Annotated in this window: 42 protein-coding genes and 1 pseudogene; 16 read left to right on the top strand and 27 right to left on the bottom strand. The window is 68.1% G+C overall.

The window, feature by feature from the left end; translation table 11 throughout:
* From G3N62_RS17320 to G3N62_RS17310, 3 genes are all read right to left on the bottom strand, one after another.
* Positions 1–309, bottom strand: a 309-nt coding sequence (locus G3N62_RS17320; RefSeq protein ID WP_241013129.1) for an anti-sigma factor, incomplete at its 3' end; no start/stop codon positions are given.
* Complete coding sequence (locus G3N62_RS17315; protein ID WP_206141263.1) at positions 299–940, bottom strand: RNA polymerase sigma factor; 642 nt, start codon at positions 938–940, stop codon at positions 299–301. The genes G3N62_RS17320 and G3N62_RS17315, both read right to left, overlap by 11 nt.
* 162 nt (positions 941–1102) lie before the next feature.
* A complete protein-coding gene (locus tag G3N62_RS17310; RefSeq protein ID WP_031399242.1) occupies positions 1103–2014 on the bottom strand; it encodes a LysR family transcriptional regulator in 912 nt (303 codons plus the stop codon).
* Positions 2015–2186: 172 nt separating this feature from the next.
* Here G3N62_RS17310 and gcl point away from each other — a divergent pair, with 172 nt between their 5' ends.
* The 4 genes from gcl to lysM all read left to right on the top strand — a co-directional run bounded on the left by gcl (position 2187) and on the right by lysM (position 6678).
* Positions 2187–3962, top strand: a complete 1776-nt coding sequence (gene gcl, locus G3N62_RS17305) for a glyoxylate carboligase (protein WP_124669692.1) — start codon at positions 2187–2189, stop codon at positions 3960–3962.
* A 42-nt stretch (positions 3963–4004) separates the two neighbouring features.
* A complete protein-coding gene (gene hyi / locus G3N62_RS17300; protein ID WP_034188688.1) occupies positions 4005–4814 on the top strand; it encodes a hydroxypyruvate isomerase in 810 nt (269 codons plus the stop codon).
* Between the two features lie 41 nt (positions 4815–4855).
* A complete protein-coding gene (locus G3N62_RS17295) occupies positions 4856–5749 on the top strand; it encodes a 2-hydroxy-3-oxopropionate reductase (RefSeq protein WP_034188689.1) in 894 nt (297 codons plus the stop codon).
* Positions 5750–6207: 458 nt separating this feature from the next.
* Positions 6208–6678 (top strand): peptidoglycan-binding protein LysM, encoded by a 471-nt coding sequence (lysM, locus tag G3N62_RS17290; protein WP_034188690.1) that lies wholly within the window; start codon positions 6208–6210, stop codon positions 6676–6678.
* 88 nt (positions 6679–6766) lie between these two features.
* Here the strand turns inward: lysM and G3N62_RS17285 are convergent, their stop codons facing one another.
* Positions 6767–7789 carry an asparaginase gene (locus G3N62_RS17285; protein WP_124669693.1) on the bottom strand — a complete coding sequence of 341 codons (1023 nt, stop codon included), beginning with the start codon at positions 7787–7789 and terminating at the stop codon, positions 6767–6769.
* Between the two features lie 271 nt (positions 7790–8060).
* On the opposite strand from G3N62_RS17285, the gene G3N62_RS17280 reads away from it, so the two are divergent.
* The 3 genes from G3N62_RS17280 (at position 8061) to G3N62_RS17270 (ending at position 9889) form a co-directional block, all read left to right on the top strand.
* Positions 8061–8351: a PsiF family protein gene (locus tag G3N62_RS17280; protein ID WP_011549641.1), complete on the top strand. Its 291-nt coding sequence runs from the start codon at positions 8061–8063 to the stop codon at positions 8349–8351.
* Between the two features lie 270 nt (positions 8352–8621).
* A complete protein-coding gene (locus G3N62_RS17275) occupies positions 8622–9071 on the top strand; it encodes a membrane protein (protein WP_034188692.1) in 450 nt (149 codons plus the stop codon).
* A gap of 230 nt (positions 9072–9301) precedes the next feature.
* Positions 9302–9889, top strand: coding sequence for a YSC84-related protein (locus tag G3N62_RS17270; protein ID WP_034188693.1), 588 nt, complete (start codon positions 9302–9304; stop codon positions 9887–9889).
* Positions 9890–9994: 105 nt separating this feature from the next.
* Here the strand turns inward: G3N62_RS17270 and G3N62_RS17265 are convergent, their stop codons facing one another.
* From G3N62_RS17265 to mltG, 9 genes are all read right to left on the bottom strand, one after another.
* Positions 9995–11059 carry a glycosyltransferase family 4 protein gene (locus tag G3N62_RS17265; RefSeq protein ID WP_034188694.1) on the bottom strand — a complete coding sequence of 355 codons (1065 nt, stop codon included), beginning with the start codon at positions 11057–11059 and terminating at the stop codon, positions 9995–9997.
* 237 nt (positions 11060–11296) lie between these two features.
* The gene (locus G3N62_RS17260) at positions 11297–12472 is read right to left on the bottom strand and encodes an AAA family ATPase (protein ID WP_124669694.1); all 1176 of its coding nucleotides are present in this window, start codon (positions 12470–12472) and stop codon (positions 11297–11299) included.
* A gap of 44 nt (positions 12473–12516) precedes the next feature.
* Positions 12517–13689 (bottom strand): mechanosensitive ion channel domain-containing protein, encoded by a 1173-nt coding sequence (locus G3N62_RS17255; protein WP_124669695.1) that lies wholly within the window; start codon positions 13687–13689, stop codon positions 12517–12519.
* 89 nt (positions 13690–13778) lie between these two features.
* The gene (locus tag G3N62_RS17250; RefSeq protein WP_006485939.1) at positions 13779–14135 is read right to left on the bottom strand and encodes a Rap1a/Tai family immunity protein; all 357 of its coding nucleotides are present in this window, start codon (positions 14133–14135) and stop codon (positions 13779–13781) included.
* 118 nt (positions 14136–14253) lie between these two features.
* Complete coding sequence (locus tag G3N62_RS17245) at positions 14254–14964, bottom strand: ankyrin repeat domain-containing protein (protein WP_034188697.1); 711 nt, start codon at positions 14962–14964, stop codon at positions 14254–14256.
* 45 nt (positions 14965–15009) lie between these two features.
* Positions 15010–15789, bottom strand: coding sequence for a TatD family hydrolase (locus G3N62_RS17240; protein ID WP_034188698.1), 780 nt, complete (start codon positions 15787–15789; stop codon positions 15010–15012).
* 123 nt (positions 15790–15912) lie between these two features.
* On the bottom strand, positions 15913–16941 hold the full coding sequence (locus G3N62_RS17235; RefSeq protein ID WP_124669696.1) for a DNA polymerase III subunit delta': 1029 nt from the start codon (positions 16939–16941) through the stop codon (positions 15913–15915).
* Positions 16942–16960: 19 nt separating this feature from the next.
* Complete coding sequence (gene tmk, locus G3N62_RS17230; protein WP_034188700.1) at positions 16961–17581, bottom strand: dTMP kinase; 621 nt, start codon at positions 17579–17581, stop codon at positions 16961–16963.
* Positions 17581–18600: an endolytic transglycosylase MltG gene (gene mltG / locus G3N62_RS17225; RefSeq protein WP_034188701.1), complete on the bottom strand. Its 1020-nt coding sequence runs from the start codon at positions 18598–18600 to the stop codon at positions 17581–17583. The genes tmk and mltG overlap by 1 nt, the downstream gene beginning before the upstream one ends.
* A gap of 77 nt (positions 18601–18677) precedes the next feature.
* On the opposite strand from mltG, the gene G3N62_RS17220 reads away from it, so the two are divergent.
* Both G3N62_RS17220 and G3N62_RS17215 read left to right on the top strand, forming a co-directional pair.
* Complete coding sequence (locus G3N62_RS17220; RefSeq protein WP_124669697.1) at positions 18678–19712, top strand: folate-binding protein YgfZ; 1035 nt, start codon at positions 18678–18680, stop codon at positions 19710–19712.
* A gap of 76 nt (positions 19713–19788) precedes the next feature.
* Positions 19789–20640 (top strand): NRDE family protein, encoded by an 852-nt coding sequence (locus G3N62_RS17215; RefSeq protein ID WP_069245649.1) that lies wholly within the window; start codon positions 19789–19791, stop codon positions 20638–20640.
* A 16-nt stretch (positions 20641–20656) separates the two neighbouring features.
* On the opposite strand, the gene G3N62_RS17210 is transcribed toward G3N62_RS17215, so the two are convergent.
* The 7 genes and pseudogenes from G3N62_RS17210 to G3N62_RS17185 all read right to left on the bottom strand — a co-directional run bounded on the left by G3N62_RS17210 (position 20657) and on the right by G3N62_RS17185 (position 25170).
* Positions 20657–21097 carry a GNAT family N-acetyltransferase gene (locus tag G3N62_RS17210; RefSeq protein ID WP_049034503.1) on the bottom strand — a complete coding sequence of 147 codons (441 nt, stop codon included), beginning with the start codon at positions 21095–21097 and terminating at the stop codon, positions 20657–20659.
* Between the two features lie 39 nt (positions 21098–21136).
* The gene (locus G3N62_RS17205) at positions 21137–22096 is read right to left on the bottom strand and encodes an alpha/beta hydrolase (RefSeq protein WP_049034504.1); all 960 of its coding nucleotides are present in this window, start codon (positions 22094–22096) and stop codon (positions 21137–21139) included.
* A 156-nt stretch (positions 22097–22252) separates the two neighbouring features.
* Positions 22253–22732, bottom strand: a complete 480-nt coding sequence (locus G3N62_RS17200; protein WP_034188705.1) for a PaaI family thioesterase — start codon at positions 22730–22732, stop codon at positions 22253–22255.
* Entirely contained in the window at positions 22729–23043 is a 315-nt protein-coding gene (locus tag G3N62_RS17195; RefSeq protein WP_027787175.1) for a Dabb family protein, read from the bottom strand. Before G3N62_RS17195 ends, G3N62_RS17200 begins: the two co-directional genes overlap by 4 nt.
* Before the next feature lie 258 nt (positions 23044–23301).
* Positions 23302–23540: pseudogene (locus G3N62_RS35995) on the bottom strand (IS3 family transposase); the annotation flags it as partial.
* Between the two features lie 36 nt (positions 23541–23576).
* The gene (locus tag G3N62_RS17190) at positions 23577–24734 is read right to left on the bottom strand and encodes a HAMP domain-containing sensor histidine kinase (RefSeq protein ID WP_124669698.1); all 1158 of its coding nucleotides are present in this window, start codon (positions 24732–24734) and stop codon (positions 23577–23579) included.
* 226 nt (positions 24735–24960) lie between these two features.
* The gene (locus tag G3N62_RS17185) at positions 24961–25170 is read right to left on the bottom strand and encodes a hypothetical protein (protein WP_124669699.1); all 210 of its coding nucleotides are present in this window, start codon (positions 25168–25170) and stop codon (positions 24961–24963) included.
* Between the two features lie 417 nt (positions 25171–25587).
* Here G3N62_RS17185 and G3N62_RS17180 point away from each other — a divergent pair, with 417 nt between their 5' ends.
* Complete coding sequence (locus G3N62_RS17180) at positions 25588–27729, top strand: hypothetical protein (RefSeq protein WP_124669700.1); 2142 nt, start codon at positions 25588–25590, stop codon at positions 27727–27729.
* A gap of 71 nt (positions 27730–27800) precedes the next feature.
* Here the strand turns inward: G3N62_RS17180 and G3N62_RS17175 are convergent, their stop codons facing one another.
* From G3N62_RS17175 to G3N62_RS17155, 5 genes are all read right to left on the bottom strand, one after another.
* On the bottom strand, positions 27801–29201 hold the full coding sequence (locus G3N62_RS17175; protein WP_034188751.1) for a GGDEF domain-containing protein: 1401 nt from the start codon (positions 29199–29201) through the stop codon (positions 27801–27803).
* 261 nt (positions 29202–29462) lie between these two features.
* Positions 29463–30641 (bottom strand): acetyl-CoA C-acyltransferase, encoded by a 1179-nt coding sequence (locus G3N62_RS17170; protein ID WP_034188752.1) that lies wholly within the window; start codon positions 30639–30641, stop codon positions 29463–29465.
* A 43-nt stretch (positions 30642–30684) separates the two neighbouring features.
* A complete protein-coding gene (gene pncA / locus G3N62_RS17165; RefSeq protein WP_034188753.1) occupies positions 30685–31317 on the bottom strand; it encodes a bifunctional nicotinamidase/pyrazinamidase in 633 nt (210 codons plus the stop codon).
* A gap of 44 nt (positions 31318–31361) precedes the next feature.
* Positions 31362–33446, bottom strand: a complete 2085-nt coding sequence (locus G3N62_RS17160; protein WP_124669701.1) for a 3-hydroxyacyl-CoA dehydrogenase NAD-binding domain-containing protein — start codon at positions 33444–33446, stop codon at positions 31362–31364.
* Between the two features lie 189 nt (positions 33447–33635).
* Positions 33636–35279 (bottom strand): 3-(methylthio)propionyl-CoA ligase, encoded by a 1644-nt coding sequence (locus G3N62_RS17155; RefSeq protein WP_124669702.1) that lies wholly within the window; start codon positions 35277–35279, stop codon positions 33636–33638.
* Positions 35280–35430: 151 nt separating this feature from the next.
* On the opposite strand from G3N62_RS17155, the gene G3N62_RS17150 reads away from it, so the two are divergent.
* The 5 genes from G3N62_RS17150 to G3N62_RS17130 all read left to right on the top strand — a co-directional run bounded on the left by G3N62_RS17150 (position 35431) and on the right by G3N62_RS17130 (position 39262).
* A complete protein-coding gene (locus tag G3N62_RS17150) occupies positions 35431–36999 on the top strand; it encodes a protein adenylyltransferase SelO (protein ID WP_124608911.1) in 1569 nt (522 codons plus the stop codon).
* Positions 37000–37044: 45 nt separating this feature from the next.
* Positions 37045–37476, top strand: coding sequence for a peptide-methionine (R)-S-oxide reductase MsrB (msrB, locus tag G3N62_RS17145; RefSeq protein WP_034188757.1), 432 nt, complete (start codon positions 37045–37047; stop codon positions 37474–37476).
* Positions 37477–37620: 144 nt separating this feature from the next.
* On the top strand, positions 37621–38151 hold the full coding sequence (locus G3N62_RS17140) for a septation protein A (protein ID WP_034188758.1): 531 nt from the start codon (positions 37621–37623) through the stop codon (positions 38149–38151).
* Between the two features lies 1 nt (position 38152).
* Positions 38153–38461 carry a BolA family protein gene (locus tag G3N62_RS17135; protein WP_034188759.1) on the top strand — a complete coding sequence of 103 codons (309 nt, stop codon included), beginning with the start codon at positions 38153–38155 and terminating at the stop codon, positions 38459–38461.
* A gap of 18 nt (positions 38462–38479) precedes the next feature.
* Positions 38480–39262, top strand: coding sequence for a peptidylprolyl isomerase (locus G3N62_RS17130; protein WP_034188760.1), 783 nt, complete (start codon positions 38480–38482; stop codon positions 39260–39262).
* Positions 39263–39394: 132 nt separating this feature from the next.
* Here the strand turns inward: G3N62_RS17130 and G3N62_RS17125 are convergent, their stop codons facing one another.
* Positions 39395–39940: an N-acetyltransferase gene (locus G3N62_RS17125; RefSeq protein ID WP_034188980.1), complete on the bottom strand. Its 546-nt coding sequence runs from the start codon at positions 39938–39940 to the stop codon at positions 39395–39397.
* A gap of 5 nt (positions 39941–39945) precedes the next feature.
* Positions 39946–44010, bottom strand: coding sequence for a phosphoribosylformylglycinamidine synthase (purL, locus tag G3N62_RS17120; protein ID WP_124669703.1), 4065 nt, complete (start codon positions 44008–44010; stop codon positions 39946–39948).
* Between the two features lie 329 nt (positions 44011–44339).
* On the opposite strand from purL, the gene G3N62_RS17115 reads away from it, so the two are divergent.
* Positions 44340–45641, top strand: a complete 1302-nt coding sequence (locus G3N62_RS17115; protein ID WP_124669704.1) for an FAD-dependent oxidoreductase — start codon at positions 44340–44342, stop codon at positions 45639–45641.
* Positions 45642–45741 lie beyond the last annotated feature (100 nt).

Raw genomic sequence — 45741 nt, 5'->3', positions numbered from 1 at the left:
TTTCGGCCCGAGCCGGCGGGCGCGGGGTTTCTGCGATCGAGGCTCGGGCCGAAACCCCGCGCCCGCCGGCTCGCGAACGGGCGCGTCGGCCGCGGCCGGCAGACCGGCCAGGATGCCCGCCCGCAGCGCATCCGGCGCACGGTGGTAATCGGCCTGCCGCACGGCCTGCACCAGCGTGACGATCCGCGCGCGTTCGCGGCGGCACGCATCGCACCCTTCGACATGCTGCTGGACCCGCAACGCATCGGGCGCCGACAGCTCGCGGTCGACGTCCGCGTCCAGCAACGCGCGCGCTTCGTTACAGTCCATCGATAGCCTCCGATGCGGTTCCGCCGGCCGTCGTACGGGCCGGCCTGCCTTCGGGCGCCGGTGCCGGCACGCCGCCCAGCAGCGCGGCGAGCTTGCGCCGGCCGCGCGCGAGCCGCGACATCACCGTGCCGACCGGCACGTCCGCGATCGCCGCGATCTCGCGGTAACTCAGGTCCTCCATCTCGCGCAGCACGAGCACCTCGCGGTACTCGGGCGGCAGCTTCGCGAGCGCCGCATTCACGAGCCGCACGTTCTCGCCGCGCAGCAGCTGCGCGAGCGGATCCTCCGCCGCCGGCTGCCAGTCGTCGGGCACGTCGGTGTCGTCCAGCGTATCGGGCAGCGCGACCTCGTGCGCATGCGTGCGGCGCCGCCACTCGGTGTACCAGGTGTGGCGCACGATCGTCAGCAGCCATGGCCGCGCGTTGTCGCCGCGACACGAATCGACGAAGCGCAGCGCGCGCATGCACGCGTCCTGCACGACGTCGTCCGCGTCGCCGGCATTGCCGCTCAGCCAGCGCGCGAGGTTGTACGCGGCGTCGAGATGCGGCAGCACGAGCGTGCGAAACCGCTCGCCGCGCGCGACCGCGTCGTCCGCCGCCCGTTCATCGACCGCCTGTCCGGCTTGCCCCACATGGCCTCCCTGGTCCCGGCGGCCGATGCCGCGCCCGTTCCGCGCACGGCGCCCGGACAGACCGGCAGCGTGCGCGCTCGATGACCATACCGTTGCTGCGTCGAGTTTATTCCCGCGCCGGGGGCACGAAGCGAAAAAAAGCGCCGGGGCGCCCGCCGCTCGTTACGGCGTGGTGCTCCAGTAGCCGGGGCGCGCATACGCGGCCCTCAGGTAGTCGATGAAATAGCGCACGCGCGCCGGCACGTAGCGCTGCTGCGGGTAGACCGCGAGGATGTCGTAGTCGGGCAGCGCGTATTCGTCGAGCACGGTCTCCAGCTCGCCCGTCTCCAGCTGCGCGGCGATTTCCCAGGTCGAGCGCCAGCCGAGCCCGAGCCCCTCGGCCACCCAGCGGTGCAGCAGCTCGCCGTCGTTGCAGTCGAGGTTGCCGGTCACGCGCATCGTCGCGATCTTGCCGTGGCGCTGGAAATACCAGCCGCGGTTCTGTCCGCCCTGCAGGTTGAAAGCCAGGCAGTTGTGCTTCAGCAGGTCGTCGAGCGATTTCGGCCGGCCGTGCCGGCGGAAATACCCGGGCGTGCCGCAGACGACGCGCCGGTTCGACGCGAGCTTCACCGCGACGAAGTTCGGATCGACGGCGCCGCCGATCCGGATCGACAGGTCGTAGCCTTCGCGCACGAGATCGACGACGCGGTCGGTCAGGTTGAACGACAGCTGCATCTCGGGCTTGTCGGCCAGAAAGCCGGGCGCATGCGGCGCGACGTGCTTGCGCCCGAATGCGGCCGGCGCCGAGACGATCAGGTGCCCGCTGACCGCGCGCCGCCCGGCGGCCAGCTCGTTCTCGGCCTGGTCCCATTCGGACAGCAGCCCGCGGCAGCGCTCGAGGAACGCGGCGCCCTCCTCGCTGACCACCAGCCGCCGCGTCGAGCGGTACATCAGCTTCACGCCGAGGCGTTTCTCCAGCGCGTCGATGCGCCGCCCGAGCACCACCGGCGACACCCCCTCCTCGAGCGCCGCCGCCGCGAGGCTGCCGGCATCGGCGACCCGCACGAACGTCTCGATCTGCTTGAAGCGATCCATCTCCTGTCTCCGTCTCTGTTCCGGCCCCGCGAGAAGCCCCGTCAGGCCGTCATTCCATACTTTTAGTTTCGAAATAAGCGACTTGGGCGGATCTTATCAAACCTTTCCTGCATCCCTAAAGTGTCCCCAACAGACCCATTCGCAAGATCCGCCACATATCCAGGAGACATTCATGGCCAAGATGAGAGCCGTCGACGCGGCAGTGCTCGTGCTCGAGAAGGAAGGCATCCAGACCGCGTTCGGCGTGCCGGGCGCGGCGATCAACCCGTTCTACTCCGCGATGCGCAAGTCCGGCGGCATCAGTCACGTGCTGGCGCGCCACGTCGAAGGCGCATCGCACATGGCCGAAGGCTTCACGCGTGCGGCGCCCGGCAACATCGGCGTGTGCATCGGCACGTCGGGCCCCGCCGGCACCGACATGATCACCGGCCTCTACTCCGCGTCCGCCGACTCGATTCCGATCCTCGCGATCACCGGCCAGGCGCCGCGTGCCCGCCTGTACAAGGAAGACTTCCAGGCCGTCGACATCGAGTCGATCGCGAAGCCCGTCACGAAGTGGGCCGTCACCGTGCGCGAACCGGCGCTCGTGCCGCGTGTGTTCCAGCAAGCCTTCCACCTGATGCGCTCGGGCCGTCCGGGCCCGGTGCTGGTCGACCTGCCGATCGACGTGCAGCTCGCCGAAATCGAATTCGACATCGACACGTACGAACCGCTGCCGGTCTACAAGCCCGCGGCCACCCGCGCGCAGATCGAGAAGGCGCTCGCGATGCTCAACGACGCGGACAAGCCGCTGATCGTGTCGGGCGGCGGCGTGCTCAACGCGGCGGCCGAAGACCTGCTCGTCCAGTTCGCCGAAACGATCGGCGTGCCGGTGATCCCGACGCTGATGTCGTGGGGCGCGATTCCGGACGACCACCCGCTGATGGCCGGCATGGTCGGCCTGCAGACGTCGCACCGCTACGGCAACGCCACGCTGCTCGCGTCCGACTTCGTGCTCGGCATCGGCAACCGCTGGGCGAACCGCCACACGGGCAGCGTCGAGGTCTACACGAAGGGCCGCAAGTTCGTGCACGTCGACATCGAGCCGACGCAGATCGGCCGCGTGTTCGGCCCGGATCTCGGTATCGTGTCCGACGCGAAGGCCGCGCTCGAGCTGTTCGTCGCCGTCGCACGGGAATGGCAGGCCGCCGGCAAGCTGAAGGACCGCGGCGCATGGGTCGAGGAATGCCAGGCACGCAAGCGCACGCTGCAGCGCAAGACGCACTTCGACAACGTGCCGGTCAAGCCGCAGCGCGTGTACGAAGAGATGAACAAGGTGTTCGGCCGCGATACCTGCTACGTCAGCACGATCGGCCTGTCGCAGATCGCCGCCGCGCAGTTCCTGCACGTGTTCAAGGCGCGCAACTGGATCAACTGCGGCCAGGCCGGCCCGCTCGGCTGGACGATCCCCGCCGCGCTCGGCGTGCGTGCCGCCGACCCGAGCCGCCCGATCGTCGCGCTGTCCGGCGACTACGACTTCCAGTTCATGATCGAGGAGCTGGCGGCCGGCGCGCAATTCAAGCTGCCGTACGTGCACGTGGTCGTGAACAACTCGTACCTCGGGCTGATCCGCCAGGCCCAGCGCGCGTTCGACATGGACTACTGCGTGCAGCTCGCGTTCGACAACGTGAACGCGCCGGAATTGAACGGCTACGGCGTCGACCACGTGGCCGTCGCGGAAGGCCTCGGCTGCAAGGCGCTGCGCGTGTTCAAGCCGGAAGAGATCGAGCCGGCGCTGCGCCAGGCGCAAACGCTCGCGGAACAGTTCAGCGTGCCGGTGGTCGTCGAAGTGATCCTTGAGCGCGTGACGAACATCTCGATGGGCACCGAAATCGACGCGATCAACGAATTCGAGGATCTCGCCGAGAAGGCCGAGCACGCGCCGACCGCGATCTCGATGCTCGACTGAACCGCCGGACCATTTGACTGACCGACCGAAGAGGCTTAGCTCATGCCGAAGTTTGCTGCAAACCTGACCATGCTGTTCAACGAAGTGCCGTTCCTCGACCGCTTCAAGGCGGCCGCCGACGCGGGCTTCGACGCCGTCGAATTCCTGTTCCCGTACCCGTACGCGAAAGAGGAACTCGCCGAGCGGCTCGAGACGCACCGCCTGCGCCTCGTGCTGCACAACCTGCCCGCCGGCAACTGGGACCAGGGCGAGCGCGGCATCGCCTGCCTGCCCGATCGCGTCGGCGAATTCCAGGAGGGTGTCGGCCGTGCGATCGAGTACGCGAAGGCGCTGAAGGTGCCGCAGCTGAACTGCCTCGTCGGCATTCCGTCGGCGAGCACCGCGCGCGACAAGACGTTCGTCACGATCGTCGACAACCTGCGCTTCGCGGCCGACGCGCTGAAGCGCGCAGGCATTCGCCTGCTCGTCGAGCCGTGCAACAGCTTCGACATTCCGGGCTTCGCGCTGAACCGTTCGTCGGAAGGCCTCGACGTGATTCGCGCGGTCGGCTCGGACAACCTGTTCCTGCAGTACGACATCTATCACATGCAGCGCATGGAAGGCGAACTGGCCGCGACGATCGAACGCAACCTCGCGTCGATCGGCCACGTCCAGCTCGCGGACAACCCGGGCCGCAACGAGCCGGGCACGGGCGAGATCAACTACGCGTTCCTGTTCGCGCTGCTCGACCGGCTCGGTTATGCCGGCTACGTCGGCTGCGAATACAAGCCCCGCACCACCACGACGGAAGGCCTCGGCTGGCTGCAAAGCGTCGCCGGCTGCGCACCGGGCTCGGCGCGTCGCGCCGCCTGAGTCGTCCCCTTCCCGTCATCCGCCCAATAGGAGACTTTCACATGGCAACCATCGGTTTCATCGGCCTCGGCATCATGGGCGCGCACATGGCGCGCAACCTGCTCAAGGGCGACCACCAGCTCGTCGTGAACGGCGCGTTCCCGATCCCGGACGATCTGCGCGCGAGCGCGAAGGTCGTCGCGAACTCGACCGAAGTCGCGCAGCACGCCGACATCATCATCTCGATGGTGCCGGATACGCCGGACGTGCGTAACGTGCTGTTCGCCGACGACGGCGTCGCGAAGGGTCTGACGGCCGGCAAGCTCGTGATCGACATGAGCTCGATTTCGCCGCTCGACACGCAGGCTTTCGCGAAGCAGATCAACGCGCTCGGTTGCGACTACCTCGACGCACCGGTGTCCGGCGGCGAGGTCGGCGCCCGCGAAGCGACGCTGACGATCATGGTCGGCGGCCCGGAGAAGGCGTTCGAGCGCGCGAAGCCGCTGTTCGAGAAGATGGGCAAGAACATCACGCTCGTCGGCGACAACGGCGCCGGCCAGACCTGCAAGGTCGCGAACCAGATCATCGTCGCGCTGAACATCGAGGCCGTCGGCGAAGCGCTCCTGTTCGCCGCGCGCTCGGGCGCCGATCCGGAGCGCGTTCGCCAGGCGCTGATGGGCGGCTTCGCCGCGTCGCGCATCCTCGAAGTGCACGGCGCGCGGATGACGAAGCGCACGTTCGATCCGGGCTTCCGCATCGAGCTGCATCAGAAGGACCTGAACCTCGCGCTCGACGGCGCACGCAAGCTCGGCCTCGCGCTGCCGCATACGGCCAGCGCGCAGCAGCTGTTCAGCGTGTGCGCATCGCACGGCGGCAAGGCATGGGATCACTCGGCACTCGTACGCGCGCTCGAGATCATGTCGAACTTCGAGATCGGCCAGACGCCGGCCGCGTAACGCGACTGCCGCACCGCGCGTTTCCGCTGCAATGGCGGAGGCGCGCGACAGACATGCGCGAACCGGCCGCGGCCGGTCGCATCGATGCGCGGACACGCGCGCATCACGGTGGGGCGCCCCGCCCTGCATCGCCAACGGCGTGCGGGACGGGGCGAAAAACGCCGCTCTGGGCTGAGAGCGGCGTGGTGGGGTCCGCAGCGGCACCCGGCGGCGCCGGGGAAGCCTTGGTCGGTCAGACGTCGTCGTCGGGTGTCCGCCTGTCGGATTTCGCGTATTACATTTCTTTACGTTCGAGCGCGCGATTTTTCATGCAATCGTCGCGCTGAACGCCTACACTTTCGCCACGCCTTTCGAGAAAACCGCCGCGCTTGCGTTCACGTTCGTGAATGCGCCCAGCGCGGTGTTTTTTTCGCCACTTCATGGCGCGTTTTCTGTTCAACCACCTAAGGAGTGCAGCGATGGGTCTTCTTTCGTTTATCAAAGAGGCGGGTGAAAAACTGCTGGGTCATGCCGATGCGCAAGCAGCGGAAGATCCGAATGCCGCAAACCAGACCGCGGCCGATGCGATCAAGAATTACATCAACTCGCAAGGGCTCGACACGTCGAACCTGACCGTCGCGTTCGACGGCGCATCGCGCACCGTCACGCTGTCGGGCAGCGTCGCCGACCTCGACACGAAGGCGAAGGTCAAGGTCGCGGCCGGCAACGTGCAAGGCGTCGCGGGCGTCAACGACGACGATCTGCAGCCGGACGATCCCGAAGTGCAGTATCACGACGTGAAGCCGGGCGACACGCTGTCGGCGATCGCCAAGGAAGTGTATGGCGACGCGAACAAGTATCCGGCGATCTTCGAAGCGAACAAGCCGATGCTGTCGAGCCCGGACCGGATCTACCCGGGCCAGAAGCTCGTGATTCCGCCGCAGTCCTGAGCAAACTTGCCGGACTGATGCAAAAAAGGCAGGCCGATGGCCTGCCTTTTTCATGGGCGCCGCGCGCCGCCCGATCGGCCTGTCGCCGTTACAGCGTGTCGAATGCGCGCTGCAGCGCGTCGCGACCGACAATGCCGTTCGCGAGTGCGAGCATCAGCAGCACGCGTGCCTTGAACGGATTCAGCGAGCCCGCGCTGACGAAACCGAGCGCATCGTCGCTCGCGGCGCCGTTGCGCATCACATGCCCCGACCCGACGCGCGACGCACGGACCACCGCCACGCCGGCCTTCACCGCATCGGCGAGCGCCGCCTGCAGCGTCGCATGGATCGACCCGTTGCCGGTGCCCGCGACGACGAGGCCGCGCACGCCGGCAGCCACGAGCGCGTCGACGGCCGTGCGCGTGACGCCCGCATAGCTCGCGACGACTTCGACGGGCGGCCACGCCGCGGCGATCGCCAGCTGCGAGTCGCGCGAACGCGTGACACGGCGCGCGAATTCGACGCGGCCGTCCTGCACCCAGCCGAGTGCGCCCAGTTCCGGCGACTGGAAGGCGTCGACCGCATAGGTGCTCGTCTTCACGACGTCGCGCGCGGCGTGGATCCGGTTGTTGAACGCGACCAGCACGCCTTGCCCGCGCGCGGCCGGATGGCCGGCCACCGTCACCGCGTTCAGCAGGTTGAGCGGGCCATCGGACGACAGCGCGGTCGCCGGCCGCATCGCGGCCGTCAGCACGACCGGCTTCTCGCCCGTCACGACCAGATGCAGCGCGTACGCGGTTTCCTCGAGCGTGTCGGTGCCGTGCGTGATCACGATGCCGTCGATCGCCGGATCGGCCATCAGCGCGTCGATCCGCGCGGCAAGCGTGTTCCACAGCGGCAGCGCGAGATCCTTGCTGTCGATGCTGGCGATCTGCTGGGCGTCGATGCGCGCGACCGACGCGAGCGCCGGTACCGCGTCGACCAGGAAATTGACGCCGAGCGCGCCGGCCTGGTAGCCGGCCGTGCTGGCCGCGTCGGGCGCGGCGCCGGCGATCGTGCCGCCGGTAGCGAGCACGGCGATGCGCGGCAGCGCCGCCGCGGACGAAGGGGATGCGGGATTCGGAGTATTCATGGCCGCGATTGTAATGGCTCGCGGCCGGGATCCGGCAGGTTCCGGCGCGGCGGCCGATGCCGACGGCCGCGCGTCATGGTTTGTCCCGATCGCCCGGTCGCGCGCGCGGTCAACGGCCGTGGCGTCCGCAACGTTATAGAAAGTGCCGTTGTGGTGTTTTCACATGGATTTGCCATAATCGGAGCGCACGGCGCGATGCGGCCCTATCCGCAACGCGGCGTGCTTCGTGACGGCGTCGATAACACGCAATTCACCCCATGGGAGTGTCGAAATGAAAATCCAATCGCTCGTAGCCGCAGTGCTGCTCGGCGGCATGCTGGCTTCCCCCGCATTCGCGGCGAACAGCCAGCAGGACAAGATGAAGGCCTGCAACACCCAGGCAGCCGGCAAGACGGGCGACGAACGCAAGGCGTTCATGAAGGACTGCCTGTCGGCGAAGCCCGCGAAGGCGATGACGCAGCAGGAAAAGATGAAGGCGTGCAACACGCAGGCCACCGGCAAGAAGGGCGACGACCGCAAGGCGTTCATGAAGAGCTGCCTGAGCAATCAGCCGGCCGCCTGAGTTCCGGCGCTCCCGTATCGAATGCCGCGCACCGCTTCGGCGGGCGCGGCATTTTTCGTTTTCGTTGCACGCGCATCGACATGCGCGGTTCCCCTCCGTCCTCCCCCTTCCCGCCCCGCTTTTCCGGCCCGCTGTCCAAGCACCGCCACATGGTGCGGCAATTCGCCGCGTTTTCTTCTATGATGGCTGCAACGCGGCCCACCCAAGTACAAGAAGCGCCATCGGGCCGCCCTCGAGACGGACGCGCACGCGCGTCAAACGGAGGCTTGGATGGCATGGAGACAACACCGCTGGTTCCGCCGCTGGCTGATCGTCATCGTGTTCTGGGCCGTGCCCGTCGCGATCGTCGCCGTGCGCGAGATCCGCGAGGAAATGGCCTACAACAAGGCGGACCTGCAGCTCGCGCTGACCACCTGGCAGCTCACTGAAGCCCAGCAAGCCGCCGGTGCCGCCGCGAAGTGCCACGGGGATCCTGACGAGGCGCGCGCGGCCGGCTGCCCGGCCGACGTGCTGGCCGCCAACGCGCCGCGCCAGCAGGCGGCCCGCGACGAATACGTGGTGCGCCGCAATACGCTCGCCGGCTACCTGTGGCATGCGTTCGTCGGCTACTGGGTCGTCCCGGCCGCGTTCCTGTTCGCATGCGGGGTCGTGATCGCGCTGATCCGCCGCGCGCTGCGCCGCCCGCCGATCAAGCCGCCCGTCCCGCCCGTCACGCATTGATGTGCGGCGCAACGCCGCCCTCCCGTCGATCGATCGACCGCCGCCGTGCACCAAATCCACCCGGCGCGCTGGCGCCGGTCCGTCCGTTGGCGCGCCGCGACACCCCCGCGCGATTTGACGCTTTTTCACGTGCCGACGAAAAGAGGCTGTAATCCGCTGTGTTATAACTGCCGACGTGATCCGCTCCATGAGCGAGACTCACTCCGAACATCATCCGATGGAGAAGAACGATGCAAAAACGGAATCTTGTGCTGAAAGCCGCCGCTGCGCTCATCGTCGGTAGCCTCGCGCTCACCGGTTGCACCACCACCCCGGACAAGCCGGACAACGCCGCCACCAACGCGTCGAAGCGCCAGTCGATCGACGCGAGCGTCGACGCCACGCTGTCGCGCATGTACTCGACGGTCAAGGGTTCCCGCGAACTCGTCGCGAAATCGCGCGGCGTGCTGGTCTTCCCCGACGTGATCCAGGCCGGCTTCATCGTCGGCGGCCAGTCGGGCAACGGCGCGCTGCGCGTCGGCGGCAGCACGGTCGGCTACTACAACACGTCGTCGCTGTCCGTCGGCCTGCAGGCCGGTGCGCAGTCGAAGGCGATCGTGTTCCTGTTCATGACGCAGGAAGCGCTCGACGAATTCCGCGGCTCGGACGGCTGGGCAGCCGGCGCCGGCGCTTCGGTCGCACTCGTGAAGATGGGCGCGAACGGCGCCGTCGACACGACCACGGCCACCGCGCCGGTCCAGGTCGTCGTGCTGACGAACGCGGGCCTGATGGGCGACGTGTCGATCAACGGCACGAAGGTCACGAAGCTCAAGATCTGACGCTGACGCACCGCCCGCGCGCGCCGCGCGCGGGCCATGCGCAAACGGCGATGTCCTTGCGGACATCGCCGTTTTTTCATCCGTCCGCGTGCCGCGTCGGCGCGTTCAGGTCGTCGAGTCGATCACCTTGAAGCGCGAGCGTTTCTGCGCGCGGATCACCGACTGGTAGACGTCGACGTACTGCTGCGCCATCCGGCGCGACGTGAAGCGCTCCTCGAAGCGCTGCCGCACGCGCGCACGCGGCAGCAGGTGCAGCCGGTTCACGGCGGCCACCGCGCTGATTTCATCCTCGACGATGAACCCCGACACGCCCTCGTCCACCACCTCGGGCACCGCGCCGCGATTGAACGCGACCACCGGCGTGCCGCACGACATCGCCTCGATCATCACGAGGCCGAACGGCTCCGGCCAGTCGATCGGAAACAGCAGCGCATGCGCGCCCGACAGGAACTCGGCCTTCTGGTGATCGGCGATCTCGCCGATGTATTCGACGTGCGGCAGCGCGAACAGCGGCTTGATCTCGCGCTCGAAGTACTCCTGGTCGGCCGCGTCGATCTTCGCGGCGATCCGGATCGGCAGCCCGCACTGGCGCGCGATGCGGATCGCGGTATCGACGCGCTTTTCCGGCGAGATGCGGCCGAGGAACGCGAGATAGCGCGGCTCGACCGGTTGTGGCATGTACAGCGTGTCGGGCAGCCCGTGATAGACGGTCGTCAGCCATTTCGCCTGCGGCAGCGGCTGGCGCTGCGAGTTCGAAATCGAGATCACCGGCGCCGTGTTGAACGTGTCGAACACCGGCTGCTGCTCGGGCAGGTCGAGCCGGCCGTGCAGCGTCGTCACGTACGGCGTTTCCTGCCGGTTGAAGACCGAGAACGAGTAGTAGTCCATGTGGAAATGGAGCACGTCGAAATCCTTCGCGCGGCGCGCGACCGTCTCCATCAGCAGCATGTGCGGGGCGACGCGGTCGCGGATCGACGAATCGAGCCGCAGCGCGCGCGGCCACACGGGCTCGAGCCGGGCCCGCGTCGTCGAGTCGCCGCTCGCGAACAGCGTCACGTCGTGGCCAAGCTCGACGAGCGCCTCGGTGATGTAGGACACGACGCGCTCGGTGCCGCCGTACAGCTTCGGCGGCACGGATTCGGTCAGCGGGGCGATCTGCGCAATTCTCATGGTCCACGTCTCCTGTGTCCTTCCCTGGCGGCCCGGCCGGCGGGCGATCGCGCATTGCGCGCGCCCGACCCTTGCAGCGCTGGCCGGCAAGGCGCCAGCCGCCTATCCCGACATTATTCGCGATCCCGCTGCCGGGGGCCGCCCGTCTTGCATTTTATGGGCGTTGTTACAGACAGGATACATTCCGTTCGCGGGGCAACCGCTTCCACCGCGCACGGCCGAATCGATCCGGCCCCGTCAACGCGACGGCCACTTCCAGGCCGGCAGGTCGCGCGTGTCGGCATCGACGAGCGCGGTCGCGCCGAGCTGCTTGTCGAGCACCAGCGATTCGCAGCCGGCCTCGCGCTCGAGCGTCGCGATCAGCCGCGCCGCGTGCGACACGACGAGCACCTGCGAGCGCCGCGCGGCCTGCGCGATCAGGCGGCCAAGCGCGGGCAGCAGATCGGGATGCAGGCTCGTCTCCGGTTCGTTCAGCACCATCAGCGCCGGCGGGCGCGGCGTCAGCAGCGCGGCCGCGAGCAGCAAGTAGCGCAGCGTGCCGTCGGACAGCTCGGCCGCCGCCAGCGGCCGCAGCAGCCCCGGCTGGCGCATCAGCACGTCGAACCGGCCGCGGCCGCCCGGATTGTCGATCTCGACCGACGCACCGGGAAACGCGTCGTCGATCGCCGCGTCGAGCGCGGCCGCGTCGCCGATTTCGCGGATCGTCTGCAGCGCGGCGGCGAGATCGGCGCCGTCGTCCGCGAGCACCGGCGTGTGGGTGCCGATGTGCGACTGGCGCGCCGGCGCCTGCGCATCGGTCCGGAAATGGTCGTAGAAGCGCCACGAACGGATCCGCTCGCGTACCGCGATCATCTCGGGCGCGCCGGTCGGATCGGCGAATTCGGTCATCATGCTGTCGAAGCTCGCGACCGGCTGCGGAATCGTCCACCAGTCGCCCGACGCGGTGCGCGCGCGGATCTGCGCGCCCTGCCGGTCGACCAGCAGCGTCGACGGACGCGGCAGCGCGCCGGCCCAGATGCATTCGCGCTTGACCACCGGATCGAGCGCGAACTGCGAATGGCTCGCGACCGGCAGGCCGAGATCGATCGAATAACCGAAGTCGGCGCACGCGAAGCCGAGCTTCAGGCTCACGGGCCCCTTGCGCACCGTGCCCGTCACCGGCGCATCGCCGTCCAGCATCGCGCGCGAGAAGCGCTCGGGGCCGGCCCACAGCGTCGACGGCAACCCGCCCTCGCGGGCGAGCGACGGGATCACGCGGCCCTGCGCGGTGTCGGCGAGCAGCCGCAGCGCGCGGTACACGCTCGACTTGCCGCTGCCGTTCGGCCCCGTCACGACGTTGAGCGCCGCGAGCGGCACGATCAGCTCGCGCAGCGAGCGGTAATTGGCGATGGCAAGCGTCTTCAGTGCGGTCATGGGAAGAGGGGAATCCTCCGTGGCGGACAGGCGCCGGGCCACGCTCAGCGGCCGTCGACGGCCTGCGGATCGGCCGCGGTATTGGCCGCCGTGCTGGCGGCAGGCTGCCTCGCGTGCGGCCGTTCGGGATTCGGCGCGTCCGGCGCGGATTCGTGCGGATACAGCTCCATCCGGCTGCGCGGCAGGCATTGCGGGTAGCGGTCCTGCAGGTATGCGATCAACCCTTCGCGCACGCGGCAGCGCAGATCCCAGCACGACGACGCATCGGCCGCGCTGACGAGCGCGCGCAACTGCATCGTGCGCTCGGTCGCGTCGGTGACCTGCAGCACCTGCACGCGGCCGTCCCACTCGGGCGCCGCATGGACGAGCCGCGCGAGTTCCTCGCGCAGCGGCGCGAGCGGTGTCCGGTAGTCGACCGACAGGTAGACCGTGCCGATGATTTCCGAACTGCTGCGCGTCCAGTTCGTGAACGGGTTCTCGATGATCCATTGCAGCGGCACGACGAGGCGCCGCTGATCCCACAGCCGCACCGACACGAACGAGCCGGTGATTTCCTCGATGCGCCCCCACTCGCCCTGGATCACGACCACGTCGTCGAGCCGGATCGGCTGCGTGAGCGCGATCTGCAGCCCGGCGATCAGGTTGCCGAGCACCGGCCGCGCGGCGATACCGGCGACCAGCCCCGCGACGCCGGCCGACGCCAGCAGGCTCGCGCCCACCTGACGCACGTTCGGGAACGTCATCAGCGCGGCGCCGGTGCCGATGATCACGATCAGCACCATCACGGTCCGCACGAGCACCTTGGCCTGCGTATGGATGCGCCGCGCCTGCAGGTTGTCGGCCGTATCGATCGGATGGGCCTGGATGATCGCGTCGCCGACGCCGGCCGCGAGCCGCACCAGCAGCCACGTGAGCGACACGATCGAGCCGACCGCGGCCGCGGTGCGCATGCCGCGCACGAACGACATGCCGTCGTCCGCCTGGACCCACACGAACTCGAGCGCCAGCAGCGTGAGCACGACGAGCGACGGCTTGTCGATGTAGCGCAGGATCGCGCTCATCAGCGGATACGGCTGCGCGACGCGCTTGACGATGCGTGCGCCGAGGCGGTGCACGACCGCGACGACCAGCATGACGATGACCGACACGGCCAGCGTGCCGAGCCACGAATGCAGCGGCGCATCGGCGATGCGCTGCAGTTCCTCGATTGAAATCATCGGCTCCCTTGGGTGATGAGGCGTGCAGCCTCGTCCTGGGATGCGTCGGCGACGTCCGGGCCGCGCATGCGCCCGGACACGGCGTCAGGTCAGTTGCCGCTCCTGCACGGAAACGCCTTGCCGAGACCGAGCGACACGGCGGTGCTCGCGTTGTAGTCGGCCAGCTTCGGATTTTCCGCGATGTACTTGCGCACCGCGTCGGTCATCTGCTGCGCCCGGATGTCGGGCGGCAGGCAGAAATACTGGCCGACGCGCGGCCCCGTGGTGCCGCCGATCGCGTCGATCGTGTTGTAGACGCCGTCGGCGGCGCCTTCGATATAGGCCGCGCACGACGCCCGCGACTTCACGTCCGTCTTCGCGCACAGCCGGTCGAGATCCGCGCCCGTGAAAGCCGCCGCCGACAACGGCACGGCAAACGCCGCGGCACAAAACATTGCGCGCAACATGGTGTTCCTTATATCAATGCGGCCCGAGGCCGCCTGCTGCCTTGGCCGGCGCGGCGCCGGGCACCCTGCTCCGGCCGGAATCCGGCCGGCCGGGCACACCGTCCCGCACCGAAAACCGTCATTTTGCACTCTTTTGCGCATCTGCCGGCGTCGCCGCACCAATGCGCGTCGTCCGCTTGCTCAGGATCTCGATCGCGTCCGGCGCGTTGTAGTGCTTCGCGAACTCGAGCGCGGTGATGCCGAGCTGGTTCTTGACCTGCGGATCGGCGCCCTGGTCGAGCAGCAGCGTGACCGTCGACGCATGGTTGCCGCGCGCGGCCATCATCAGCGGGGTCGTGCCGTTCGGTGACGCCGTGTCGATGTAGGCATCGTGGTCGAGCAGCAGCTTCACGACCGCGTCCTGGCCGTTGGTCGCCGCGTAGTGCAGCGGCGCCCAGCCCTTCTTGCTGACTTCCGCGCCCTTGTCGATCAGCAGCTTCGCGAGGCCCAGGTCGCCGTTCAGCGACGCGAGCATCAGCGCGTTCTCGCCGGCCTTGTCTTCCTTCTCGAGGTCGACGTTCGGCGTCGTCGCGATCGCGGCCGCGACCTTGTCCGACTTCTCGCGCGCGGCGATCACCAGGATCGGATCGCCGTTCGGCGCGAGCGTGTTCGGGTCGAGCTTGCCGCTCTTGAGCTGCTTGCCGATGTCGGCGATGTCGTCGAACTTGACGGCCTTGACGATCGCGTCGAGCGACTCGGCATGCGCGCCGGCGGCGGCGAACAGGCCGCTCGCGACCAGCGCGGCGGCAACGAGGGCGCGTTTGGGCAGATGATTGGTCGGCTTCGTCATTGTTGTGGGCTCCTTCCCTGGGTTGTGTCGGCTGCGCGCACGTCGTTAGCGGGCGATCTTGAACAGCCGGAAAAAGTTCTGCGTCGTCGCATCGGCGAGCGCCTCGACGGCCATCCCGCGTTCGGATGCGATAAAGCGTCCGACATGGCTGACGTACGCAGGTTCATTCGGCTTGCCGCGATACGGCACCGGCGCGAGGTACGGCGAGTCGGTCTCGATCAGCAGCCGGTCGAGCGGCACGCGCCGCGCGACGTCCTGCACGTCGGTCGCGTTCTTGAACGTGACGATGCCCGACAACGAGATATGGAAGTTCTGCGCGAGCGCCTGCTCGGCGACGGACCACGGCTCGGTGAAGCAGTGCATCACGCCGCCGGGCACGTCGGCCCGCTCCTCGGCCATGATCCGCAGCGTGTCTTCCGACGACGCGCGCGTATGGATGATCAGCGGCTTCATCGTCGCGGTCGCCGCGCGGATGTGCGTGCGAAAGCGTTCGCGCTGCCATTCCATGTCGGCGATCGAGCGGCCTTCGAGGCGGTAGTAGTCGAGGCCCGTTTCGCCGATCGCGACGACCTTCGGGTGCGCGGCCAGCTCGACGAGCTCCGCGAGCGTCGGCTCGCGCGCGTCCTCGTGATCGGGATGCACGCCGACCGACGCGTAGACGTTGTCGTGCGCGTCGGCGATCGCGAGCACGTCGGGCAGCGTCTCGAAATCGACGGACACGCACAGCGCGTGCGTGACGTCATGCTCGCGCATGTTCTCGAGAACGGCCGGCAGGCGGTCGGCCAGGCCCTTGAAATTGATGTGGCAGTGAGAGTCGACGAACATCGTGTTTCCTGAATACGTAAGACGCGCGCTCACGCGCTCGCCGGCATGCGGCGACGGGCCGCGTCGCCGAGTGGTCCGTTCGATCCGTTCACCATTTCGCAACCCACGGGAATCAATACCGGATCACGCGAACATTTCCCGATATCCGAGAAACAATTCCTCGAATACGAGCCGTGCATTGAGCGGATGGTTCTCGACCGTCCGCTGCCGCGTCACGGCTTTCATGAAACGCGCGAACGCGTTCGCGTCGACCGCCTCCGCGCAACGCGCGAGCGCCGCCGCGTGCATCGGGAAGTAGCGCGGCGCGCCCGCCATCCGCTGCGCGAGCAGATCGTACAACCAACGCTGCAGCCAGCCGAGCACCAGCGGCACCGGCAGCTTCTGCAGCGTCTCGCCGCACGCGAACGGATCGCATCCGGCCCCGGCCGCGAGCTGCCCGAGCGTGTAGTCGCGCAGCGGGCGGTTCTCGTCGCTCGCGAGCGCCAGCGCGGCGAGCGGCGCGCCGCCGGCTTCCGCGAGCAGCGCGCGGGCGTGGTCGACGCCCTGCGCCGCAAGCCATGTCTCGGCCGCGCCGGGCGCCGGCACCGTCATCGGCCACTGCCGGCAGCGGCTGATGATGGTCGGCAGCAGGCGATCGATGCGTGCCGACACCAGCAGGAACACGACGCCGGACGGCGGCTCCTCCAGCGTCTTCAGCAGCGCGTTCGACGCGGCGACGTTGAGCGCCTCGGCCGGATACAGCACGACGACGCGCGCGCCGCCGCGGTGCGAGCCGACCCCGCAGAAGTCCAGCAGCGCGCGCACCTGCTCGATCTTGATTTCCTTGCTCGGCGCACGCGTCTTCTTGCCGCCTTCGTCCGCGTCGGCCGGCTTCGCGTCGTCCGCGGCGCCCGGCGCTTCGCCCGCCAGCGCCTCGGGCAGCACGATCCGGTAGTCCGGATGGTTGCCCTGCGAGAACCACGTGCAGGCCGCGCAGGTGCCGCACGGCTCGCCGTTCGGCCGCGGCGATTCGCACAGGAAGCCCTGCGCGAGATGCTGCGCGAACTGCAGCTTGCCGATCCCGGCCTGGCCGTGCAGCAGCAGCGCATGCGGCCATTGCGCGCGCAGTTGCTGCAGGCGGTTCCAGTCGTCGGTCTGCCACGGATAGATCATGTGGTGCGTTCCTTGCGGGTTACAGCGCGGCGAGCACGCGTTCGAGCTGCTGGCGGATCTCGGGAATCGACTGCGTCGCGTCGACGATCGCGAAACGGTGCGGCGCCTCTTCCGCGCGCCGCAGATATTCGCCGCGCGTACGCGAGAAGAACGCGTCCGATTCGCTTTCGAACTTGTCGGGCATGCGCGCGGCGCCACGGCGCTCGCTCGCGACGTGCGGCGCGACGTCGAACAGCACCGTGAGGTCGGGCTGGAAACCGCCCTGCACCCAGCGCTCGAGCGTTTCGAGCTTGTCGCGCGGCAGCCCGCGGCCGCCGCCCTGGTACGCGAACGTCGCGTCGGTGAAACGGTCGGACACGACCCAGTCGCCGCGCGCGAGCGCCGGCTCGATCACGAGCGCGAGATGCTCGCGGCGCGCGGCGAACATCAGCAGCGCTTCCGTCTCGAGGTCCATCGGCTGGTTCAGCAGGATCTCGCGCAGTTTCTCGCCGAGCTGCGTGCCGCCCGGCTCGCGGGTGACGACGACCTGCCGGCCGGCCGCGGCCAGCTTGCCCTGGAGCCGTTCGCAGAACCATTGCAGGTGGGTGGTCTTCCCCGCCCCGTCGATGCCTTCGAACGTGATGAATTTACCGCTCGCCATTATTGACCTCGTATGTACTTGTCCACGGCCTTGTTGTGATCGCCCAGCGTGTCCGAGAACACGCTCGTGCCGTCGCCCTTCGCGACGAAATAGAGCGCGCTCGTCGGTGCCGGATTGATCGCCGCCTGCAGCGCGGCGACACCCGGCAACGCGATCGGCGTCGGCGGCAGGCCGCGTCGCGTGTAGGTATTGTAAGGAGTGTCGGCCTGCAGGTCGCGCTTGCGCAGGCGGCCGTCGTACGCGTCGCCGAGCCCGTAGATCACCGACGGATCGGTCTGCAGCGGCATGCCGATGCGCAGCCGGTTCGCGAACACGGCCGCGACGAACGCGCGGTCGGCCGCGTGGCCCGTTTCCTTCTCCACGATCGACGCGATCGTCAGCGCTTCGTAAGGCGACTTGTACGGCAGCCCCGGCACGCGGGCGGCCCACGCCTCGTCGAGACGCGTCTGCATCAGGTGATACGCGCGCCGGTAGATGTTCAGGTCGCTCGTGCCCTTGTCGAACAGGTAGGTATCGGGGAAGAACAGCCCCTCGCCGCTGCCGCGCTGCACGGCGCTGTCCGATGCGCCGATCGCACGCAGCAGCTCGGCGTCGCTCATGCCGGCCGTCGAGTGCGACAGGTCGGGGTTCGCATCGAGTTCCGCGCGCATCCGCTTGAAGGTCCAGCCTTCGATGACCGTCGCGACGTACTCGTTCACGTCGCCGCGCGCGATCTTCTGCAGCACCTCGTAAGGCGTGATGCCGGTCTTGAATTCGTAGTTGCCGGACTTGAGCCGGCTCGACAGCCCGAGCACGCGCGTCATCGCGACGAACCCGAACGGTTCGACCGGCACGCCGCCGCGCTTGAGCTGCAGCGCGACGCTCTTCACGGTGCTGCGCGGCTTGATCGTGACGTCGAGCGATGCCGAGCCCAGCAGCAGCGGCCGGGTCGCCCAGTAATACCCGCCGCCCGCGCCGGCAGCGGCCACAACGACGGCCAGCGCCACGATCGTCGCGGCGCATTTCTTCAGTAGGGACATGGAAACGTGACTCAGGTAAGACCCATATAATACTTGCTCGCCTTCGTCAAAGTCAGGGTTGACTGTTCCCTCATTCCATGAGCACACCGTTCGCTTCACCGGCTGCCCAGGCCGCATCTGCCTCGCTCCCCGTTTTCCCCCGCCCGCCCGCCGCCGATTTCGATGCGCCGGGCGCCTGCATGCCGCTGCCGCAGTTCGGCGTGATCGACGTGGCCGGCGACGATGCCGCGACGTTCCTGCACAGCCAGCTGACCAACGACATCGAGCACCTCGATGCCGCGAGCGCGCGGCTGTCCGGCTATTGCTCGCCGAAGGGGCGCCTGCTGGGGTCGTTCCTCGCCTGGCGCGCCGGCCACGACGTGCGCCTGCTCGTGTCGAAGGATGTGCAGCCGGCCGTGCAGAAGCGGCTGTCGATGTTCGTGCTGCGCGCGAAGGCGAAGCTCACCGATGCAAGCGACACGCTCGCGGTGGCCGGCTTCGCGGGCGACGTACGCGACGCGCTGTCGGGCATCTTCGACGCGCTGCCGGACGGCGTGCACGTGAAGGTCGACGGCCCGGCCGGCGCGCTGATCCGCGTGCCCGACGCTGCCGGCCGCAAGCGCTATCTGTGGATCGGCCCGCGCGCCGAGGTCGACGCGCGCCTCGCGGCGCTCGCCGGCACGCTGCCGGTCGTGTCGCCGGCCGTGTGGGACTGGCTCGACATTCGCGCGGGCGAGCCGCGCATCACGCAGCCGGCCGTCGAACAGTTCGTGCCGCAGATGGTCAACTTCGACGTGATCGGTGCCGTTAACTTCAGGAAAGGGTGCTACCCGGGCCAGGAAGTCGTCGCGCGCAGCCAGTACCGCGGCACGATCAAGCGCCGCACCGCGCTCGCGCACGTCGCCGGCGACATCGATACCGTGCATGCCGGCGTCGAGCTGTTCCACAGCGACGATCCCGGCCAGCCGTGCGGGATGATCGTCAACGCGGCGGCCGCGCCCGCCGGCGGCGTCGACGCGCTCGTCGAGATCAAGCTCGCCGCGCTCGACAACGGCACGGTGCACGTCGGTTCGGCCGACGGCCCGGCGCTCGCGTTCGACGCGCTGCCGTACGCATGGCCGACGGAAGCGTGACGCACTGACAACCCATTCGGGCGCCGGCTCGCGAGTCGCAGCCGGCGCCCGATGTTTCCTGCGAGAGATTCGCCCGATGTGTCTGATTGCCTTCGACTGGCAGCCTGATGCCGCCGCCGGTCCCGTCTTTACCCTCGCCGCCAACCGCGACGAGTTCTTTCGCCGGACCAGCGCGCCGCTCTCGTGGTGGGAAGATGTGCCGGGCGTCCTTGCCGGCCGCGATCTCGAAGCGGGCGGCACGTGGCTCGGCGTTTCGCGCGACGGCCGGTTCGCCGCGCTGACGAACTACCGCGCGCCGTTCGACATCCGCGCGGGCGCACCGACCCGCGGCAAGCTCGTGTCCGATTTCCTCGGCGGCCCGCCCGTCGCGCCGCTCGAGTATCTCGGGCAGCTTGCCGAGCATGCGGCCGTCTACAACGGCTTCAACCTGCTCGTCGGCGACTGGCGGCGGCGCGAACTCGCGTGGTTCTGCAACCGTGCGCCCGAAGGTGAAAGCAAGGTCGCCGCGCCGGTCGCGGTCACGCCCGGCGTGCATGCGCTGTCGAATGCGCGGCTCGATACGCCCTGGCCGAAAGTCGTGCGCAAGCGCGCGGAACTCGGCACGCTGCTCACCGACGATCCGACCCCGCCGCTCGACGAGCTGATTGCACTGATGCGCGACCCGCACGTCGCGGACGACGACGCGCTGCCGCACACCGGCATCCCGATCGAGCGCGAGCGTGCGCTGTCGGCCGCGTTCATCGAGACGCCCGAATACGGCACGCGCGGCACGACCGCGCTGCGCGTCACGATGAAGGAAGGCGTGCGGCTGACGGTGGAGATCAAGGAGCGCTGCGACGACGACGGTTCGCACCGTACCGTGCGGCCGGGTTCGTTCGAGCGCGCGTTGACGTTCGACATCGACGTGGCGTCGGCACGGCCGCGCTGAACGCGCGCCTTTCGCGCTACGGCGCGCGCGTCATCTCGACATGCGGCACGCCGGCCTCGACGAACGGTTCGCCGACCGCCGCGAAGCCGTGCCGCACATAGAACGCCACCGCCGAATCCTGCGCATACAGCCGCACGGCGGCTTCGCCGCGCCGCCGCGCGGCCTCCAGCAGCGCGTTCAGCACGGCCGACCCGACGCCCTGCCCGCGCGCGTCGGCCAGCACCGCAACGCGGCCGATCGTACCCGACGGCAACAACCGTCCCGTCGCGACCGCACGGCGCGTGCCGGTTACCGCGTCGATCCGGTACGCGACCGCATGCAGCGACAGCGGATCGTCGTCGTCGAGTTCCCATTCCGGCGGAATCTGCTGCTCGCGCACGAACACCGCGTCGCGAATCCGCGCGGCGTCGCCGCCCAATACCGCCCAGTCGCCCGTTTCCACCACGCCGTCCGTCATCGCAGCCTCCCTGCGACGCGCGCCTTCGGGCGCCCGCCGTCAAATGTCGTCGAATGCGGCCTTCAGCGCCGCGACCGCATCGCCATGCGCGGCCCGCACCTCGGGCACGTAACCGCCCATCTTGAAGAATTCGTGAATCATCCCCGGATAGCAGACCAGCGTGACCGCATTGCCGGCCGCGCGCAGCTTGTCCGCGTACGCGGCCCCCTCGTCGCTCAGCGGATCGTATTCGGCCGTCGCGATCCACGCCGGCGCGACGCCCGCGAACGACGGCGCGCCGCGCGTGCCGTCGAGCGGCGCGAAGCGCCAGTCGTCGCGATCCGCCGGATCACGCACGTATTGCGTGAAGAACCACTGGATCGTGTCCTGCGTCAGCAGGTAGCCGTTCGCGAGCCGCGCGTGCGATGCGGTGTCCTGGTAACCCGTCACGCCCGGATAGATCAGCATCTGCAGTGCCAGGCGGATGCCCGCATCGCGCGCGAGCACCGCGCAGACGGTGGCAAGCGTGCCGCCCGCGCTGTCGCCGCCGACCGCCAGCCGTGCGGCGTCGATGCCGAACGTGGCGGCTTCGCGATGGAGCCACCGCAACGCGTCGTCGGCGTCGTTCACCGCGGTCGGAAACCGGTGTTCGGGCGCGAGCCGGTAATCGACCGACAGCACCGCGCACTGCGCATCGCGCGCGAACATCCGGCACAACGCATCGTGCGTGTCGACGCTGCCGACCGTGAAGCCGCCGCCGTGGTAGTAGACGAGCGCGGGCAACGGCTCCGCGAGGCTCGGCGCGACCGGCAGGTACAGCCGCGCACCGATCGTGCGGCCGTCGCGCGTCGGCACGACGCACGCCTCCACCGCATGCATCGGCGCCGGCGCGACATCGAGGATCGGCGCGCTCTTCTCGTACGCGGCGCGCGCCTGCTGCGGCGTCTGGTGGTGATAGGACGGGCGTTTCGCGCGCTCGATCATGTCGAGCACCTGGGCGATCTTCGGATTCAGCGGCATCGGGGAAAACAGCGCCTGCGCGGCGCCGTGAACGGACAAGCGTGCATGATGCCACGCCCGAATCAGGCAGGCGTGACGCGCGATGTGCCGGCTTTCCGTGCCGCCAAACGGAACGGCCCTGCCTCGACCAGCAGACCGGGCCGTGCGCCCGGGGGCCTACGCGTCGCTCGGGCCGGGCTGGGCGTCCGGCGCGGTGCGCGAACGCTGCCGCTTGATGTCGCGACCGACCGCGAGCCGCCGCATGTACTTGAACGTGCCGAGCGCCTTCGCGACGAAATTGCCGTCGCTGTCGCGCACTTCGCCTTCGCAGTAGGCCATCGTCGTCGAGCGGTGCATCACACGCCCATAGGCACGCAACTCGCCGCGCCCCGGCTGCATGAAGTTCACCTTCATCTCGACCGTGACGACGCCAACGCCGTCGTCGGTCAGGCTGCGCGCCGCCATCGCGAGCGCGATGTCGGAAAGCGTCATCGTCACGCCGCCGTGCGCGATGCTCCACGTGTTCATGTGCCGCTCCTCGAGCGGCAGCACGATCTCGCTCGCCCCATCCTTCGCGGACACGAGCTGCACGCCGAGCAGGTCGACGAACGGGCTTTCGATCGACGGGCCGTCCGTCGGGGTTGCCGCGTCGCTCATCGTGCGCTGTCGACGATGTAGTCGACGCACTCGCGCGATTCGGCGACCGCGACGACGAATTTCTTCACTTCCTGGTGGACCGGGTGCACCTGGTACGCGTCGAGCGCGGCCTTGTCCGCGAAATCGGATACGAGCACGATGTCCGCGGTCGCGTCGAGGCCCGGCGTCGCCACGCCGACGTCGATCTGCAAGGTGCCTGGTACGAGGTCACGGCAGCCTTCGAGCTTTTCCTTCAGCTTCAGCGCGTTCTGTGCGCGCGTCGCGCCTTCGGCCGATTCCTTCAACTTCCACATGACGATATGTCTGATCACTTCGGTTGCTCCAGTTTCTGTTGGTTCGGCACTTTGCCATAACCCTTTGCCAGTCGGGCGCTTCACGCCCTTCCGTCGTTCGCTTGCGTGCGCCGGAAATCGTGCCCGGCCGAGAAAAAAAGGGGTATTACTTCAACCCTCTCGGGACGATACCCCTTTTCCACCGTTTCGCTTACTGAGGCTGGTCCAATTTCCGTCTCGGTCTTGAAGGGAAAATTCCGGCTCTTCGGGGTGGGCCGAATCGGCCCGGTCGGTACGCTAGCGAGCGAATTCCATCGATGTCGTCCGCTGTAGCGCGGCGCGAGGGCGCGCCTCGTTATGGTACCCGCACCAAACTTCGATTTGGCGTCTGGCGTTCTTCTGCGACAAGAACCCATTTGCCGGCCGGGGCTTGCCGGGGCGCGAGCAGTCAATCTCCACACCGTTCTCGTCCGCCCGTTTGTCGAGCGCCTTCGAATGAATTCACTGCCATCATCAATCTCGATATAGCCGGGAATCTCAGAACAACGCGCCCCCACGAAACCCACTCCGCATCACTGCCGCTCGACACGAGCTCCGGGACGCTCGTTTCGCGCACCTCTCGGCAGATGTACCGAGAAAACTGTTTCCGTCGAATCGGACCGCGCCTCGATACGACCCTGATGTGCCTTGGCGATCTCGCTGGCGATGTACAAGCCCAACCCCAATCCGACATCGTCATCGACGTTTTCCGATCGGTCGGATCCACGCTGAAGCGGATCGAAGATCCGGTCGAGCGTGAGCCGATCGATAACGGGCCCCTTATTCCCGACCTCGATATGCGCCTCTGCGTCGTCCGACGTCGCCGTCACCCGCACGGGTGTATCGGGCGCTCCATACTTGACTGCGTTGCTCACCAGATTGCTCAGGAGCTGCTCGAGCCGCTGATCATCCCAGTCACCCCGCAGGTCGCCGTTCACCTCGAGATTGATCTCGCGATTCGGATGAGCCGTCTGCAATTCGTCGACCACATTGCCGAGCACTTGCACGAGATCGGCATCGCGGCGCACGACGTTGATACCGAGCCCGAGTTGCGTCCGGTTGAAATCGCAAAGATCGTCAAGGAGAGCGTGCATGCGCCCGCCGCTGCGAATCAGCCGGGCCGCGGCCTCCGATATGTCTTCTCCGGCATTGAGCGCGGCCAAATAGGACGCTGTTATCTGAATGGTCTGCAGCGGCGTGCGCATATCGTGACCCAGCATCCCGAGCAACAAGTTGCGGGCCAGCTCCACCTGCTCGGTAAAAAAAGCAACGGATTCCGCGAGCGCCTGATCGATCGCCTCATTGAAGCGAATCATGTCGTCCACATGAGGTGCGTCCGGCTGGCATGCGTCGATCCACAAGCGCAGCACACTGGCACGCAGCGCCCGATACTCGGCCGTCAATTGATTGATGTTGAAGCCTCGACGCGCGCGCAGGACGGCATGCGTCTGCGCGGCCGTTTTCTCCGCGTTCACCGGTTCGGGCGCTCGTCCAAGCGATTTTTCATGTTGCTCCGCCGTCGTTTGCGGCGTATCGATGTCCTCGGCCACCGCCTGCAGGATCTGACGCGCGTGATCGCGTAGCCCATGCGCGTCCATGCTCCGCGCAGCCGGCAGCAGCGTGGCGGCAAATGCCTCCCACTCCACCAGGATCGGCTCCATGTTCTGAACGATGAAATCAGCTAGACGCATGTCGCCTCTCACAATGGAATAAACGGTGGATGGCTTCCGACGCTCCGCGACGATATCACGTGAATATGGGCAATCGAAGGTGCCGCGTCGCGGACGGGCAGCGCGCGGCCGTCGCAACCGCGAAAAAACGCGTACCGAATCGGCGGTCGTCCGTTCCGGCGACGATACCTGCTCTTTTACCGCATCGAACACCGACGGCGCCGGCCGCATGAACGGCGACGGGCGCTCAGCCTGCCAACCTGACGGACCCGGCGGCCTGAACACGCGAACTGCGGTTTCCCGGCATGAACGAGAATTGCACGGCTTCGCGCGCCGCTCCGACCACGGTCGGCTTGAACGAGACGATTCCCTTGCTTTCCGGCGTCAATCGCCGGTATGAAACGCCATTGCCGATCGTTTCGCCATCGGATATCCGGACCGCGTTATCCAAATCCATTCAATCGCATATTTTACCGACCCAACGCGTAATAATTTCAGTCGGCTTTTCAATTCCGAATTACAAAATCACAAAACATTATTGACTTCGGCTTTCCAGGAAATCTAGAATCCCTACGACGGCTTACGTTTCGATTTCTTCTGCCGCACGCAATTCGCCACGCACCCGTGCGAAGGCCTGCCGCATTGCTTTCCCTTGCTGCATCAAGGCCGCACCCTCTGCTGCCGCGGTTTTCTGCTTTTACCAATCGCTCGCTTATTTACCGCCTATTTCTCTTTTTCAAAACGACGCCACACCCCGATCAATTCCAGTCATTCACCAGAAAAGAATGACCGCGACACGAGACCAAACGGACCCAAGATCCGTTGATTCGCACATCCAGATAAAAAATCGCCATTCATCAGGAGGGACATCAACATGCATCGCCTTGCGAAGTCGCTGTGTCTCGGGCTCGTCTGCGCCGGCCTGCTCGCGGCCTGCAACGACGACGACGTTCAGTCGAACACCCCGCCGTCGAACCACGCCGCGCTGTCGTTCCGCATGGACACCGGCGGCCAGATCAACGCGTTCTACCGGCAGGACAAGGTTGCCGCGCACCTGCTGGTGCGTTCGTCGACGAAGCCGCGCCTGCTGGTGGTCTTCCCCGCCGGCAACAGCGGTACGGGGCTGTGGTTCGACGACACCGCGCAACCGGTGAACTGGAGCCTCGACACGCCGCCGTCCGCGCTGTCGGCACCCGACGCGCACGGCCGCCCGCTGTACGGCATCGGCGCCGACGTGTCGGTCGACACCGGCACGCTGACGATCCGCCAGGGCGTGCTCAGCAACGTGCGCTTCCTGCGCGACTTCAACGGCGGCGCGACGATTCCGCAGCAGATCCTCACCGCGCCGACGGTCCAGGGCGGCACCGCGCAATGGCAACGCGACCGGATCGACGGCGCGCCCGGCTATGCGTTGCGCATCACGCTGCGCGACGGCGGCAGCATCGCGCCGGCAGCGGGCGGCAAGCTCGTGCTGAACGCGCCGGCCGGCTCGCACACGCTGAAATTGCACATCGATGCGCTGTCGGGCGAGACGCCGCTTTCGCCGATCACGCGCGCCGACCTGTTCGCCCCGTCCGTGAACCCCGACCCGGTGAGCCAGAACGTGCTCGAATTCCTGAGCTTCAACGACAAGCTGCTGGCCGGCTCGTGGCAGTACGACACGTACTTCGGCCGCGATACGCTGATCTCGGTCCGCATGCTGATGCCCGTGCTCGCGCCCGCGGCGATCGAGGCCGGCCTGTCGTCGGTGCTGAGCCGCCTGTCGGCCGACGGCAAGGTCGCGCACGAGGAAGGCATCGGCGAATTCGCGCTGGTCGACAACCAGAAGAACGGCAAGCCGAACGATCCGACGCCGACCTACGACTACAAGATGATCGACAGCGACTACCTGCTCGCGCCGATCGCGGCCGCGTGGCTGATCGACGATACGCGCGGCCAGGCGCGTGCGGCGGCGTATCTCGCACAGCGCGGCAGCGACGGGCAGACCAACGGCAGCCGCCTGGTCGTCAACCTGCTGCACGTCGCGACGACCGCGCAGGCGTTCGCGCAACAGCCGTCGGTCGCGAACCTGATTCACCTGCGGCCCGGCGAGATCGTCGGCAACTGGCGCGACAGTACCGACGGGCTCGGCGGCGGCGTCTACCCATACGACGTGAACGCGGTGCTCGTGCCGGCCGCGCTGCGCGCGGCGAACGCATTCCTCGCGCGCGGCCTGCTCGATCCGTATCTCGATGCCGGCCAGCGCGCGACGCTCGCCAACACGGCGAACGAGGCGACCACGTGGGAGACGCAGGCGCCGCCGCTGTTCCAGGTCAGCGTGCCGGCCGCGCAGGCGGCCACCGACGTGTCGGCCTATGCGCCGTCCGCCGGCGTGCCGGCCGGGGCCGCGCCCAGCGCGCCGCTCGCGTTCTACGCGCTGTCGCTCGATCAGCAGGGCAACCCGATTCCGGTGATGAACTCCGACGGCGGCTTCGCGCTGCTGTTCGGCTCGCCGCCGGACGACCAGCTCCAGCGGATCGTCAGCGACGTCACGCGGCCGTTCCCGACGGGGCTCGTGACCGATGCCGGGATGCTGATCGCGAACCCGGCGTATGCGAGCCAGGCACTGTGGCCGAAATTCACGAGCTCCGCGTATCACGGCACGGTGATCTGGTCGTGGCAGCAGGCGATGTGGGTCGCCGGGCTCGATCGTCAGCTCGCGCGCCAGGATCTGTCGGGCGCGACCCGCGCGCTGCTCACGCAGGCACGGCAGACGATCTGGCAGGTGATCTCGAACGGACGCGACATGCGGACGTCCGAGATGTGGACGTGGTCCTACGTAAACGGCACGTACCAGACCGATGCGTTCGGCACGCGCAGTGCGGATGCGACCGAGGCCAACGCGGCCCAGCTGTGGAGTACGACGTATCTCGCGATCCGCGATCCGCAGCAGCGCGCGGGCAAGTACTGGTGGCAGGCATCGCAGCGGATGCAGGACACGCAGCCGAAACAGGCGACGGCGCTGGTGTCACGCTAGCGCCGCGCGGGCCGACCGGCATGCAAAAGCCCCGGGGCGTCGCCGCCTCCGGGGCTTCGATCGACGATGCATCACCGCGACACGACGCGATTCCGCCCTTCCCGCTTCGCCTGATACAGCCGCTCGTCGACCACCCTCAGCAACGCATCGACCGTACTCCCGTCGACGCCATATTGCGCGACGCCGACGCTGACCGTCACCTGCACGCGCTTGAAGTCCAGCCCGAACGGCGAACTCGCGATCGACGAACGCACGCGCTCGGCCGTCATCCGCGCGCCTTCGAGCGGCATGTCCGGCAGCAGCGCCATGAACTCCTCGCCACCGACGCGCGCAAGCCCGCCCGCCGGCCGGATCGCCTCGAGGCACTGGCGCACGACGCCGCGCAGCACTTCGTCGCCGATCTGGTGCCCGTAGGCATCGTTGATGTTCTTGAAATTGTCGAGATCGAGCGCGAGCAGGCAGAACGGCGTGCCGTCGCGTTCCGCCCGCACCATCTCGCGCTCGACCTGCGCGATGAACTGCCGGCGGTTCGACGCGCCCGTCATCGGATCAGTCGCGGCCATGTACTCGAGCTTCTGGTTCGTGCGCCGCAACTCCTGCAGCGCGCTCTCGGTGCGCGCCATCGATTCCGACAGCCGGCTCATCAGGTCTTCCTGGCTGTAGATCGCCGAGAACGAGCGTGTCGTCTGCAACGCCTGCACGACGCCGTAGCTGAGCAGGAAGAAGCCGCCCGCGAAAATCGCGTGCGCCAGCCACCACATGTGATTCCACGGCTTGCCGAGAATGAATGCGAGCGAAGACAGCGCGAAGGCCATGATCGACACGCCGTAGATCACCATCAGCGGCGAGCGGATCCGCCGCGCGAGCAGCACGCAGACGTTCAGCAGCGAGAACACGAGCGCGCCGCCCTCCATCGACAAGCGCGTACCGAGCGCGCCGGCGATCGGCGAATACGCAAGGTAGGCAACGACGACGTCGACGATCACGAAGAACACGATCCACGGCAGCCACGTTCGCGCGCTCATGCGCCTCTCGATCCGGTCGGGCGGACGCGAATACGACAGCAGGCCCGTCAGCAGCAGGATCGACATCACGAGCCGCGACGCGGGCCCGTACAGCAGGAACAGCCAGATATTGTGGTGCGCCATCCCGGTGAACGCACCGTGCAGCGCATAGATCATCGCGAAGCCGAGAAAGCCGAGCGTCAGCCAGCGCAGCAGCGGCTCGCCGGACGACCGGTAGCACACCCACGTCACATAGGTGACGAACGCGCCCTCGAGGGTAGCGGCCGCAATCGCGATTTCATGGAATGCGTGGTTCTCGAACCCGACGTGCGGGTCGCTGAAGAACCACAGGTAGGCGATCAGATACGCAGGCAGCAACGCGAATCCGACCAGCAGGCATTTCGCGTAAAGCCTCGCGGCCGCGCTGACGACGCGCGGCGGTTCCCCGGCTGCATAGGTCGTACTCATTCGGTCCCCGGTCGGTCTGCTGCGTTGGTTCGAACCTTCGCGGCACGGATCGCGCCATGCGCGATCCTGCCCATCGTGCCGAAAGGCAAATGTCAGAGCAAGTATAGGTGGGGCAATTCGTTTGACAAGTCAGGGGAAACGGCATTGCCGGGCGCACGCCTTTTGCTTCCCGATTGTTTCGAATCGCGGCGCTGCCGCACCGATTGATGTCGCGGCCGCGGGCGTCGCCGAAGCGAAACCGCGGCCGCGACCGGCCAAAGATCAGAGGATTTCGAACAGACCGGCCGCGCCCTGCCCGCCGCCGATGCACATCGTGACGACCACGTACTTCACGCCGCGCCGCTTGCCTTCGATCAGCGCGTGGCCGGTCAGGCGAGCGCCCGACACGCCGTACGGATGGCCGACCGCGATCGCGCCGCCGTTCACGTTCAGGCGATCCTCAGGAATCCCGAGCGTGTCGCGGCAGTACAGCACCTGTACCGCGAATGCTTCGTTCAACTCCCACAGGCCGATGTCGTCGACCTTCAATCCGGCCTGCTTCAGCAGCTTCGGCACCGCGAACACGGGGCCGATGCCCATCTCGTCCGGCTCGCAGCCGGCCACCGCGAAGCCGCGGAACACGCCCAGCGGCTGCAGCCCTTCGCGCTGCGCGGCATCGGCGCTCATCACGACACACGCCGACGCGCCGTCCGAGAACTGGCTCGCGTTGCCGGCGGTGATCACGCCGCCCGGCACGGCCGAGCGGATCTTCGACACGCCTTCGAGCGTCGTGTCGGGGCGAATGCCTTCGTCGGCCGATACCGTCACTTCCTTCGTGAACAGGCGGCCCGTCGCCTTGTCGGCGATGCCCGCGAGCACCGTGATCGGCACGATCTCGTCGCGGAACCGCCCGGCTTCCTGCGCGGCCGCGGCGCGCAGTTGCGACTGCACGCCATACTCGTCCTGCCGCTCCTTCGAGATGCCGTAGCGCTTCGCGACGTTCTCGGCCGTCTGCAGCATGTTCCAGTAGATTTCCGGCTTGTGCTGGACGAGCCAGCCTTCCTGGATCATGTGCCGGTTCATCTCGTTCTGCACGCACGAGATCGATTCGACGCCGCCGGCGACATAGATCTCGCCTTCGCCCGCGATGATCCGCTGCGCGGCCAGCGCGATGGTCTGCAGCCCCGACGAGCAGAATCGGTTCACCGTCATCCCCGGCACGGTCACGGGCAAGCCCGCGCGCAGTGCGATCTGGCGCGCGATGTTCGCGCCGGTCGCGCCTTCGGGGTTCGCGCAGCCCATGATCACGTCCTCGACGCGAGCGGGATCGAGCTTCGCGCGTTCGAGCGCGGCGGCGACCACGTGGCCGCCGAGCGTTGCGCCGTGCGTCATGTTGAATGCGCCACGCCAGGATTTCGCCAGCGGCGTGCGTGCGGTCGATACGATTACGGCTTCGGTCATGCGAGTCTCCTTCGGTGCTGCCCTGAATCGGATGGGAAATGCGCTACGCCGCCGGGCGCGCGCCCGCGGACGTCACATGCGCGACGCCCGCTGCCTGCATCTGCTGCCATGCGTGCGCGAGCGACCCGTTCAGGTCGATCGCACGGCACGCATCGTTGATCACCGCGGCGTCGAACCCGGCCGCGCGCGCATCGAGCGCCGACCACGCGACGCAATAGTCGGTCGCGAGCCCGCAGCACCACACGCGCTTCGCGCCGAGTTCGCGCAGGTAGCCCGCGAGCCCCGTGCGCGTCGTGCGGTCGGCTTCGACGAACGCGGAATAGCTGTCGACCTGCGCGTCGCCGCCCTTGCGGATCACGAGCCGCGCGTGCGGGATGTCGAGGTCGCGATGCAGCGCCGCGCCGTCGGTGTCCTGCACGCAATGCACGGGCCACAGCACCTGCTCGCCGTACGGCAGCGCGAGCGTGGAAAACGGCTCGCGGCCCGGATGGTTCGCCGCGAACGACACGTGCTCGCGCGGGTGCCAGTCCTGCGTCAGCACGACCTGGTCGAAGCGCTGCGCGAGCGCGTTGATCACCGGCACGACCGCATCGCCGTCCGGCACCGCGAGCGCGCCGCCCGGCATGAAGTCGTATTGCACGTCGATCACGAGCAGGACGTCGTCGGTGCGTTTCATTGCGTGTCTCCAGACAGGATCGGCCGCGCCGCCATGCGGCGGCGTCAGCCGTTGAACCCGCGGCCGGCCTTCGCCAGTTCCGCGATCGACGGCGCGAGCCGCCATGCGTCGCCGTTCGGTGCCGCCGCATAGCGGCGAATCGTGCGCTCGACGTTGTAGAGGCCGACCGTGTCCGCATACAGCATCGGGCCGCCGCGCCACAGCGGGAAGCCATAGCCGGTCAGGTAGACCATGTCGATGTCGGATGCCTTCGACGCGATCTTCTCCTCGAGGATCTTCGCGCCTTCGTTGACGAGCGCGAACACCAGCCGCTCGACGATCTCGTCGTCGCCGATCTTGCGCCGCTCGACGCCGCGCTCCTTCGAATACGCGACGACCATCTCGTCGACGAGCGACGACGGCTTCGCCTTGCGATCGCCCGGCACGTAGTCGTACCAGCCGCCGCCCGTCTTCTGGCCGAAGCGGCCCTGTTCGCACAGGCGGTCGGCGATCTTCGAGTACTGCAGGTCGGGTTGCTCGACGTAGCGGCGCTTGCGGATCGCCCAGCCGATGTCGTTGCCGGCGAGGTCGCTCATCCGGAACGGCCCCATCGCGAATCCGAACTTCTCGATCGCGCGGTCGACCTGCGCGGGCAGCGCGCCTTCCTCGAGCATGAACAGCGCCTGGCGGATGTACTGCTCGATCATCCGGTTGCCGATGAAGCCGTCGCACACGCCCGACACGACCGCCGTCTTGCGGATCTTCTTCGCGACGGCCATCACGGTCGCGAGCACGTCCTTCGCGGTCTGCGCGCCGCGCACGACCTCGAGCAGCTTCATCACGTTCGCCGGGCTGAAGAAGTGCATGCCGACCACGTCCTGCGGACGCTTGGTGAACGCCGCGATCTTGTCGACGTCGAGCGTCGACGTGTTCGACGCGAGGATCGCGCCCGGCTTCGCGACTTCGTCGAGCTTCCTGAACACCTGCTCCTTCACGCCGAGCTCCTCGAACACGGCCTCGACGATCAGGTCGGCGTCCTTCAGATCGTCGTAAGAGAGCGTCGGCGCGATCAGCGCCATCCGCGCGTCGAGCTTCTCCTGCGTGAGCTTGCCCTTCTTCACCTGCGCGTCGTAGTTCTTGCGGATCGTCGCGATGCCGCGCTCGAGCGCTTCCTGCTTCGTCTCGAGCAGCGTGACGGGCAGGCCCGCGTTGATGAAGTTCATCGCGATCCCGCCGCCCATCGTGCCCGCGCCGATCACGCCGACGCGACGAATCTCGCGCAGCGGCGTGTCGGACGGCACGTCGGGAATCTTGCTCGCCGCACGCTCGCCGAAGAACGCATGGCGCAACGCGCGGCTTTCCGGCGTCATCATCAGCGCGACGAAACCTTCGCGCTCGGCGATGCTGCCCTGGTCGAAGCCGTTCAGCACGCCCGCCTCGATCGCATCGATGCACTTGTGCGGCGCGGGGAAATTCGACGCGGCGGCCTGCGCGGAATTGCGCGCGAACTGAATGAAGCCCGCGGCGTTGTCGTGGACGATCTTGCGATCGCGCACCCGCGGGTGCGGCCCTTGCCGCGCGCCGGCCTTGCGCGCGAACGCGACGGCCGCCTCCAGCAGGTCGCCGTCGGCCATCTCGTCGAACAGCCCGCTGTTCGCCAGTTGCTCCGACGGCACCGGTGCGCCCGACACGATCATGTTCAGCGCGGTCTCGAGCCCGACCGCGCGCGGCAGGCGCTGCGTGCCGCCCGCACCCGGCAGCAGGCCGAGCTTCACTTCGGGCAGCGCGACCTGCGCGCCGGGCGCCGCGACGCGGTAATGCGCGCCGAGCGCGAGTTCGAGGCCGCCGCCCATCACGACGCTGTGCAGCGCCGCGACGACGGGCTTCGCGCTCGCTTCCACCGCGCGGATCACGGTGTGCAGCGTCGGCTCCTGCAGCGCCTTCGGCGTATTGAATTCGGTGATGTCGGCGCCGCCCGAGAACGCGCGGCCCGCGCCGGTCAGCACGATGGCCGTGACCGACGGATCCTGCGCGGCGCGATCGAGCGCGTCCATGACGCCCTGACGGGTCGACAGGCCGAGCCCGTTGACCGGCGGATTGTTGAGCGTGATGACGGCCACGCCGTCGCGAGTCGAGTAATCCACTGCCATCTGCCTGCCTCCATGCATCGCGCGCCGGGTTGGCTGCGCTTCATTGTGCGCGGTCGAACAGCCGCATGTCCGGATGAACCGAGGCAGCATACAACGAAAAAGCACGGTCGTTCAATTTGAATTTTGTTGCCGATCCGGGGACGGATCGGGCGACCGGTTCGCGGGCCGTCGCCGGCCCGGGCGCGATGCTTACGGCGCGCCCACCGCCGTCGGCAGCACGTAGTCGCGGAACGTCTCGCGCAGCTTCAGCTTCTGCAGCTTGCCGGTCGCGGTGTGCGGCAGCGATTCGACGAACACGACGTCGTCGGGGATCCACCATTTCGCGACCTTGCCTTCGTAGAACGCGAGCAGCGTGTCGCGGCTCAGGTTCGCGCCTTCGCGCGGCACCACGACGAGCAGCGGGCGCTCGGTCCATTTCGGGTGCGCGCATGCGATGCACGCGGCTTCGGCCACGCCCGGGTGGGCGACCGCGACGTTCTCGATGTCGATCGAGCTGATCCATTCGCCGCCCGACTTGATCACGTCCTTGCTGCGGTCGGTGATCTGCAGGAAGCCGTCGGGATCGATCGTCGCGACGTCGCCGGTCGGGAACCAGCCGTCCGACAGCGGCGATTCGTCGCCGCGAAAGTAGCGATCGATCACCCACGGCCCGCGCACCTGCAATTCGCCGAACGCGACGCCGTCCCACGGCAGCTCGTGGCCGTCCTCGCCGACGATGCGCATGTCGACGCCGCAGATCACGCGGCCCTGCTTCTCGAGCAGCCGGCGCTGCGCGTCGAGCGGCCGCTGCGACTGCGCCCAGTTGAGCTTCGCGAGCGTGCCGAGCGGCGACAGCTCGGTCATTCCCCATGCATGGATCACGCGCACGCCGTATTCGTCCTCGAACGTGCGCAGCATCGCGGGCGGGCACGCGGAGCCGCCGATCACCGTGCGGTTCAGCGTCGAGAAGCGTACGCCGGCTTCGCGCATGTAGTTGAGCAGCCCGAGCCACACGGTCGGCACGCCCGCGGAAAACGTCACGCGCTCGGCCTCCATCAGCGCGTACAGCGACTTGCCGTCGAGATCCTTGCCGGGCAGCACGAGCTTGCCGCCGGTCAGCGGCACCGCGTACGGCAGCCCCCACGCGTTGACGTGGAACATCGGCACGACGGGCAGCACGGCGTCCATCGCGGACAGATTCATCGCGTCGGGCAGCGCGGCGCCGTATGCGTGCAGCACCGTCGAGCGGTGCGAATACAGCACGCCCTTCGGGTTGCCGGTCGTGCCCGACGTATAGCAGAGCCCCGACGCCTGCTGCTCGTCGAGGCGCGGCCAGTCGTAGCGGCCATCTTCGGCGTCGACGAGCGTTTCGTAGCAGAGGTACGGCGTCGCGCCCGTCGGCAGGTGCGCGGCATCGGTCATCGCGACCCAGCCCTTCACGTGCGGACACTGCGGCGCGATGGCGTCGACGAGCGGCGCGAAATTGATGTCGAAAAAGACGTAGCGGTCTTCCGCGTGATTGACGATGTACGCGATCTGCTCGGGAAACAGGCGCGGGTTGATCGTGTGACAGACGGCGCCCATCCCGCCGATCCCGTAATACGCCTCCAGGTGCCGGTAGCCGTTCCACGCCAGCGTGCCGACGCGGTCGCCGGCGTCGACGCCGAGCCGCGCAAGCGCCTGCGCCAGTTGCTTCGCGCGGCGCTCGCAATCGCGGTACGTATAGCGATGCAGGTCGCCTTCCACGCGCTTCGACACGATCTCCGTGTCGCCGGCGTGCCGCGCGGCATGCGAAATCAGCGAGGACACCAGCAGCGGCACGTCCATCATCTGGCCCAGCAACGGCTTACCCATCGTCTTGTTCTCCGTGAGGATGCGAATCGGTGACCAGCCCCTGCAACGCGCCCGTCAGCGGCCCCGGACGGGCGTGGCGCACGGTGCGCGCGCCGCCATGCGGGCGGCGCGGCGCCGCCTTACAATATCGGCTTACCCAGAGGCGCTCAACATGTCGTTTTCCCGAAGCGCAGCCGATGCGGCTGACACTCTCCCCGACCTCGCCGCCACGCTCGGCGCGCCCGCCGCCGGCGCGTTCGTCACGCTCGGCGACGCGTTTCATACGCGGCTGCCGGCCGCGCCGCTCGCCGCGCCGTACGTCGTCGGCTTTTCCGGCGAAGTCGCCCGGTTGCTCGACCTGCCGCCGTCGCTCGCCGCGCAGCCCGGCTTCGCCGAGCTGTTCGCCGGCAATCCGACGCGCGACTGGCCCGCGCACGCGATGCCGTACGCGTCGGTGTATTCCGGCCACCAGTTCGGCGTGTGGGCCGGCCAGCTCGGCGACGGCCGCGCGCTGACGATCGGCGAACGCACCGGCACCGACGGCCGCCGCTACGAGCTGCAGCTGAAAGGCAGCGGCCGCACGCCGTACTCGCGGATGGGCGACGGCCGCGCGGTGCTGCGCTCGTCGATCCGCGAATTCCTGTGCTCGGAAGCGATGCATCACCTCGGCATCCCGACCACGCGCGCGCTGACGGTGATCGGTTCCGACCAGCCGGTGGTGCGCGAGGAAATCGAGACGTCGGCCGTCGTCACGCGCGTGTCGGAGAGCTTCGTGCGCTTCGGCCACTTCGAGCACTTCTTCTCGAACGATCGCCCCGACCTGCTGCGCCAGCTCGCCGATCACGTGATCGACCGCTTCTATCCGGCCTGCCGCGACGCGGACGATCCGTACCTCGCGCTGCTCGAGGCCGTGACGCTGCGCACGGCCGAGCTCGTCGCGCGATGGCAGGCCGTCGGCTTCTGCCACGGCGTGATGAACACCGACAACATGTCGATCCTCGGCGTGACGATCGACTACGGCCCGTTCGGCTTCGTCGACGCGTTCGATGCGAATCACATCTGCAACCACTCGGACAACGGCGGCCGCTACGCGTACCGGATGCAGCCGCGCATCGCGCACTGGAACTGCTACTGCCTCGCGCAGGCACTGCTGCCGCTGATCGGGCTGCAGCACGACATCGCCGACGACGATGCGCGCGCCGAGCGCGCGGTGGACGATGCGCAGGCCGTGCTCGCGACCTTCCCCGAGCGTTTCGGCCCCGCGCTCGAACGCGCGATGCGCGCGAAGCTCGGCCTCGAACTCGAACGCGAGAACGACGCCGACCTCGCCAACAAGCTGCTCGAGACGATGCACGCGAGCCACGCGGATTTCACGCTGACGTTCCGCCGCCTCGCGCAGATCTCGAAGCACGACGCGAGCCGCGACGCACCGGTGCGCGACCTGTTCATCGACCGCGAAGCGTTCGATGCGTGGGCGAACCTCTACCGCGCGCGGCTGTCCGAGGAAACGCGCGACGACGCGGCGCGCGCGGTTGCGATGAACCGCGCGAACCCGAAATACGTGCTTCGCAACCATCTGGCCGAAGTCGCGATCCGGCGCGCAAAGGAAAAGGATTTTTCGGAAGTCGAGCGGCTCGCGCAGATCCTGCGCCGCCCGTTCGACGAACAACCGGAGCATGAAGCGTACGCGGCGTTGCCGCCCGACTGGGCCGGGTCGCTCGAAGTGAGCTGCTCGTCCTGAGCCCGCAACCCGCGCGTATCGACCGACCGATCAGGAGAACCCCACATGTCCCACGATTCCGACGACAAGACCTTCCCGTACCAGAAGGACGACGCCGAGCTGCGCCGCCGCCTCACGCCGATGCAGTATGAGGTCACGCAGCACGCGGCGACCGAGCGCGCCTTCACCGGCGAATACACCGACACCGAGGATGCCGGCATCTACAAATGCATCGTCTGCAGCACGCCGCTGTTCGAGTCCGGCTCCAAGTTCCATTCCGGCTGCGGCTGGCCCAGCTACTTCAAGCCGCTCAACGGCGAGGTGATCGACGAGAAGGTCGACTACTCGCACGGGATGGTGCGCGTCGAGGTGCGCTGCAACCACTGCGGCGCGCATCTGGGCCACGTCTTCGAGGACGGCCCGCGCGACAAGACCGGTTTGCGGTACTGCATCAATTCGGCTGCGTTAAACTTCGAGTCCCGACCCGAAAACGACTGAGCGGCGCCGGGCGGATCGGCGGGGTCGACTCTCGCCGGCCGGCCAGCCCCGGGCTGGCCGCCCCGATCCGCGACGGTGGTGCCTGGCGGGTCCCTACAACGGTGAAAGGCCGCGCGAGCGGCCTTTCACGCAGCTGCGAGCGCCATGAAATTCCTGTTCGATCTGTTTCCGATCATCCTGTTTTTTGTCGCCTTCAAGGTCTGGGGCATCTTTACCGCCACCGCCGTCGCGATCATCGCGACACTGGCCCAGGTCGCATGGGTCGCCTTCCGGCACCGGAAGGTCGACACGATGCTGTGGGTCAGCCTCGGCGTGATCGTCGTCTTCGGCGGCGCCACCCTCGTCCTGCATGACGAGAAATTCATTCAATGGAAACCGACTGTGCTGTACTGGTTGTTTGCGATCGGGTTGCTCGCCGCGCGTTATGCGTTCAGCAAGAACCTGATCGAGAAGATGATGGGCAAGCAGCTCACGCTGCCGACGCCCGTGTGGGACAAGCTGAACGTCGCATGGGCGCTGTTCTTCGCGGTGCTCGGCGTCGCGAACCTGTATGTGGTACACAACTTCACCGAATCGCAATGGGTGAACTTCAAGCTGTTCGGTACGACGGGCGCGATGGTCGTGTTCATCATCCTGCAGAGCCTGTGGCTCACGAAATACCTGAAGGACGAGTGACATGACGGACGCCTTTCTCCACGCCTCGCCCGACGAGCGCATCGCGCTGATCGAAGCGCGCCTCACCGCGTCGCTGGCGCCGCTGGCGCTCACCGTGCGCGACGACAGCGCGCAGCACGCGGGCCACGCCGGCGCGGCCGCCGGCGGTCATTTCACGGTCACGATCGTCTCGGCCGCCTTCACGGGCAAGCCGCGCGTCGCGCGGCACCGGCTGGTGTATGATGCGCTCGCTGATGCGATGCAGCGCGGCATTCACGCGCTCGCGATCGTGGCTTATACGCCCGAAGAATTCAACGAATCTTCAATCTAGTCTCATTAGGAATTCCCGATGATCCTGAAATCCCCCCGCCTGTGGGTCGCGGCGGCTGCTTTCGCAGCGGCACCGGCATTCGCCCAGAACATCGCCGTCGTCAACGGCACGCCGATTCCGAAGTCGCGCGCCGATGCGATGGTCGCGCAGCTCGTCCAGCAAGGGCAGACCGACGGCCCGCAACTGCAGCAGGCCGTGCGCCAGGAACTCGTGAACCGCGAAATCCTGATGCAGGAAGCAATCCGCGAAGGCATCCCGAATCGTCCGGACGTGAAGGCGCAGGTCGCCGTCGCGCAGCAGACCGTCGTGCTGCGTTCGATGATCGAGAGCTTCCTGAAGAAGAACCAGCCGACCGACGCCGAAGTGAAGGCGCGCTACGACGACCTCGTCAAGGGCGCGGGCGGCAACCGCGAATACCACCTGCACCACATCCTCGTCAGCGACGAGCAGCAGGCGAAGGACCTGATCGCGAAGATCAAGGCCGGCGCGAAGTTCGAGGATCTCGCGAAGCAATACTCGAAGGATCCGGGTTCGGGCAAGAACGGCGGCGATCTCGACTGGTCCGATCCGAAGGCGTACGTGCCGGAATTCGCGGCAGCGGCGCAGAAGCTGCAGAAAGGCCAGATGACCGACACGCCGGTGAAGACGCAGTTCGGCTGGCACATCATCCGCGTCGACGACATCCGCGACATCGCACCGCCGCCGCTCGAGCAGGTGAAGGCGCAGATCGCGCAGCAGCTCGTGCAGCAGAAGCTGCAGGCGTTCGAGGAAGGCCTGCGCCAGCAGGCGAAGATCCAGTAACGCCGGCGCGCGTCGCCCGCGCAACGAAAGAAAGCCGCTCTCCGGAGCGGCTTTTTCTTTTGATGCGCCGGACCATGCCATGCAAAAGGCCGCTCCTCAGAGCGGCCTTTTCCGTACCGGACGCGACCCGCGCTACGCGGGATAAAACACGTCGTGATAGCGCACGTCGCCCGATGGCGGCGGTGCCGATTCGTCGAACGACAATGCGAGGAAATACTCGGGCGGCACACCCGGAAACACGATGCCGTCACGCGGTTCGAACCCGAAACGCGCATAGTACGCCGGCTCCCCGAGCACGACGCAGCCGCGCGCGCCGAGCCGGCGCAGCGCGTCGAGCCCCGTGCGCACGAGCCCCGCGCCGATGCTCTGCCGCTGGCAGTCGGGCAGCACCGCGAGCGGCGCGAGCCCATACCATTGCTGGCTGCCGGACGGCGCGCCGCCGATCGCCACCGGCGAGAACGCGACGTGGCCGATGACGCGCCCGTCGCGCTCCGCGACGAGCGACACGCTCAGCGCGCCGTCCGCGCGCAGCGCATCGACGATACGCTGCTCGAACTGCCCGCCCTGCGGCTCGCCCGCGAACGCCGCGCGGATCACGCGGCCGATCGCGTCGGCCTCGCTCGCGCGTGCGTCGCGCAGCGTGACGACCTCGACCGGCGCGTGCGGATCGAACATCATCGGGATCAGCCGATCCAGCGGCGTGCGTTGCGGAACACGCGCATCCACGGGCTCGCTTCACCCCAGCCTTCCGGATGCCAGCTCATCGTCACCGTACGGTGCACGCGCTCCATGTGCGGCATCAGCACCGAGAAGCGGCCGTCGGCCGTCGTGACCGACGTGATGCCGGCCGGCGAGCCGTTCGGGTTGAACGGATAACGCTCGGTCGCCTCGCCGCGGTGGTCGACGTATCGCATCGCAACCGCGACGCGATCGATGTCGCCCTGCTGCGAGAAATCCGCATAACCTTCGCCGTGCGCGACCGCGACCGGAATCCGCGAGCCTTCCATCCCCGCGAAGAAGATCGACGGCGACTTCTCCACTTCGACGAACGAGAAGCGCGCCTCGAACTGCTCGGACTTGTTGCGCGTGAACTTCGGCCACGCTTCCGCGCCCGGGATCATCGACGCGATGCTCGACAGCATCTGGCAGCCGTTGCAGATGCCGAGGGCGAACGTGTCGGGGCGCGCGAAGAACGCCGAGAACATGTCGGCGAGGTTCGCGTTGAAACGAATCGTCTTCGCCCAGCCTTCGCCCGCGCCCAGCACGTCGCCGTACGAGAAGCCGCCGCACGCGACCGCACCCGCGAAATCGGCGAGCGTCGCGCGACCGGCGAGCAGGTCGCTCATGTGCACGTCGTGCGCGTCGAAGCCCGCACGGTCGAACGCGTAGGCCGTTTCCAGGTGCGAGTTCACGCCCTGCTCGCGCAGGATTGCGACGCGCGGCCGCGCGCCCGTCGCGATGAACGGCGCGGCGATGTCGTCGGCCGGATCGAAGCTCAGCACCGGCGAGATGCCCGGATCGGCCGCATCGAGCAGCGCGTCGTATTCGGCGTCCGCGCAGGCGGGGTTGTCGCGCAGGCGCGCGATGCGCCAGCTCACTTCGCTCCACGCGCGATGGAGTTCGGCACGCGGCGCGTCGAAGATCTTCTTCGCGTCGCGGTACACCTCGATCACGTCGCGGTCGTTGACCGAGCCGATCACGTGCGAGCACGCCGACAGGCCGAACTCGCGCAGCGCGCCGAGCACCGCGTCGCGGTCGGCCGCCCGCACCTGCACGACGGCGCCGAGTTCTTCCGAGAACAGCGCGCGCAGCGTGCGGTCGTCACGACGGCCGCTCGTCTGCTTCGCCCAGTCCTTCGCGTCGCCGTAGTCGGATTCGTGGTTCGGGTCGAGCGTCAGCATGTCGACGTTCAGCGACACGCCGGCGTGGCCCGCGAACGCCATTTCGCACACCGTCGCCCACAGGCCGCCGTCCGAGCGGTCGTGGTACGCGAGCAGCTTGTCTTGCGCATTGAGCGACTGGATCGCGGTGAAGAAGCGCTTCAGGTCTTCGGCGTCGTCGACGTCCGGCGTCGTGTCGCCGACCTGCTGCGTGACCTGCGCGAAGATGCTGCCGCCCATCCGGTTCTTGCCGCGGCCGAGATCGATCGCGATCAGCACGCTGTCGCCCGCGTCGGCGATGCGGCGCAGTTGCGGCGTCAGGTGACGGCGCACGTCCTCGACCGGCGCGAACGCCGAGATGATCAGCGACACCGGCGACACCACTTCCTTCGCGACGCCCTGCTCGTCCCACTTCGTCTTCATCGACAGCGAGTCCTTGCCGACCGGGATGCCGATCCCGAGTGCCGGGCACAGCTCCATGCCGATCGCCTTGACCGTGTCGAACAGCGCGGCGTCCTCGCCGGCCGTGCCGCACGCGGCCATCCAGTTCGCCGACAGCTTCAGCTTGTCGAGCGACGCGATCGGCGCGCTCGCGATGTTCGTGATCGCCTCGCCGACGGCCATGCGGCCCGATGCGGGCGCGTCGATCACCGCGAGCGGCGTGCGCTCGGCCATCGTCATCGCCTCGCCCTTGAAGCCCGCGTAGTCGAGCGCGGTCACCGCGCAGTCGGCCACCGGCACCTGCCACGGGCCGACCATCTGGTCGCGCACCGACGTGCCGCCGACCGAACGGTCGCCGATCGTGATCAGGAACGACTTGCTGCCGACCGTCGGGTGCTTCAGCACGTCGATCGCGACTTCCGACAGCGCGATGCCCGTCACGTCGACCGGCGCGCGCTCGGTCGTCACGCGCGTGACGTCGCGATGCATGCGCGGCGGCTTGCCGAGCAGCACTTCCATCGGCATGTCGACCGGGTATTCGTCGGCGCCCGTCGCTTCGTCGTCGACCAGCTTCAGCTGGCGCTCGTCGGTCGCGACGCCGACCACCGCGAACGGGCAGCGCTCACGCGCGCAAATCGCCTCGAAGCGCGGCAGGTCGGCCGGCGCGATCGCCAGCACGTAGCGCTCCTGCGCTTCGTTCGACCAGATTTCGCGCGGCGACAGGCCCGATTCCTCGAGCGCGACCTTGCGCAGTTCGAAGCGCGCGCCCTTGCCCGCGCCGTCGACGATTTCCGGGAACGCGTTGGACAGGCCGCCCGCGCCGACGTCGTGGATGCTCAGGATCGGGTTTTCCGCGCCGAGCTGCCAGCAGCCGTTGATCACTTCCTGCGCGCGCCGCTCGATTTCCGGGTTGCCGCGCTGCACGGAGTCGAAGTCGAGCTCGGCCGTGTTCGCGCCGGTCGCCATCGAGCTCGCCGCGCCGCCGCCCATCCCGATCCGCATGCCGGGGCCGCCGATCTGGATCAGCAGCGAGCCGGCCGGCACGTCATGCTTGTGCGTATGCTGATCCGCGATGTTGCCGAGGCCGCCCGCGATCATGATCGGCTTGTGATAACCATGCACCTTCCCGCCGACGTTCTGCTCGTACACGCGGAAATAGCCGCCGAGGTTCGGGCGGCCGAATTCGTTGTTGAACGCGGCGCCGCCGAGCGGGCCGTCGATCATGATCTGCAGCGGCGACGCGATGCGGTCCGGACGGCCGTACGGGCCGTGCGCGTCGTTCGGGTTGCGCTCGCCGACCGGCTGCGCCGCGTCACGTGCGTTTTCCCACGGCTGGCGGGCGTCCGGCAGGTCGAGGTTGGACACGGTGAAGCCCGTCAGGCCGGCCTTCGGACGCGCGCCGCGGCCCGTCGCGCCTTCGTCGCGGATCTCGCCGCCCGCGCCGGTCGCCGCGCCCGGGAACGGCGAGATCGCCGTCGGGTGGTTGTGCGTCTCGACCTTCATCAGCGTGTGCGTGAGCTCGGTATGGCGGCCGTAGCGCTCGCCCGGCTCGCCGGCCGCGCCCGCGTTGCGCGGGAACCAGCGCTCGGCTTCGGCGCCCACCATGATCGACGAGTTGTCCGAATACGCGACGATCGTGCCCTGCGGGCTCAGTTTTTCGGTGTTGCGGATCATCGCGAACAGCGACATGTCCTGCGCTTCGCCGTCGATCGTCCACTGCGCGTTGAAGATCTTGTGGCGGCAGTGTTCGCTGTTCGCCTGCGCGAACATCATCAGCTCGACGTCGGTCGGGTTGCGTTCGAGCTTGCGGAACGCGTCGACCAGGTAGTCGATCTCGTCGTCGGCGAGCGCGAGGCCCAGCTCGACGTTCGCGCGCTCGAGCGCGCCGCGGCCGATACCCAGCACGTCGACGGTCGACAGCGGCTTGGCCGGCAGTTCGTCGAACAAGTGCTTCGCGTCGTCGCGCGCCGCGACCACGCTTTCGGTCATCCGGTCATGCAGCGCGGCCGCGACGGCCGCGAGCGCGTCGTCCGACAGCGCCTTCTTGCCGCCGAGCAGGCCCGACTTCAGCGTGACCGTGAATTCGACGCCGCGCTCGATGCGGCGCACGTGCGTGAGGCCGCAGTGCTGCGCGATGTCGGTCGCCTTGCTCGCCCACGGCGAGACGGTGCCGAAGCGCGGCAGCACGACGAAGGTCTCGGTGGCGCCCTTCTCGCTCGCCGGCTGGAACGGCGCGCCGTAGTGCATCAGCGCGTCGATGCGTGCGCTGTCGTCGGCCGACAGCGGCTCGGCCGCATTGACGAAGTGCAGGAACTGGCCGCGCACCGCGACGATGTTGGCGTCGATTTGCCTGAGCGTGTCGAGCAGACGGGTTTGACGGAAATCGGAGAGGGCCGAAGCGCCGGGAAAACACGAGAAGTGAGCCATGGGCTGGACTGACGTCGATGAGTCGCGCGAGGTGGCGACGTGGGGCGAAAGGAAGGCCGTAATTATACCCGGAAGTCGGGCGCCCAAGACCGGCGATCGGTCGTCCGCATGCACCGCGACGGTGCCCGGGTGCGTGCCGCGCGCGGCGGCCCGCCAGGCCGGCCCGCACGGGTGCGCTGGCAGGCCGCCGTGGTGCGACCGCACGGCGCATGTTCGCCCGCCGCCGGTTCCGGCGCTTTTGGCGCTATCATTCCGGGTTCACCGGGCCGGGGGCCTCAGCGAATTTTCACCGGGCAGCGTGCGCGCCACCCGTCATCGAAGCAATCTCCATGGATGTCATCGTCATCGGCGGCGGAATCAGCGGCGTCGCCACCGCCTACCAGCTGCGCGCGGCCGGCCATCGCGTCTGCGTGGTCGAACGCCACGCGACCGTCGCGCAGGGGGCGACCTACGGCGACGGCGGCGCGCTGCTGCCGAGCCCGCTCGACGTCTGGTTCGGCCCGACCTTCATGCGCCAGCGCCAGCCGCGCGACAGCGGCATCGTCTACAAGCCGGGCCTCAACGGCGGCGTCCGCCGCTTCGTCAAGCAGCTCGGCACGCTGCGCGAGCCCGACGCGTTCGCCGCGCAGTACGCCCGGCTGCGCCCGCTGATCGACGCATCGCGCGACACGCTCGCCGACATCGAGGCGCGCCTCGAACTCGAATTCGAGCAGAAGCCCGGCATCCTGCACGTGGTGCGCGACCCGCGCGACTGGGACGCGCTGCAGCCCGCGCTCGACCTGCTGCGCACGCTCGACCAGCCGTACCGCACGCTCACCGCCGCCGAATGCGCGGCGCTCGAACCGTCGGTGCCGGCCGAGCCCGGCTTCGCCGGCGGCGTGCTGCTCGAAACCGAGCGCACCGGCAACTGCCCGCTGTTCGCGAAACTGGTCAAGCAGACGCTCGACGAGCACGGCGTGCAGTTCCGCTTCGGCGCGGACGTCGCCGCGATCCGCGTCGACAGCGGCCGCGCCGCGGTCGAGCTCGCGCCGTCCGGCAACCGGACCGCGGCCCGGGCGCGCGAGGTCGACGTGATTTCCGCCGACGCGATCGTGGTCGCTGCCGGCGCCGGCAGCGTACCGTTGCTCGAACGGCTCGGCTGGCGCCTGCCGCTGCACCCGGTGCGCGTCCACACGCTCACCGCGCCGGTCGCGTACGAGGAACACGCGCCGCACCTGAGCGTCGTCGATTCGATCAAGCGGATCTCGATCACGCGCACCCACCAGCGGCTGCGCGTCGGCGGCGGCGCCGTGCTGCAAAGCCTCGCCGACACCGCGAAGCCGCTCGCCGAGCCGCTGTCCGAGGCCGCGCTCGCGCTGCTCGGCCAGGCCGTTCACGACTGGGTGCCGGGCGCCGCGAGGATTTCGGCCGCGCTGTCGTGGCAAGGCATGCAGCTGCTGTCGCCGGACGGCCTGCCCGTCGTGGGTCCGACCCCGCATCCGCGCGTGTTCGTCAACTTCGGGCATGGCCCGACCGGCTGGGGCCTCGCGTGCGGGTCTGCTAAAGTGGTGACCGACTACCTGGGCGGCGACGCCCGGCAGTGGCCCGCCGACACGCTCGCCGCGCTCGGCACCGGCCGCTTCACCCCCTGACCGCCACGCGGGCTCGTCCCGTGGCGGCATCCTTGCCAGCCGCCACGATCCCGCGATGACCGTTACCCGCCCGCTTCCCGATTCCGACCCGATCGCGCTA

The organism is Burkholderia sp. Tr-20355 (assembly GCF_017104685.1).
Taxonomy (GTDB): Bacteria; Pseudomonadota; Gammaproteobacteria; order Burkholderiales; family Burkholderiaceae; genus Burkholderia; species Burkholderia seminalis.
Note: the sequence above shows the minus strand (reverse complement) of the source record. Positions and strands in the feature narration are given on the sequence as shown.

Bases quoted from the DNA above. Each gene is read 5' to 3' on its own strand.
- G3N62_RS17115 (WP_124669704.1), top strand. From the start codon at position 44,340: ATGGATGTCATCGTCATCGGCGGCGGAATCAGCGGCGTCGCCACCGCC.
- pncA (WP_034188753.1), bottom strand. From the start codon at position 31,317: ATGAAACGCACCGACGACGTCCTGCTCGTGATCGACGTGCAATACGAC.
- G3N62_RS17200 (WP_034188705.1), bottom strand. From the start codon at position 22,732: ATGAGCGACGCGGCAACCCCGACGGACGGCCCGTCGATCGAAAGCCCG.
- G3N62_RS17285 (WP_124669693.1), bottom strand. From the start codon at position 7,789: ATGAATACTCCGAATCCCGCATCCCCTTCGTCCGCGGCGGCGCTGCCG.
- G3N62_RS17255 (WP_124669695.1), bottom strand. From the start codon at position 13,689: ATGATTTCAATCGAGGAACTGCAGCGCATCGCCGATGCGCCGCTGCAT.
- G3N62_RS17235 (WP_124669696.1), bottom strand. From the start codon at position 16,941: ATGATCTATCCGTGGCAGACCGACGACTGGAACCGCCTGCAGCAACTG.
- G3N62_RS17240 (WP_034188698.1), bottom strand. From the start codon at position 15,789: ATGTTCGTCGACTCTCACTGCCACATCAATTTCAAGGGCCTGGCCGAC.
- G3N62_RS17250 (WP_006485939.1), bottom strand. From the start codon at position 14,135: ATGTTGCGCGCAATGTTTTGTGCCGCGGCGTTTGCCGTGCCGTTGTCG.
- mltG (WP_034188701.1), bottom strand. From the start codon at position 18,600: ATGTCCCTACTGAAGAAATGCGCCGCGACGATCGTGGCGCTGGCCGTC.
- G3N62_RS17275 (WP_034188692.1), top strand. From the start codon at position 8,622: ATGGCATGGAGACAACACCGCTGGTTCCGCCGCTGGCTGATCGTCATC.
- G3N62_RS17130 (WP_034188760.1), top strand. From the start codon at position 38,480: ATGATCCTGAAATCCCCCCGCCTGTGGGTCGCGGCGGCTGCTTTCGCA.
- G3N62_RS17270 (WP_034188693.1), top strand. From the start codon at position 9,302: ATGCAAAAACGGAATCTTGTGCTGAAAGCCGCCGCTGCGCTCATCGTC.
- G3N62_RS17260 (WP_124669694.1), bottom strand. From the start codon at position 12,472: ATGACCGCACTGAAGACGCTTGCCATCGCCAATTACCGCTCGCTGCGC.
- lysM (WP_034188690.1), top strand. From the start codon at position 6,208: ATGGGTCTTCTTTCGTTTATCAAAGAGGCGGGTGAAAAACTGCTGGGT.
- G3N62_RS17185 (WP_124669699.1), bottom strand. From the start codon at position 25,170: ATGGATTTGGATAACGCGGTCCGGATATCCGATGGCGAAACGATCGGC.
- G3N62_RS17310 (WP_031399242.1), bottom strand. From the start codon at position 2,014: ATGGATCGCTTCAAGCAGATCGAGACGTTCGTGCGGGTCGCCGATGCC.
- G3N62_RS17220 (WP_124669697.1), top strand. From the start codon at position 18,678: ATGAGCACACCGTTCGCTTCACCGGCTGCCCAGGCCGCATCTGCCTCG.
- G3N62_RS17155 (WP_124669702.1), bottom strand. From the start codon at position 35,279: ATGGGTAAGCCGTTGCTGGGCCAGATGATGGACGTGCCGCTGCTGGTG.
- msrB (WP_034188757.1), top strand. From the start codon at position 37,045: ATGTCCCACGATTCCGACGACAAGACCTTCCCGTACCAGAAGGACGAC.
- G3N62_RS17160 (WP_124669701.1), bottom strand. From the start codon at position 33,446: ATGGCAGTGGATTACTCGACTCGCGACGGCGTGGCCGTCATCACGCTC.
- G3N62_RS17135 (WP_034188759.1), top strand. From the start codon at position 38,153: ATGACGGACGCCTTTCTCCACGCCTCGCCCGACGAGCGCATCGCGCTG.
- G3N62_RS17295 (WP_034188689.1), top strand. From the start codon at position 4,856: ATGGCAACCATCGGTTTCATCGGCCTCGGCATCATGGGCGCGCACATG.
- G3N62_RS17245 (WP_034188697.1), bottom strand. From the start codon at position 14,964: ATGACGAAGCCGACCAATCATCTGCCCAAACGCGCCCTCGTTGCCGCC.
- G3N62_RS17280 (WP_011549641.1), top strand. From the start codon at position 8,061: ATGAAAATCCAATCGCTCGTAGCCGCAGTGCTGCTCGGCGGCATGCTG.
- G3N62_RS17215 (WP_069245649.1), top strand. From the start codon at position 19,789: ATGTGTCTGATTGCCTTCGACTGGCAGCCTGATGCCGCCGCCGGTCCC.
- G3N62_RS17205 (WP_049034504.1), bottom strand. From the start codon at position 22,096: ATGCCGCTGAATCCGAAGATCGCCCAGGTGCTCGACATGATCGAGCGC.
- G3N62_RS17175 (WP_034188751.1), bottom strand. From the start codon at position 29,201: ATGAGTACGACCTATGCAGCCGGGGAACCGCCGCGCGTCGTCAGCGCG.
- tmk (WP_034188700.1), bottom strand. From the start codon at position 17,581: ATGGCGAGCGGTAAATTCATCACGTTCGAAGGCATCGACGGGGCGGGG.
- G3N62_RS17265 (WP_034188694.1), bottom strand. From the start codon at position 11,059: ATGAGAATTGCGCAGATCGCCCCGCTGACCGAATCCGTGCCGCCGAAG.
- G3N62_RS17190 (WP_124669698.1), bottom strand. From the start codon at position 24,734: ATGCGTCTAGCTGATTTCATCGTTCAGAACATGGAGCCGATCCTGGTG.
- G3N62_RS17170 (WP_034188752.1), bottom strand. From the start codon at position 30,641: ATGACCGAAGCCGTAATCGTATCGACCGCACGCACGCCGCTGGCGAAA.
- gcl (WP_124669692.1), top strand. From the start codon at position 2,187: ATGGCCAAGATGAGAGCCGTCGACGCGGCAGTGCTCGTGCTCGAGAAG.
- G3N62_RS17150 (WP_124608911.1), top strand. From the start codon at position 35,431: ATGTCGTTTTCCCGAAGCGCAGCCGATGCGGCTGACACTCTCCCCGAC.
- G3N62_RS17140 (WP_034188758.1), top strand. From the start codon at position 37,621: ATGAAATTCCTGTTCGATCTGTTTCCGATCATCCTGTTTTTTGTCGCC.
- G3N62_RS17125 (WP_034188980.1), bottom strand. From the start codon at position 39,940: ATGATGTTCGATCCGCACGCGCCGGTCGAGGTCGTCACGCTGCGCGAC.
- purL (WP_124669703.1), bottom strand. From the start codon at position 44,010: ATGGCTCACTTCTCGTGTTTTCCCGGCGCTTCGGCCCTCTCCGATTTC.
- G3N62_RS17180 (WP_124669700.1), top strand. From the start codon at position 25,588: ATGCATCGCCTTGCGAAGTCGCTGTGTCTCGGGCTCGTCTGCGCCGGC.
- G3N62_RS17210 (WP_049034503.1), bottom strand. From the start codon at position 21,097: ATGACGGACGGCGTGGTGGAAACGGGCGACTGGGCGGTATTGGGCGGC.
- hyi (WP_034188688.1), top strand. From the start codon at position 4,005: ATGCCGAAGTTTGCTGCAAACCTGACCATGCTGTTCAACGAAGTGCCG.